This is a genomic window from Coralloluteibacterium thermophilum (assembly GCF_042654365.1).
Taxonomy (GTDB): Bacteria; Pseudomonadota; Gammaproteobacteria; order Xanthomonadales; family Xanthomonadaceae; genus Coralloluteibacterium; species Coralloluteibacterium thermophilum.
Window position 1 is genome coordinate 1 of the sequence record NZ_JBHSGG010000043.1, and the last position, 55,568, is coordinate 55,568.

At 71.5% G+C, this 55,568-nt stretch carries 50 protein-coding genes and 1 tRNA gene (1 of these 51 running past the window's edge); 27 read left to right on the forward strand and 24 right to left on the reverse strand.

All coding sequences use genetic code 11. The features are described 5' to 3' along the window. Positions 1-609, reverse strand: a 609-nt coding sequence (locus ACFO3Q_RS14570; protein WP_377005460.1) for a hypothetical protein, incomplete at its 3' end; no start/stop codon positions are given. Between the two features lie 79 nt (positions 610-688). Here ACFO3Q_RS14570 and ACFO3Q_RS14575 point away from each other — a divergent pair. Together ACFO3Q_RS14575 and ACFO3Q_RS14580 are read left to right on the forward strand one after the other, a co-directional pair. Next, on the forward strand, positions 689-937 hold the full coding sequence (locus tag ACFO3Q_RS14575) for a type B 50S ribosomal protein L31 (protein WP_377005461.1): 249 nt from the start codon (positions 689-691) through the stop codon (positions 935-937). 246 nt (positions 938-1,183) lie between these two features. Continuing rightward, on the forward strand, positions 1,184-2,446 hold the full coding sequence (locus ACFO3Q_RS14580) for a citrate synthase (RefSeq protein WP_377005526.1): 1,263 nt from the start codon (positions 1,184-1,186) through the stop codon (positions 2,444-2,446). Between the two features lie 78 nt (positions 2,447-2,524). On the opposite strand, the gene ACFO3Q_RS14585 is transcribed toward ACFO3Q_RS14580, so the two are convergent. Both ACFO3Q_RS14585 and ACFO3Q_RS14590 read right to left on the reverse strand, forming a co-directional pair. Beyond that, positions 2,525-3,181 carry a hypothetical protein gene (locus ACFO3Q_RS14585; protein WP_377005462.1) on the reverse strand — a complete coding sequence of 219 codons (657 nt, stop codon included), beginning with the start codon at positions 3,179-3,181 and terminating at the stop codon, positions 2,525-2,527. 127 nt (positions 3,182-3,308) lie between these two features. After that, positions 3,309-5,873 (reverse strand): penicillin-binding protein 1A, encoded by a 2,565-nt coding sequence (locus ACFO3Q_RS14590; protein ID WP_377005463.1) that lies wholly within the window; start codon positions 5,871-5,873, stop codon positions 3,309-3,311. A gap of 284 nt (positions 5,874-6,157) precedes the next feature. Between ACFO3Q_RS14590 and ACFO3Q_RS14595 the strand changes: the two genes are divergently transcribed. The 13 genes from ACFO3Q_RS14595 (at position 6,158) to tkt (ending at position 21,787) form a co-directional block, all read left to right on the forward strand. Continuing rightward, positions 6,158-7,216 carry a pilus assembly protein PilM gene (locus ACFO3Q_RS14595; RefSeq protein ID WP_377005464.1) on the forward strand — a complete coding sequence of 353 codons (1,059 nt, stop codon included), beginning with the start codon at positions 6,158-6,160 and terminating at the stop codon, positions 7,214-7,216. Then, the gene (locus ACFO3Q_RS14600; RefSeq protein ID WP_377005465.1) at positions 7,216-7,833 is read left to right on the forward strand and encodes a PilN domain-containing protein; all 618 of its coding nucleotides are present in this window, start codon (positions 7,216-7,218) and stop codon (positions 7,831-7,833) included. The genes ACFO3Q_RS14595 and ACFO3Q_RS14600 overlap by 1 nt, the downstream gene beginning before the upstream one ends. After that, the gene (locus ACFO3Q_RS14605; RefSeq protein WP_377005466.1) at positions 7,830-8,489 is read left to right on the forward strand and encodes a type IV pilus inner membrane component PilO; all 660 of its coding nucleotides are present in this window, start codon (positions 7,830-7,832) and stop codon (positions 8,487-8,489) included. The genes ACFO3Q_RS14600 and ACFO3Q_RS14605 overlap by 4 nt, the downstream gene beginning before the upstream one ends. Positions 8,490-8,502: 13 nt before the next feature. Further along, entirely contained in the window at positions 8,503-9,012 is a 510-nt protein-coding gene (locus tag ACFO3Q_RS14610; RefSeq protein WP_377005527.1) for a pilus assembly protein PilP, read from the forward strand. A gap of 17 nt (positions 9,013-9,029) precedes the next feature. Continuing rightward, on the forward strand, positions 9,030-11,264 hold the full coding sequence (pilQ, locus tag ACFO3Q_RS14615) for a type IV pilus secretin PilQ (protein ID WP_377005467.1): 2,235 nt from the start codon (positions 9,030-9,032) through the stop codon (positions 11,262-11,264). A 163-nt stretch (positions 11,265-11,427) separates the two neighbouring features. Then, positions 11,428-12,435, forward strand: coding sequence for an AAA family ATPase (locus ACFO3Q_RS14620; RefSeq protein ID WP_377005468.1), 1,008 nt, complete (start codon positions 11,428-11,430; stop codon positions 12,433-12,435). Continuing rightward, a complete protein-coding gene (locus ACFO3Q_RS14625; protein WP_377005469.1) occupies positions 12,432-13,343 on the forward strand; it encodes a DUF58 domain-containing protein in 912 nt (303 codons plus the stop codon). Before ACFO3Q_RS14620 ends, ACFO3Q_RS14625 begins: the two co-directional genes overlap by 4 nt. Continuing rightward, positions 13,340-13,822 carry a DUF4381 domain-containing protein gene (locus ACFO3Q_RS14630; RefSeq protein WP_377005470.1) on the forward strand — a complete coding sequence of 161 codons (483 nt, stop codon included), beginning with the start codon at positions 13,340-13,342 and terminating at the stop codon, positions 13,820-13,822. Before ACFO3Q_RS14625 ends, ACFO3Q_RS14630 begins: the two co-directional genes overlap by 4 nt. Beyond that, positions 13,819-14,820 (forward strand): vWA domain-containing protein, encoded by a 1,002-nt coding sequence (locus ACFO3Q_RS14635; RefSeq protein ID WP_377005471.1) that lies wholly within the window; start codon positions 13,819-13,821, stop codon positions 14,818-14,820. Before ACFO3Q_RS14630 ends, ACFO3Q_RS14635 begins: the two co-directional genes overlap by 4 nt. Continuing rightward, on the forward strand, positions 14,817-16,610 hold the full coding sequence (locus ACFO3Q_RS14640; RefSeq protein WP_377005472.1) for a VWA domain-containing protein: 1,794 nt from the start codon (positions 14,817-14,819) through the stop codon (positions 16,608-16,610). Before ACFO3Q_RS14635 ends, ACFO3Q_RS14640 begins: the two co-directional genes overlap by 4 nt. Next, positions 16,607-18,259 (forward strand): BatD family protein, encoded by a 1,653-nt coding sequence (locus ACFO3Q_RS14645; RefSeq protein ID WP_377005473.1) that lies wholly within the window; start codon positions 16,607-16,609, stop codon positions 18,257-18,259. Before ACFO3Q_RS14640 ends, ACFO3Q_RS14645 begins: the two co-directional genes overlap by 4 nt. A 127-nt stretch (positions 18,260-18,386) precedes the next feature. Continuing rightward, a complete protein-coding gene (locus ACFO3Q_RS14650; protein ID WP_377005474.1) occupies positions 18,387-19,679 on the forward strand; it encodes a dicarboxylate/amino acid:cation symporter in 1,293 nt (430 codons plus the stop codon). A gap of 104 nt (positions 19,680-19,783) precedes the next feature. After that, the gene (gene tkt / locus ACFO3Q_RS14655; protein ID WP_377005475.1) at positions 19,784-21,787 is read left to right on the forward strand and encodes a transketolase; all 2,004 of its coding nucleotides are present in this window, start codon (positions 19,784-19,786) and stop codon (positions 21,785-21,787) included. A 69-nt stretch (positions 21,788-21,856) separates the two neighbouring features. On the opposite strand, the gene ACFO3Q_RS14660 is transcribed toward tkt, so the two are convergent. The 7 genes from ACFO3Q_RS14660 to ACFO3Q_RS14690 all read right to left on the reverse strand — a co-directional run bounded on the left by ACFO3Q_RS14660 (position 21,857) and on the right by ACFO3Q_RS14690 (position 27,901). Further along, positions 21,857-23,800: an acetyl-CoA hydrolase/transferase C-terminal domain-containing protein gene (locus ACFO3Q_RS14660; RefSeq protein ID WP_377005476.1), complete on the reverse strand. Its 1,944-nt coding sequence runs from the start codon at positions 23,798-23,800 to the stop codon at positions 21,857-21,859. A 110-nt stretch (positions 23,801-23,910) separates the two neighbouring features. Beyond that, the gene (locus ACFO3Q_RS14665; RefSeq protein WP_377005528.1) at positions 23,911-24,537 is read right to left on the reverse strand and encodes an ATP-binding cassette domain-containing protein; all 627 of its coding nucleotides are present in this window, start codon (positions 24,535-24,537) and stop codon (positions 23,911-23,913) included. Positions 24,538-24,539: 2 nt separating this feature from the next. Then, positions 24,540-25,226: a molybdate ABC transporter permease subunit gene (modB, locus tag ACFO3Q_RS14670; RefSeq protein WP_377005477.1), complete on the reverse strand. Its 687-nt coding sequence runs from the start codon at positions 25,224-25,226 to the stop codon at positions 24,540-24,542. Positions 25,227-25,244: 18 nt separating this feature from the next. Then, positions 25,245-26,027: a molybdate ABC transporter substrate-binding protein gene (gene modA / locus ACFO3Q_RS14675; RefSeq protein WP_377005478.1), complete on the reverse strand. Its 783-nt coding sequence runs from the start codon at positions 26,025-26,027 to the stop codon at positions 25,245-25,247. A gap of 84 nt (positions 26,028-26,111) precedes the next feature. Further along, positions 26,112-26,276 carry a hypothetical protein gene (locus tag ACFO3Q_RS14680; protein ID WP_377005479.1) on the reverse strand — a complete coding sequence of 55 codons (165 nt, stop codon included), beginning with the start codon at positions 26,274-26,276 and terminating at the stop codon, positions 26,112-26,114. 67 nt (positions 26,277-26,343) lie between these two features. Then, a complete protein-coding gene (locus tag ACFO3Q_RS14685) occupies positions 26,344-26,961 on the reverse strand; it encodes an OmpW/AlkL family protein (RefSeq protein WP_377005481.1) in 618 nt (205 codons plus the stop codon). A gap of 85 nt (positions 26,962-27,046) precedes the next feature. Then, on the reverse strand, positions 27,047-27,901 hold the full coding sequence (locus tag ACFO3Q_RS14690; RefSeq protein ID WP_377005482.1) for a S1/P1 nuclease: 855 nt from the start codon (positions 27,899-27,901) through the stop codon (positions 27,047-27,049). A gap of 113 nt (positions 27,902-28,014) precedes the next feature. On the opposite strand from ACFO3Q_RS14690, the gene gap reads away from it, so the two are divergent. Further along, the gene (gene gap, locus ACFO3Q_RS14695) at positions 28,015-29,025 is read left to right on the forward strand and encodes a type I glyceraldehyde-3-phosphate dehydrogenase (protein WP_377005483.1); all 1,011 of its coding nucleotides are present in this window, start codon (positions 28,015-28,017) and stop codon (positions 29,023-29,025) included. A 112-nt stretch (positions 29,026-29,137) separates the two neighbouring features. Here the strand turns inward: gap and ACFO3Q_RS14700 are convergent, their stop codons facing one another. Beyond that, a complete protein-coding gene (locus ACFO3Q_RS14700; RefSeq protein WP_377005484.1) occupies positions 29,138-29,527 on the reverse strand; it encodes a hypothetical protein in 390 nt (129 codons plus the stop codon). Between the two features lie 340 nt (positions 29,528-29,867). Between ACFO3Q_RS14700 and ACFO3Q_RS14705 the strand changes: the two genes are divergently transcribed. The 4 genes from ACFO3Q_RS14705 to ACFO3Q_RS14720 all read left to right on the forward strand — a co-directional run bounded on the left by ACFO3Q_RS14705 (position 29,868) and on the right by ACFO3Q_RS14720 (position 34,446). Further along, positions 29,868-31,043 (forward strand): phosphoglycerate kinase, encoded by a 1,176-nt coding sequence (locus tag ACFO3Q_RS14705; protein ID WP_377005486.1) that lies wholly within the window; start codon positions 29,868-29,870, stop codon positions 31,041-31,043. Then, entirely contained in the window at positions 31,040-31,687 is a 648-nt protein-coding gene (locus ACFO3Q_RS14710) for an HAD hydrolase-like protein (RefSeq protein ID WP_377005488.1), read from the forward strand. The genes ACFO3Q_RS14705 and ACFO3Q_RS14710 overlap by 4 nt, the downstream gene beginning before the upstream one ends. Before the next feature lie 119 nt (positions 31,688-31,806). Further along, complete coding sequence (gene pyk / locus ACFO3Q_RS14715) at positions 31,807-33,273, forward strand: pyruvate kinase (RefSeq protein ID WP_377005490.1); 1,467 nt, start codon at positions 31,807-31,809, stop codon at positions 33,271-33,273. 162 nt (positions 33,274-33,435) lie between these two features. Then, positions 33,436-34,446: a class I fructose-bisphosphate aldolase gene (locus ACFO3Q_RS14720; protein ID WP_377005491.1), complete on the forward strand. Its 1,011-nt coding sequence runs from the start codon at positions 33,436-33,438 to the stop codon at positions 34,444-34,446. Positions 34,447-34,501: 55 nt separating this feature from the next. Here ACFO3Q_RS14720 and ACFO3Q_RS14725 read toward each other — a convergent pair whose 3' ends face one another. After that, positions 34,502-35,023, reverse strand: a complete 522-nt coding sequence (locus ACFO3Q_RS14725) for an O-acetyl-ADP-ribose deacetylase (RefSeq protein ID WP_377005492.1) — start codon at positions 35,021-35,023, stop codon at positions 34,502-34,504. Positions 35,024-35,242: 219 nt separating this feature from the next. Between ACFO3Q_RS14725 and ACFO3Q_RS14730 the strand changes: the two genes are divergently transcribed. The 3 genes from ACFO3Q_RS14730 to ACFO3Q_RS14740 all read left to right on the forward strand — a co-directional run bounded on the left by ACFO3Q_RS14730 (position 35,243) and on the right by ACFO3Q_RS14740 (position 40,829). Further along, positions 35,243-36,355 (forward strand): efflux RND transporter periplasmic adaptor subunit, encoded by a 1,113-nt coding sequence (locus ACFO3Q_RS14730; RefSeq protein ID WP_377005529.1) that lies wholly within the window; start codon positions 35,243-35,245, stop codon positions 36,353-36,355. Positions 36,356-36,365: 10 nt separating this feature from the next. Next, a complete protein-coding gene (locus tag ACFO3Q_RS14735) occupies positions 36,366-39,488 on the forward strand; it encodes an efflux RND transporter permease subunit (RefSeq protein ID WP_377005493.1) in 3,123 nt (1,040 codons plus the stop codon). Positions 39,489-39,599: 111 nt separating this feature from the next. Then, on the forward strand, positions 39,600-40,829 hold the full coding sequence (locus ACFO3Q_RS14740; protein ID WP_377005495.1) for a M61 metallopeptidase family protein: 1,230 nt from the start codon (positions 39,600-39,602) through the stop codon (positions 40,827-40,829). Positions 40,830-40,957: 128 nt separating this feature from the next. Here ACFO3Q_RS14740 and ACFO3Q_RS14745 read toward each other — a convergent pair whose 3' ends face one another. From ACFO3Q_RS14745 to ACFO3Q_RS14760, 4 genes are all read right to left on the reverse strand, one after another. Then, complete coding sequence (locus ACFO3Q_RS14745) at positions 40,958-42,385, reverse strand: M28 family peptidase (RefSeq protein WP_377005496.1); 1,428 nt, start codon at positions 42,383-42,385, stop codon at positions 40,958-40,960. Positions 42,386-42,500: 115 nt separating this feature from the next. After that, the gene (gene mscL / locus ACFO3Q_RS14750; RefSeq protein ID WP_377005497.1) at positions 42,501-42,941 is read right to left on the reverse strand and encodes a large-conductance mechanosensitive channel protein MscL; all 441 of its coding nucleotides are present in this window, start codon (positions 42,939-42,941) and stop codon (positions 42,501-42,503) included. A 64-nt stretch (positions 42,942-43,005) separates the two neighbouring features. Beyond that, the gene (locus tag ACFO3Q_RS14755; protein ID WP_377005498.1) at positions 43,006-43,707 is read right to left on the reverse strand and encodes a fumarylacetoacetate hydrolase family protein; all 702 of its coding nucleotides are present in this window, start codon (positions 43,705-43,707) and stop codon (positions 43,006-43,008) included. Between the two features lie 85 nt (positions 43,708-43,792). Further along, positions 43,793-44,056, reverse strand: a complete 264-nt coding sequence (locus ACFO3Q_RS14760; RefSeq protein WP_377005499.1) for a hypothetical protein — start codon at positions 44,054-44,056, stop codon at positions 43,793-43,795. A 60-nt stretch (positions 44,057-44,116) separates the two neighbouring features. Here ACFO3Q_RS14760 and ACFO3Q_RS14765 point away from each other — a divergent pair, with 60 nt between their 5' ends. Further along, the gene (locus ACFO3Q_RS14765; protein WP_377005500.1) at positions 44,117-44,446 is read left to right on the forward strand and encodes a Rieske (2Fe-2S) protein; all 330 of its coding nucleotides are present in this window, start codon (positions 44,117-44,119) and stop codon (positions 44,444-44,446) included. 14 nt (positions 44,447-44,460) lie between these two features. On the opposite strand, the gene ACFO3Q_RS14770 is transcribed toward ACFO3Q_RS14765, so the two are convergent. From ACFO3Q_RS14770 to thiS, 4 genes are all read right to left on the reverse strand, one after another. Beyond that, positions 44,461-46,299, reverse strand: coding sequence for an SLC13 family permease (locus tag ACFO3Q_RS14770; RefSeq protein WP_377005501.1), 1,839 nt, complete (start codon positions 46,297-46,299; stop codon positions 44,461-44,463). Between the two features lie 30 nt (positions 46,300-46,329). Continuing rightward, complete coding sequence (gene trmB / locus ACFO3Q_RS14775; protein ID WP_377005502.1) at positions 46,330-47,100, reverse strand: tRNA (guanosine(46)-N7)-methyltransferase TrmB; 771 nt, start codon at positions 47,098-47,100, stop codon at positions 46,330-46,332. Beyond that, positions 47,100-47,900 (reverse strand): thiazole synthase, encoded by an 801-nt coding sequence (locus ACFO3Q_RS14780; protein WP_377005504.1) that lies wholly within the window; start codon positions 47,898-47,900, stop codon positions 47,100-47,102. Before ACFO3Q_RS14780 ends, trmB begins: the two co-directional genes overlap by 1 nt. A gap of 71 nt (positions 47,901-47,971) precedes the next feature. After that, positions 47,972-48,172, reverse strand: coding sequence for a sulfur carrier protein ThiS (gene thiS / locus ACFO3Q_RS14785; RefSeq protein WP_377005506.1), 201 nt, complete (start codon positions 48,170-48,172; stop codon positions 47,972-47,974). Positions 48,173-48,344: 172 nt separating this feature from the next. Between thiS and ACFO3Q_RS14790 the strand changes: the two genes are divergently transcribed. Together ACFO3Q_RS14790 and ACFO3Q_RS14795 are read left to right on the forward strand one after the other, a co-directional pair. Then, positions 48,345-48,418, forward strand: a tRNA-Gly gene (locus tag ACFO3Q_RS14790). A 223-nt stretch (positions 48,419-48,641) separates the two neighbouring features. Beyond that, positions 48,642-50,546 carry a tyrosine-type recombinase/integrase gene (locus ACFO3Q_RS14795; RefSeq protein ID WP_377005508.1) on the forward strand — a complete coding sequence of 635 codons (1,905 nt, stop codon included), beginning with the start codon at positions 48,642-48,644 and terminating at the stop codon, positions 50,544-50,546. Here ACFO3Q_RS14795 and ACFO3Q_RS14800 read toward each other — a convergent pair. Further along, positions 50,521-51,048, reverse strand: coding sequence for a LysR substrate-binding domain-containing protein (locus tag ACFO3Q_RS14800; RefSeq protein WP_377005509.1), 528 nt, complete (start codon positions 51,046-51,048; stop codon positions 50,521-50,523). The two genes, ACFO3Q_RS14795 and ACFO3Q_RS14800, sit on opposite strands and share 26 nt — an antisense overlap. Before the next feature lie 183 nt (positions 51,049-51,231). On the opposite strand from ACFO3Q_RS14800, the gene ACFO3Q_RS14805 reads away from it, so the two are divergent. After that, positions 51,232-51,525, forward strand: a complete 294-nt coding sequence (locus ACFO3Q_RS14805) for a helix-turn-helix domain-containing protein (protein ID WP_081770063.1) — start codon at positions 51,232-51,234, stop codon at positions 51,523-51,525. A 19-nt stretch (positions 51,526-51,544) separates the two neighbouring features. Here ACFO3Q_RS14805 and ACFO3Q_RS14810 read toward each other — a convergent pair whose 3' ends face one another. The 3 genes from ACFO3Q_RS14810 to ACFO3Q_RS14820 form a co-directional block, all read right to left on the reverse strand. Beyond that, positions 51,545-52,435, reverse strand: coding sequence for a LysR family transcriptional regulator (locus ACFO3Q_RS14810; RefSeq protein WP_377005511.1), 891 nt, complete (start codon positions 52,433-52,435; stop codon positions 51,545-51,547). 204 nt (positions 52,436-52,639) lie between these two features. Next, complete coding sequence (locus tag ACFO3Q_RS14815; protein ID WP_377005512.1) at positions 52,640-55,117, reverse strand: heavy metal translocating P-type ATPase; 2,478 nt, start codon at positions 55,115-55,117, stop codon at positions 52,640-52,642. 114 nt (positions 55,118-55,231) lie between these two features. Further along, positions 55,232-55,568 carry the 3' portion of a cation efflux transmembrane domain-containing protein gene (locus ACFO3Q_RS14820; RefSeq protein ID WP_377005513.1) on the reverse strand. The gene runs 245 nt beyond the window's last position, so the window shows 337 of its 582 coding nt (coding positions 246-582); the start codon falls outside the window, past its right edge; its stop codon occupies positions 55,232-55,234.

A 55,568-nucleotide genomic window follows, 5' to 3' on the forward strand; every position in this document is an offset into this window, starting at 1 on the left:
GGCAGCGGCGCGGCGCCAGGCCGCGGCCGCGGCCAGTGCGGCGGCCTCGCGCTCGGCGCCGCCATCGCGCTCGTAGGCCGCCTGGGCGGCGGCCGCGGCATCGCGCTGGCGCGCCTCGGCGTCGGCCAGTGCCGGATCGACGCTGGAGCGACTGGCAAGCACCTCGCCGAGCGCCGCGCCGGTCTGGGCCAGGGCGGCGCGCGCGGAGTCGTATTCCGCCTGTACCTGTGCGCGGCGCCGCTCCAGCGGCGCGACGGCGTCGGTGGCGGGCTGGCGGCGGCGCCAGGCGGCGAACTCCGCCTCCGGATCGGTCCGGAGCTGGCCTTCCAGCGTGGCGACCTCGCGCTCCGCGCGGTCCGCCTCCTCGCGCAGCGCGTCTGCGTCGGCGCGCGCGGCGTCCGCGGCCTCGCCGTCCTGCCGGGCGCGGTCCAGCAGCGCCTGGACACGCTCCACCGCCGCGGCGTCCAGCCCGCTGCCGGGCAGCGCGTCCGCACTGCGTGCGACCGCGTCGGCGACGGCGGGAGGCAGCTCCGGCGCGTCGCCCTGCGCATGCGCACGGGCCGGCAGCAGGGCAAGGAGCAGCAGGACGGAGGCGAGGGCGGGGCGCATACCGAGGAGGCTGGCCGGGCTTGCACGGCGCGAGCCAGGCACAGTATCATGTTCGTCTTTCTTTGCAGGGCCAGCCGCCATGAAGGCCGATATCCATCCCGAGTACCGGAGCGTGGTCTTCCAGGACCTGTCCTCCGATTTCAGCTTCCTCACCCGCTCGACCCTCTCCAGCAAGGAGACGATCAAGTGGGAGGACGGCCAGGAATACCCCCTGATCAAGCTCGACATCTCGTCGCACTCGCACCCGTTCTACACGGGCAAGCAGAAGATCATGGATACCGGCGGCCGCGTCGATCGTTTCCGCAAGCGTTACGCCGCCAAGGGCTGATCGCCCACCGCGTCGCCCCGAACACCCCGCTCCGGCGGGGTGTTCGCGTTTGTGGTGCCTGCGGGACGGCCTGTAGCGCCGGCTCTCCTCGCGTCACGCATGCGGACCCGTATGCGATAATCCTGCGAATCAGCCGGCAGCAGCGGGCTGGCGTATCCATGATCCGTGTGCTGCCGGATGCGCGACGCGCTCCGGAGGCCGCGGCCTCAAGAACAGGAGACTTCCGTGGCAGATCAGCAGAGCGTCGTGCTCACCGACACCACCGGCAAGAATGTCGAACTTCCCGTCCTGCGCGGCACGCTCGGCGCCCCGTGCGTCGGCGTCGCCAAGCTGCCGAAGGAGACGGGCAACTTCACCTACGACCCCGGCTTCACCGCGACCGCGAGCTGCCGCAGCGCGATCACCTACATCGACGGCGACGAGGGCGTGCTGCTGTACCGCGGCTATCCCATCGAGCAGCTGGCGAAGCACTCGAGCTTCCTCGAGGTGGCTTACCTGCTGATGCACGGCGAGCTGCCGGACGCCAGGCAGTTCTCGGACTTCGAGCACGACGTCACCCACCACACGATGATCCACGAGGCCCTGAAGAGCTTCCTGCAGGGCTTCCGCCACGACGCGCATCCCATGGCGATGCTCGCGGGCGTCATCGCGTCGCTGTCGGGCTTCTACCACGACGGTCTCGACATCGAGGACCCGGCGCAGCGCCGTCTCGCGGCCATCCGCCTGATCGCCAAGATGCCGACCATCGCCGCGGCGGCCTACCGCTACTCGATCGGCTGGCCGATGCGCTATCCGCGCAACAACCTCGAGTACACCAACCGCTTCCTGCACATGATGTTCGAGGTGCCGTCCGAGCCCCTCGAGCTGCCGCCCGTCGCCGCCAAGGCGCTGGACCTGCTGTTCATCCTGCACGCCGACCACGAGCAGAACGCCTCGACCTCGACGGTGCGCCTGGTCGGCTCGACCGGCGCCAACCCCTACGCCTGCGTGGCCGCCGGCATCACCGCGCTGTGGGGCCCCGCCCATGGCGGCGCGAACGAGGCCGTGCTCAAGATGCTCGAGGAGATCGGGCGGCCGGAGGATGTCGCCAAGGCCGTGGCCCGCGCCAAGGACAAGGACGACAGCTTCCGCCTGATGGGCTTCGGCCATCGTGTCTACAAGAACTTCGACCCGCGCGCGACGATCATCCGCGAGACCTGCCACCAGGTCCTCAAGGAGCTGAACGTCGACGACCCGCTGCTCGAGGTCGCGATGCGCCTGGAAGAGGCGGCGCTGAAGGACGAGTACTTCGTCCAGCGCAAGCTCTACCCGAACGTCGACTTCTACTCGGGCATCATCTACAAGGCCCTCGGCATCCCGACCGAGATGTTCACGGTGATGTTCGCGATCGCGCGCACCGCCGGCTGGGTGTCGCACTGGCTGGAGCAGCAGGAGGACCCGGAGAACAAGATCGGTCGTCCGCGCCAGATCTACACCGGCGCCGCGAGCCGCGACTACCCGGCGAAGTAAGGCCGCCGCGGATGTCGAACAGGAACGCCCCGGGAGACCGGGGCGTTCTCGTTCGCGCGGAAGGAAAGAACGGCGCGATCAGTCCTCGTCGTTCGCGCTGGCGTACTGGGCGATCTCCTCCTCCGCCAGCAGGGTCTCCAGCGCCGCGAGCGAGGCGCGGCGCATGGGGCGGCCCGCGACCGGGTCCAGCGGCGCCTGGCGCAGGACCGCGCGCGGCAGGACGGTCAGGTCGAACGGCAGGTCCTCCGCGGTGAAGGTCCAGACCGGCGCGTCCGCCTCGCGCTTGCGGTCGAGACGGATCCGGCGTGCGCCTTCCTCGGCGGGCACGCCCTGCTCCAGGAGGTAGCGGGCCACGGCCTCCGGCTCGTCCGCGAACAGATGCAGGCAGACCGGGCTGTACGCGTCGGCCGTGCCCTCCAGCACCGCGCCGACCAGGCGCGGGTCGAAGCGGGCGAAGAAGTGCATGGCGCGTGCCGCGGCCTCCCGTCGCGTCCGCAGCAGCTCCGGCTGTTCGTGCCCCCGGAACAGGCGCTGGTGCGTGCGCAGCGCCTCCTCGATCTCGACGTTGCGCGGCAGCGAGGCGTCGTCGTGGATCCCCAGCCGCGCGGCGGCCTTCATCTTGGCCTGCCGGAAGTCGCGGATGCCGTCGCTGGACATGATGCGTGCCGCTTCGGCGGCCAGCCGCTGGCGGCGTTCGCGGATGCGTGTCTCTGCGTGCTTGCGTGCGTGGTGCATCGCGATCTCCCTCGTGTCCGGCGGCCGACTGCAGGCTTCCCCATCCGGCGCGATGCCGGCGTGCAGGTGCGGCCGTGCGTCCGGCCGCCCGTGCGGGTTCGACCCGCCGGCGGCCGGCGGGTTCCCGTCAGAAGATGTCGAAGGCTTCCTGCTCGCTGGTCGAGGGATAGCTGTCGTAGCCGCGCGTCGCGAGCCGCTCGAGGTCCTCGGTCTTGAAGAACTCGCGCAGCGCGCCCGGCGTGCCGGCGCCGACCGGGTAGCCGCTGCCGCGGTCGACGTAGGTCGGCACGAGGCCCTGCGGCACGCGCTCGTCCTCGACCGGACGGCCGTCCAGGGCCACGCGCATGTAGTCGATCCAGATCGGCAGCGCCGCGCGGCCGCCGTACTCGCGGAAGCCCAGCGTCGTGAAGTCGTCCATGCCGACCCACACGGTGGTCACGAGGTCGGCGCCGAAGCCGGAGAACCACGCGTCGCGGTGCTCGTTGGTCGAGCCGGTCTTGCCGCCGATGTCCGGGCGCTCGAGCACGCGCGCCGCCGTGCCGGTGCCGCGCTGCACGACATCGTGCATGAGCGAGGTCACCTGGAAGGCCGTGCGCTCGTCGATCGCGCGCGGTGCGAGCTGCACGTAGGGCGGGCCGACGAACTCGGCCGCGGCGCGGCGGTCCTCCTCGGTGATGGGCGGCAGCGCCGGCGCGGCCGGCATCGTCTCCTGCGCCTCCGCGACGTCGGCCGTGGCCGGGCGCGGCGCGGCGCCGAGGTCGAAGCCGTCCACCTCGCCGCCGAAGGACATCCCGCCGCCGGCAGGGCCGAGGTCGAAACCGTCGACGATGGTGGAGGTAGAGGTCTCCAGCACGCGCCGCTCGAAGCAGTCCCGGCAGGCGACGGCCGGATGCGTCCTGGCGATGAGCACCCCGTCGCGGTCGTAGATCCGCTCGATGAACCACGGATCCACGAGGAAGCCGCCGTTGGCGAAGACCGAGTAGCCGCGGGCGACGGTCAGCGGCGGCACGGAAGTCGTGCCCAGCGCCATCGTGAGGTTCGGCGGGAGGCCCTGCTCGGGGAAGCCGAAGCGCGCCACGTACTGGCGGGTGAAGTCCACGCCGAGGGCGTCCAGCACGCGTACGGAGACCAGGTTGCGCGACTGCACCAGGGCCTCGCGCAGGCGCATCGGCCCCCGGAACTGCCCGTCGTCGTTCTGCGGGCTCCACACCCTGCCGGTCCAGCGGTCGTTGAAGACCACCGGTGCGTCCAGGACGATCGAGGCCGGAGTGAAGCCGCGCTCGAAGGCCGCCGCGTACACGAAGGGCTTGAAGGCCGAGCCCGGCTGGCGCTGCGCCTGGGTCACGCGGTTGAACTTGTTGGCCGCGAAGCTGAAGCCGCCGACCAGCGCGTGCAGCGCGCCGTCCTCGGGGCGCAGCGAGACCAGCGCCGCCTGGGCCTTGGGGACCTGCGCCAGGACGTAGCTGTCGGCGTCGCCCCCCGGCTGCAGCCGGATGATGTCGCCGCGCGTGAACAGCTGGCGCGGCGCGCGCCGCGTCCAGCGCACGGCGTCGCTGCCGAGCTCGACCTCGCGTCCGTTGGCCAGCATCACCCGGGCGCTGGAGGCGCCCGACTCGAGCACCAGCGCGGGCAGCAGGCCGCCGACCGAGACCGCGCCGCGCAGGTGGGCGCGCAGCACGGCCGGGTCGTCCTCGCCCTCGGGCAGCTCGACCCGGTCCTCGGCCCCGCGCCAGCCGTGGCGGCGGTCGTAGTCCAGCAGCCCGCCGCGCACGGCGAGGTTGGCCGCGTTCTGCGCCTTCGCGTCGATGGTGGTGTAGACGTGCATGCCCTGGTTCAGCACGTCGCCGCCGTAGCGGTCCACCATGGCCTGCCGCACCATCTCGGCGACGTAGGGCGCTTCGACCTGGACCGGCGGCTCGTGCGGTTCGGCGTCCATCGGCTCGGCCTGGGCGGCCGTCATCGCCGCGCGGTCGATGAAGCCCAGCTCGTGCATGCGCACCAGCACGTAGTTGCGGCGGATGAGCGCGCGCTCGGGATTGGTGATCGGGTTGCCGCTGGAGGGGAACTTCGGGATCGAGGCCAGCACCGCGGCCTGGCCCAGGGTCAGCTCGTCCAGGCGTTTGCCGTAGTAGAACTCGGCGGCCGCGGCCACGCCGTAGGCGCGGTTCCCGAAGAAGCCCTTGTTGAGGTACAGCTCGAAGATCTCGTCCTTGGTCAGCTCGCGCTCCATCTTGAGCGCGGTGAGCATCTCCATCAGCTTGCGGCTGTAGCTGTACTCGGAGCTCAGGAAGAACTGCCGCGCGACCTGCTGCGTGATGGTGCTGCCGCCGGGGACGCGGGCGTCGTCGGTGGTCGCCAGCAGCCAGATCGCCCGGCCGATGCCGCGCCAGTCGAGGCCCTGGTGCTCGTAGAAGCGCGCGTCCTCGATGGCGATGAAGGCCTGCTTCACCTGTTCCGGCACGTCCCCGATGCGCACCGGGTAGCGGCGGAACTCGCCGAACACGGCGATCAGCTCGCCGTCGCGGGCGTACACGCTCATCGGCACCTGGAGCTCCACCTCGCGCAGGGCCTGCACGTCGGGGATCCGCGGCGAGATCAGCCAGTAGGCGACGGCGAGGGCGAGGATGCCGGCGAGCAGGAGCGCGAGACCGGCGTACAGGGCCAGCCGCAGCCAGCGGACGAGTCGGGACATCTAAGGAGACCAGTGGTTGCGGGGCGGAACGGCCCGAGAGTATAGATCGGCCGGGGGGAGGCTCCCACGAAGGGCGTCGCATCCGCGAAAATGCGAAGCGGCGCACGAAGCACGCAACTTGCATGCTGCCTAATGGCGCCCGGGGCTGTACGGTTTGCGCGCCGCGCCATCGTTAAGACGGTGGTTGCCAAGCGATAAAAAACCGTTATCTAATGTATGGACGCACCAAGCCCGCATAAGCGCTTGAGTGCGAGGGGAATGCGCAGCGCGCTAGGGGAAATGCCGTGGCTCTGTTCGGAAACAGTGCGCCACCCCTCGTCGGGGTGGACATCAGCTCGACTGCCGTAAAGGTCCTGCAGCTCAGCCAGGCCGGAGGCCGCTACCGCGTCGAGCACTATGCGGTGGAGCCTCTGCCGCCCAACGCCGTGGTCGAGAAGAACATCGTCGAGGTCGAGGCGGTGGGCGAGGCGATCAAGCGCGCGATCGCGCGCGCCGGCACCCGGGCCAAGCACGCCGCTGCCGCGGTCGCGGGCTCGGCGGTCATCACCAAGGTCATCCCGATGCCCGGGAGCCTGGACGAGGACGAGATGGAGGCCCAGATCCAGGTCGAGGCCGCCAACTACATCCCGTATCCGATCGAGGAAGTCAGCCTCGACTTCGAGGTGCTGGGCCCGGTGCCCAACAATCCGGAGATGGCGCAGGTGCTGCTCGCGGCCTCGCGCTCGGAGAACGTCGAGGTGCGGTCCTCCGCGCTGGAGCTCGGCGGCCTCACCGCGAAGGTGATGGACGTGGAGGCCTTCGCGATGGAGAACGCCTTCAGCCTCATCGCCAACCAGCTTTCCGTCCCGAAGGACGCGATCGTGGCGCTCGTCGACGTGGGCGCCACCATGACCACGCTCAACGTGCTGCGCAACCAGCGCAGCATCTACACGCGCGAGCAGGTGTTCGGCGGCAAGCAGCTCACCGACGAGGTGATGCGCCGCTACGGCCTTTCCTACGAGGAGGCCGGGCTGGCCAAGCGCCAGGGCGGGCTCCCGGAGAGCTACGGTATCGAGGTGCTCGAGCCGTTCAAGGAGGCCATGGTCCAGCAGGTCAGCCGTCTCCTGCAGTTCTTCTACGCCGGCAGCGAGTTCAACCGCGTCGACCAGGTGGTGCTCGCCGGCGGCTGCGCCTGCATCGGCGGCATCGCCGAGATGGTCGAGGCGCAGCTCGGCGTGCCGACCAAGGTGGCCAACCCGCTGGCCGACATGTCGCTGGGCTCGCGCGTGCAGGCCCATGCCCTCGCGCAGGACGCGCCTGCGCTGATGATCGCCGCCGGCCTCGCGCTCAGGAGCTTCGACTGATGGCACGGATCAACCTGCTGCCGTGGCGCGCCGAGCGCCGCAAGCAACGGCAGAACCAGTACCTGGCCATCCTCGGTGGCGTCTTCTTCGCCTCGCTGCTGGGCGGCTACCTGCTGGTCAGTGTCTACGACGGCCGCATCGACCGCCAGAACGCGCGCATCGCCTACCTCCAGAACGAGATCACCCAGCTCGACGCGCAGATCCGGGAGATCGAGGAGCTGGATCGGCAGAAGGCGCGCCTGCTCGACCGCAAGCGCGTGATCGAGGAGCTGCAGGCCAACCGCTCGCAGATGGTGCACCTGTTCGACCAGCTGGTCCGGACGATCCCGGACGGCGTCCAGCTGCTGTCGATCAAGCAGAACGGCGAGAACCTCACGCTCGAAGGCCTCTCCCAGTCGAACGCGCGGGTCAGCGCCTACATGCGCAGCCTGGACGCCTCCGGCTGGATGACCTCGCCGGACCTCGCCGTCATCGAGGCCAAGGGCGACAACCCCGGCCTGCCGTACACCTTCTCGCTGCGCGTCAGGCTGACCAGCCCGCAGAAGGAAGCGGAAGCGGCCGGGCTGGAGGAGGGTGATGTCGTGGATGCCGCCGACGGAACGGGAGCCGCGTCGTGAGCCAGCAGAAGTTCAGCCTCAACAACCTCGACTTCAACAACGCCGGTGCGTGGCCCGCCTCGGTCAAGACCTTCTTCTGCGTGCTGATCGCAGTCGTCGTCCTGGCTGGCACCTGGTGGTTCTTCATCCGCGACAGGATCTCGACGCTCGAGACCCTGGAGCGCAACGAACAGGCCAAGCGCACCGAGTTCGAGACCAAGCAGGGACGCGCGGCCAACCTCGAGCCGCTGAAGCTCCAGCTCGCGCAGATGGAACAGATGCTGCAGCAGATGCTGCGCCAGCTGCCCAGCCGCACCGAGATGCCCGACCTGATCGTCGACATCTCGCAGACCGCGCTGGCGGCGGGCATCACCAACGAGCTGTTCCAGCCGCAGCCGGAGATCCCGCGCGAGTTCTACGCGGAGAAGCCGATCTCGCTGCGCATGGTCGGCAGCTACCACCAGTTCGGCGCCTTCGTCAGCGGCGTCGCGTCGCTGCCGCGGGTGGTGATCATGACGATGCACGACATCTCGCTGAAGCCGCGGGACGCCGGCCGGGGCGGCATCAGCAGCGGCAATCTCATGCTCGAGGGAACGGTGAAGACCTACCGCTATCTCGACGAGGACGAGGCGGCCGCGCAGGTCGCCACCGATACCACTGCAGGGGGAGCGCGCTGACATGCGTTTCAGGATGATGCACGCGTGTCGTGCGGGCTGCGTGGCGCTTCTCTGCGTGCTCGCGAGCGCATGCTCGGGGCCCGAGGGCGACCTGCGGGGCTGGGTGGCGGAGGTGAAGGCGCGGCCGGCGCCGCCGCTCGAACCGCTGCCGGTGATGCAGCAGTTCGAGACCTTCGAGTACGCGGCCCAGGGGCTGCGGGATCCGTTCACTGCGCCGCTCAACGAGCGCGACGGCGGGGGCAGCGGCCCGCGCCCCGACCCGGACCGGCGCAAGGAACCGCTTGAGGCGTTCCCGCTGGACTCGTTGAAGATGGCGGGGACCATCGGTGGGGGGAGCGGGTTGATCGGGCTGGTGACGGCACCCGACCGTGTCGTGTACCGCGTGCGCCAGGGGAACTACCTCGGGCAGAGCGACGGTCGCGTCACCGAGGTGCGCGAGGACCGCATCGACATCGTGGAACTGGTACCGGATGGCGCGGGCGGCTGGCTGGAACGTCCAGCATCCATCGCCCTTGAAGATTAATGATTGGGGAAAACACGATGAGCGCATGGAACATCGATCGCCGCACGCGCCAGGGTAGCGGGCTTGGCCGCGCCGTGCGATCGGCCTTTCTGGCCGCGGTACTGGCCGCTGCCGCCACGCCGGCCTTCGCCGACGGGACGCTGCAGGACGTCAGCTTCGACGCAGGCGCCAGCGGCAGCGTCGACATCCGCCTGAGCTTCGACCAGGCGCCGACGGAGGTGCAGGCCTTCACCACGGACAATCCGCCGCGCATCGCGATCGACCTGCCGAACGTCAGCAACGGCTTCGACGCGCGCCGCCTCGCCGTGGGCGCCGGTGCGACCAGCGCCGTGTCGACCGCCGAGGCGAACGGCCGTACCCGCGTGGTGGTGGATCTGTTCCGGCCCGCGACCTACGAGACCCGCGTCGAGGGCAACAACCTCATCGTGTCCGTGCACGGCGGCCGCGCCAACAGCACCGCACCGGCGCTCGCGAATCCTGCCGACCCGGCCAAGCGCCTGCCGGCCGCCGTGGCGGTCTCGAACATCGACTTCCGCCGCAGCGAGAACGGTGCGGGTCGCCTGATCCTGCGCTTCGACGGCGACGGTGCCGCCGCCGACCTGCGCAACGACCGGGACAGGGTCGTCCTCGACCTGGCCAACGCCAGCCTGCCGGCGACGCTGCAGCGTCGCCTGGACGTGACCGACTTCGCCACGCCCGTGCGCACCATCGAGCCGCGTCCGCACAACGGCGGAACGCAGCTCGTGCTGAACACCGCGGGCGCCTACGAGTCGCTCGCCTACCAGACCGGCAACGAGTACATCGTCGAGGTGACGCCGCGCGCCCGCGAGGAGGCGCCGGTCGCCGCACGCGCCGGGCGCCAGGAGCCCACCTACTCGGGCAACCCGGTCACCTTCAACTTCCAGGACATCCCGGTCCGCACCGTCCTGCAGCTGATCGCGGAGGAGTCGAACCTCAACATCGTCGCCTCCGACTCGGTGCAGGGCAACGTGACCCTGCGCCTGGTCAACGTGCCGTGGGACCAGGCCCTGGACATCGTGCTGCGCGCCAAGTCGCTGGACAAGCGCCGCGATGGCTCCGTGGTCTGGGTGGCGCCGCAGGCCGAGCTCGCTTCTTATGAGCAGGCGCGCGAGGACGCCCGCATCGCCCTCGAGCAGCGCGCCGAGCTGGTGACCGAATACATCCAGGTCAACTACGGCAACGCCGAGGACATCGCCAAGCTGCTCACCGACGAGAGCAAGACGGGCCAGAGCGGCGGTGGTCAGGGTGCAGGCGGTACGGGCAACGACCGCGGCTTCCTGTCGGCCCGCGGCAGCGTCAGCTTCGACCGCCGCACCAACACCCTGCTCGTGGTCGACATCCCGAAGAAGATCGAAGAGATCCGCAGCATGGTCGAGCTGCTCGACCGCGCCGTCGACCAGGTGCTGATCGAAGCCCGCATCGTGGTCGCGAGCGAATCGTTCTCGCGCGAGCTGGGCGTACGCTTCGGCGTTGCCGGGCGCGAGGCCAACGACAACAACGTGATCGGCATTGGCGGTTCCGGCTCGCAGAACAGAGGGAACCTCGAGGTCACGCCCAACGCGCCGATTCCCGGCACGGGCGTGGTCCCGCGGAACCCGCGGAACTTCGAGAACCCCATGGGTGGCGGCTACAACGTCAATCTCCCGGTGTCCTCCGCCGCGGGCGCGATGGCGTTGAGCATCCTCGGCGACAACTACCTGCTGGACCTGGAGCTCAGCGCACTGCAGCAGGAGGGGCGCGGCGAGGTCATCTCCAACCCGCGCGTGATCACCAGCAACCAGCAGGAAGCCCTGATCAAGCAGGGCGACGAAGTCGGCTACGTCACCCTGCAGCAGAGCGGCGGCGGCACCGGCAACTTCACCGTCGAGTTCAAGGAAGTGGTGCTCGAGCTGCGCGTGACGCCGACGATCACGCAGGACGGCCGCGTCTTCCTCAACATGTCGGTCAAGAAGGACGAGCTGCTCGGCTTCACCGAGACGCCGCTCTACCGCGTGCCGAACATCTCCAAGCGCGAGGTCAACACCGCGGTGCTGGTCAACAATGGCCAGACGGTCTCGATCGGTGGCGTGTACGAGTTCTCCACCCGCGAGGATGTCAGCAAGGTGCCGTGGCTGGGCGACCTGCCGTTCTTCGGCAACTTCTTCCGCAACCGCAACCGGAGCAACGACAAGGCCGAGCTGCTGATCTTCGTGACGCCGAAGATCCTCGACATCGGGGAAGGGGTCCGCTGAGGCCCGTGCCGCAATGGGAACCGGGGCCGCGCAAGCGGCCCCGGTTCGTTTCGGGACGCGTCGGGGCCTCGTGCGCGGTCGCGGCCACCCTGGCGTCCGCGCGGCGGATCGTGAACCATCGCAGGCTCCGCAGGTCCAAGCGCAGTCTCCAGGAGTCGTACCCATGTCCGTGAGCTTTCCCGATTCGCCGACGCTCGATGCAGCCGGCCTGCACGCGGCCTTCGAGGCCCTGCGGCGCGATCTCGGCACGGCCATCGTGGGCCAGCAGCCCCTCGTCGAACGCCTGCTGATCGCGCTGCTGGCCGACGGGCACCTGCTGGTGGAGGGCGCGCCCGGCCTGGCCAAGACCACCGCGATCAAGGAACTCGCGGCGCGGATCGAGGCGGACTTCCACCGCGTGCAGTTCACGCCGGACCTGCTGCCGGCCGACCTGACCGGTACCGAGATCTGGCGACCGCAGGACGCGCGCTTCGAATTCCAGCCGGGCCCGCTGTTCCACAATCTGCTGCTGGCCGACGAGGTCAACCGCGCACCGGCCAAGGTGCAGTCGGCGCTGCTCGAGGCGATGGGCGAGCACCAGATCACCGTGGGGCGCACCACCTACGCGCTGCCGCCGCTGTTCCTGGTGATGGCGACCCAGAATCCCATCGAGCAGGAGGGGACCTACCCGCTGCCCGAGGCCCAGCTCGACCGCTTCCTGATGCACGTGCGCGTCGGGTATCCGGAGGCCGAGGCGGAAACCGAGATCCTGCGCCTGGCGCGGGCGCGCGCCCGCAGCGCGCTGGCCGCTCCGGCGGCGCCGGCGCGACGGATCAGCCAGGCCGAAGTCTTCGCCGCGCGGGCGGCCGTGCTCGACCTGCACGTCGCGCCCCAGCTCGAACGCTACATCGTCGAACTGGTCCTGGCCTCGCGCGACGCCTCGGCCTACGACGCCGCGCTCGCGCGCAGGATCGCCTGGGGCGCCAGCCCGCGCGGCTCCATCGCGCTCGAGCGCTGCGCGCGGGCGAGGGCCTGGCTGGGCGGGCGCGACTACGTGACGCCGGAGGACGTGCAGGCGGTCGCGCCGGACGTCCTCCGCCACCGTGTGCTGCCGAGCTACGAAGCGACCGCGGCGGGCTGGGACGGGGAACGCCTGGTGGCGGAACTGATCGGGCGCGTACCGCTGCCGTGAGCCGGCAGGAGACGGTCCCGCCCGGCGACGGCGTCCGCCCGGATCTCGCCGATCTCATCGCGCTGCGCGAACGCGTGCGCGCCTGGCCGCCCGCGGGCCGCGGCGTGCACGGCGCGACGGGGAGCAGCTCCCGGCTGCGCGGCCGCGGCATGGACTACGCGGAGTCGCGGCCCTACGCCCAGGGCGACGACGCCCGCCACATCGACTGGCGCCTGACCGCGCGCAGCGGGCGGACCCACACCAAGGTCTTCCACGCCGAGCGCGAGCGCGTCTCCCTGTTGATCTGCGACACCGCGCCGGCGCTCTACTTCGGCACGCGCGTGTGCTTCAAGTCGGTGCAGGCCGCGCGCGCCGGCGCCTTGGCGGCCTGGGCCTCGCAGCGCAGCGGCGACCGCATCGGGGCGATCCGGGCGGGCGACGAGGCGCCGCAGCCGCCGGCGGGCGGCGTGCGCGGCGCGCAGCGCGCGCTCGACACGCTCGCGCGCTGGTACGCAGGTCCGCCCGCCGACGACCGCGGCCTCGACGAGGCGCTGGCCGCCGGCGGGCGCCTGCTGCGCCCGGGCGGCCGGATCGTGGTGCTCGCCGATCCGGCCAGCCTGGAGGCGGTGGACGACGCCCGCCTGGCCCTGCTCGCCGAGCACCACGAGCTGTGCGTGGTGCTGCTGGTGGATCCCCTGGAGCGGGCCCCGCCCCGCGCGCGCGTGGCCCTGCAGGCGGGCGACACCCGGCACGTGCTCGATCTCGCCGGAGCGCAGGCCCGGGAGGCGTGGCGCGCGCGCTTCGAGGCGCCGGTCGAGCGCGCATGCACGCGCCTGCAGCGCGTCGCCGCGGCGACGCTGGTGCTGTCGACCGATGCCGCGCCCGAGGCGATCCTGCCTCTCCTGATGCCGGGACGGGTGGCGGCATGAGCATCCTGCTGCTGGCGGCGCAGGCCGGACCCGAGCTGCGCGACATCCACCTGCCGCCGCCCCCGGGCATCTGGCCGCTGGCCTGGGGCTGGTGGGTGCTGATCGCCCTGGGCGCCGTCGCGCTGGGCATCCTCGTGTGGTCGTTGCGGCGCCGGGCCGTGCGCCGCCGGCGCCGTGCCGCGCTGGCCGGGGCCTTCGACACGGCGCTGGCCGGGGCCGGCGATCCCGCGGCGCGTCTGCGCACGATGTCCGAACACCTGCGCCGCGCCGCGCGGCTGCGCGATCCCGGCGCCGTCGCGCTGCGGGGCGACGCCTGGCTGCGCTTCCTCGACGGCGACGATCCCTCGCGCCCCTTCAGTGCGGGCCCGGGGCGCGTGCTGGAAAGCGGGCCCTACCAGGCGCGGGCGGATGCCGCCGCAGTGGCGAAGGCCGAGCCCCTGGTGCGCCGTCGCTACCTCGACATGACGGGGGGCCGATGAACGCGCTCGCGGGCATCGTCCTCGCCTGGCCCTGGCTGCTGCTGGCGTTGCCCCTGCCGCTGCTGGTGGCGCGCCTGCTGCCGGCCGCGCCCGACGCCGGCGCCGCGCTGCGGGTGCCCTACGCCCAGCGGCTCGCGGGGCTCGGCGAGCCGGCGCGCGCGCGCCACCTGCGCCTGGCCTGGCTGCCGCTGCTGGCCTGGGCGCTGCTGTGCGTGGCCGCCGCGCGGCCGCAGCGGCTCGGCGAGGTGGTCCAGCCGCCGCAGAGCGCCCGCGACCTGATGCTGGCGGTCGACCTCTCCGGCAGCATGTCCGAGCCCGACATGCAGCTCGGTGGGCGGCCGGTCGAGCGGCTGGCGGCGGCCAAGGCCGTGCTCGGCGACTTCCTCGACCGCCGCCAGGGCGACCGCGTCGGCCTGATCCTGTTCGGCGAACGCGCCTATGCCGTGACCCCGCTCACCCTCGACCTGGAGACGGTGCGCCAGCAACTGGCGGACAGCGTCGTCGCGCTCGCCGGGCGCGAGACCGCCATCGGCGACGCGATCGGCCTCGCGGTCAAGCGGCTGCGCGAGCAGCCGGAGGGGCAGCGCGTCCTGATCCTGCTGACCGACGGCGTCAACAACGCCGGTGCCCTGGAGCCCGCGAAGGCGGCGGAACTGGCGGCGGTCGCGGGCGTGCGCGTGCATACCATCGGGTTCGGCGGCGAGGGCGGCGGGCTGGGCGCGCTGTTCGGCATGCGGATGCCGGGCGGTGCCGACGCCATCGACGAGGAGGCGCTACGCGAGGTGGCCGAGCTCACCGGCGGGCGCTACTTCCGCGCCCGCGATACCCAGGAGCTGGCTGGCATCTACGCCGAACTCGACCGCATCGAACCCGTCGAGCGCGAGGGCGAGATACAGCGGCCGCGCGACGAGCTCTATGCCTGGCCGCTCGGGCTGGCGCTGGCGCTCGCGGCGTCCGGGCTGCTGCTGCGCCGGCCGCGCGCGGGCGGAGGTGCATGAGCATGGTCGACGGACTCGTCTTCCTGCGTCCCGCCTGGCTCCTGTTGCTGCTCGGGCTTCCGCTGCTGGCCTGGCTGTGGCGGCGGCGTCGGCAGGCGGACGCCGCCTGGCGCGACAGCGTCGATCCGCACCTGTTGCCGCATCTTCTCGACGCCCGCGGGGGCGGCCGGCGCGACCTGCCGCTGCTGCTGGCCGCGTGCGTCCTCGTGCTGGCGACGTTCGCGCTGGCCGGGCCCAGCTGGCGCCACGACAGCCAGCCGCTGTGGCGGCCGCAGGCGGCCCTGGTGGTGGCGCTGGACCTGTCCTCGTCCATGCTGGCCGAGGACATCGCCCCGTCCCGGATCGCGCGCGTACGCTACAAGCTCGCCGAGCTGCTCGAGACGCGCCGCGGCGGCCAGGTGGGGCTGGTGGTCTACGCGGACGACGCCTTCGTCGTGTCGCCTCTCACCGAGGACGCCGCCACGGTGCGTGCCTTCCTGGACGCGCTGTCGCCCGACATCATGCCCGTCGATGGCCAACGGCCGGAGCGCGCCATCGCCCGCGCGGTCGCGCTGATGGAGAACGCCGGCTTCGCGACCGGAACCGTGCTGGTGATCACCGACAGCGCGGGGAACGCGGCCGGCCGCGCGGCAGCGGCCGCGCGCGGCAAAGGGTTCACCGTCTCCGTGCTCGGCGTGGGCACCGAGCAGGGCGCGCCGGTCACCACCGGCAGCGGCTTCCTGGCGGACCGCGGCGGCGGGCTGCGCATGCCCCGGCTGGATCCCGCCGCGCTGCGCGAACTGGCCGCGGCGGGAGGCGGGCGCTATGCCGCATTGAGCGGCGACCGCGAGGATCTCGAGACCCTCGGCGTGCTCGACCCGCAGGCGGTGGCCGCCGGCGGCGAGGAGAGCGTCGTCGGCCGCCGCGCCGACGGCGGCATCTGGCTGGTCCTGGCGCTGCTGCCGCTGGCCCTACTCGCGTTCCGGCGCGGCTGGCTGATGGTCCTCGCGGTCGTGATGGTGCTGCCGGTCGCCACGCCTGCGCAGGCGGGCGGCCTGGAGGGGGCCTTCCGCCGCGCCGACCAGCGCGCGCGGGACGCGCTGGAGGCGGGCGATGTCGAGCGCGCCCGCAGCCTGGCGCGCGATCCCGCACTCGCCGCGGCGGCGGCCTACCGCGCCGGCGACCATGCCGCCGCGGCGGCGATCTGGGAGCGCCTGGACGGCGTGGACGCCGACTACAACCGGGGCAACGCACTGGCGCGCGCCGGGGATTACGAGGCCGCGCTCGCCGCCTACGACGCCGCGCTCGCGCGCGATCCCGGGCACGAGGACGCCGAGGCCAACCGCCGCGCCGTGCAGGAGTGGCTCGAGCGCCAGCCGCCGCAGCCGCAGGAGGGCGGCGAGGGCGGGCAGGACCCGCCGCCGGAGCCCGGGCCGGGCGAGGACGCGCAGCAGGGCCAGGGCGACAGTCCGGCGCAGCCCGGGCAGGACCCGCAACAGGACGCCGACGCCGAGCCCGGGGACGCCGACGGCGCACGCGACCCGGAGGCGTCGCCGGAGCCCGAGCCGGGCGACGAGGACGCGCAGCGCGAGGCCGAGGCCGCGGCGCGTGCGGAGATGGAGCGCGCGCTCGCCGAACGCGCGCAGCAGGAAGGCACCGCGCAGGTCGATCCCGAAGCGCGCCGCGAGGACGAGCAGCGCCAGGCCGTCGAGCAGTGGCTGCGTCGCGTGCCGGACGATCCCGGCGGCCTGCTGCGCCGCAAGTTCGAGCTCGAGCACCGCCGCCGGCAACTGCAAGGAGATTCCCGATGAGACGCCTGCCTGGCTGCGTCCTGTTCGTCGTGCTGGCCCTGCTCGCGCTGCCGGCGCTGGCCGCGCCGCGCGCCTGGCTCGACCGCGACCGCGTGGTCCTCGGCGAGACGGTGACGCTCAACATCGAGGTCGCGCGCGCGACCGGCGAACCCGACCTGTCCCCGCTGGACGAGGACTTCGTCGTGCGCGGCCGTTCGAGCAGCAGCCAGACGCGCATCGTCAACGGCAACGCGAGCACGTCCACCCTGTACGGGGTGACGCTCGAACCGCGCCGCGAGGGCGTCATCGGCATCCCGCGCCTGCGCATCGGGGACGTGGAGACCGAGCCGCTGGCGCTGACCGTCGCGCCCGCGTCCACCCGGGTGGCGCGCGCGGGCGACCCGGTGTTCGTGGAGAGCGAGCTCGAGACCGACGCCCCCTACGTGCAGCAGTCGGTGGCCTACACCGTGCGGCTGTACTACGCGGTGACGCTGCTGGACGGGCAACTGGAGGCGCCGACGCCCGACGGCGTGGCGGTGCAGCGCATCGGCGACGACGTGACCTATCAGCGCAGCCTCGCGGGGCGGCGCTACAACGTGGTGGAGCGCCGTTTCCTGGTGACGCCGGAGCGCAGCGGCACCATCGAGATCCCGCCCGCACGGTTCCGCGGCCGCGCGCTGGGCAGCGGTTTCGACGCCTTCATGCAGGACAGCCAGGTCTCGGCGACCTCCGGCACGCCGCAGACGCTCGAGGTGCGTCCGCAGCCGGCGGATGCCCCCAGCCCCTGGCTGGCGGTGCGCGCGCTCGACCTGGAAATGGAGCCCCCGCCGGAGAGCGGCCGCGCCGGCGAGCCGCTCCTAGTCACCGTGCGCCTGCGCGCCGACGGCGCGACCGCGGCCCAGTTGCCCGACCTGGGCTTCCCGGAGGTCGCCGGCGCGCAGGTCTTCCCGGAGCCGGCGGACACGCGCGAACAGTGGCGCGACGGCCGTGTGCAGACGACCCTGAGCCGCCGCTTCGCCATCGTGCCGCGCACCGGGGGGACCCTCGAGGTGCCGGCGCTGGAGGTGGGCTGGTGGAACGTCGAGGACGATCGCCGCGAGGCCGCGCGGCTGCCGGGCTTCGAGGTCGACGTGGCGGGTGCCGGCGTCGCGCCGCGCGCTCCCGCGGACGCCGCCGCGGCACCGGTGGATGCGCCCGTGGGGGCCTCCCCCGGGGTGGGCGGAGCGGTCTGGCCCTGGCAACTGGCGACGCTGGTGCTCGGCCTGGCCTGTGCCGTCCTGCTGGTGCGCGATCGCCGGCGCGTCGCACCGGCCGCGTCCGCGCCTGCAGCGACCCCCGCGGCCGGCGCCGGGCGCGGGGCGGAGGCCGCGCGCGCGCTGCGCAGGGCGCTGGACGAAGGCGACCTCGGCGCGGTCGCGGAGGCCCTGGTCGATCTCTGCGGCACGCGCGGACGCGGCGGGCTGGAGGCCGTGGCGGGCCGCCTGGCCGACCCGGCGCAGCAGGCCGCGGTGGACGCCCTCGCGCGGGCGCGCTGGGGCGGCGGCGATCCGCGGCCGACGCGGGAGCAACTGCGCAGCGCCTTCGCCGACGGGCCGAGGCTGCGCAGCGTGGCGCCCGACCCGCACCGGGAGGCGCCGCTGCCTCCGCTGTACCCGCCCCGCGCGCGCTGACCCGCCCGGGGCGCCACGACGTCCGGCATTTCTGCCGCCAAGGCTCCTTGCGTTAGGCTGCGCCGCGCGCGGCGTTCCGCCGCCCCGTCCGCAGCGCCGTTCCGGCCGCGTTTCCTTCGGAGTTTCCATGACCCAATCCGGCGGCCTTCCGCTGCATACCAAGATGTTGCTCGGCTTCGTGCTGGGCGTGACCGCGGGCATCCTCGCCAACCTGTTCGCCGCGGATGCCGGCTGGCTGGACGTCGTCACCACCTACGTGACCGACCCGATCGGACAGCTGTTCCTGCGCCTGCTGTTCATGCTGGTCATTCCGCTGGTGTTCTCCGCGCTGGTCCTGGGCGTGGTCGAGATCGGCGAGCCCGGCTCCCTGGGCCGCATCGGGCTGAAGACCCTGCTGTGGGTCGCGCTGGTGACCACCATCGCGGTGACCATCGGCCTGATCGCGGTCAACGTGCTGCAGCCCGGGTCGGGCCTGGACGAGGCGGCGCGCGACGCGCTGCTGGCGCAGGCCGGCGACCGCGGCAGCGAGATCGCCGCCTCGCGCGAAGCGGTCACCGGCATGCAGCTCCTGCTCAACCTGGTGCCGCGCAACCCGGTGGCGGCCGCGAGCAACGGCGACCTGATCGCGGTGATGGTGTTCGCGCTGTTCGTCGGCGTCGCCGCGACCGTGGTGCGCAGCGAGGGCACGCGCACCTTCGTCGGCACCTGCCAGGGCATCTACGACATCTGCCTCAAGCTGATCGGCTGGATCATCCAGCTCGCGCCCTACGCCGTCGCGGCGCTGCTGTTCACCATCACCGCGCGGCTCGGCGTGGACGTGCTGTGGCAGCTGGCGCGGTTCGTGGGCACGGTGCTGCTGGCGCTGGGCATCCACTTCTTCGTGGTCTTCCCGATCCTGCTGTGGGTGGCCGGGCGCGCCTCGCCGCTGCGCTTCTTCCGTGCCGCGCAGCCGGCCATCCTGACCGCCTTCTCGACCTCCTCCTCCAGCGCGAGCCTCACGACCACGCTCAAGGTGTCGGAGGAGAGCCTGGGCGTGCCGCGTCACATCGGCCGCTTCGTGTGCACGCTGGGCGCGACCGCCAACATGAACGGCACGGCCCTCTTCGAGGGCGTCACGGTGCTGTTCCTGGCGCAGTTCTACGGGGTCGAGCTGGCGCTGAGCCAGCAGGTGATGATCCTCGGCCTGTGCGTGATGGGAGGCATCGGCGCCGCGGGCGTGCCCGGCGGCTCGCTGCCGGTGATCGCCATGATCCTCGCCATGTTCGGCATCCCGCCCGAGGGGATCGGCCTCATCCTCGGCGTGGACCGCCTGCTCGACATGTGCCGTACCACGGTCAACGTCACCGGCGACATGGTCGGCGCGGTGGTGATCGCGCGCTCCGAGGTCGGGAAGACGGTGGCCGCCCCCGCCGACGGCTGAGCCCGTGCCGGCGCGCGGCGGAGGTTTGGCCGTCCGCCCGCGCGTCGGCGACAATGACGCGCCGTCGCGACGACGGCCCACGCTATCGCCCTTCCGGAACCCCGATGACGACGCCTTCCCGCCGCGACCTCGCCAACGCCATCCGTTTTCTCGCCGCCGATGCGGTCGAGGCCGCCAAGTCCGGCCACCCCGGCATGCCCATGGGCATGGCCGACATTGCCGAAGTGCTCTGGAACGACTACCTGAGCCACAGCCCGAAGAACCCGAAGTGGTTCAACCGGGACCGCTTCGTGCTGTCCAACGGGCACGGCTCGATGCTGCAGTACGCCCTGCTGCACCTGTCCGGCTACGACCTGCCGATCGAGGAACTGAAGAACTTCCGCCAGATGCACTCGCTGACGGCGGGGCATCCCGAGGCGAACCACACGCCGGGCGTGGAGACCACCACGGGCCCGCTCGGGCAGGGCTTCGCGAACGCGGTCGGCTTCGCGCTCGCCGAGAAGCTGCTGGCGCAGCGCTTCAATCGCCCCGAGTTCGAGATCGTGGACCACCGCACCTGGGTGTTCATGGGCGACGGCTGCCTGATGGAGGGCATCTCGCACGAGGCCGCCTCGCTGGCCGGCACCTGGAAGCTCGGCAAGCTCGTCGCGTTCTGGGACGACAACGGCATCTCCATCGACGGCAAGGTCGAGGGCTGGTTCACCGACGACACCGCCGCGCGCTTCGAGGCCTACGGCTGGCAGGTCGTGCGCGGCGTGGACGGCCACGACCCCGACAGCATCAAGGCGGCCATCGACGCCGCGCTGGCCTCGGCCGACAGGCCGACCCTGATCTGCTGCCGCACCACGATCGGCTTCGGTTCGCCGAACAAGGCCGGCAAGGAGTCCAGCCACGGCGCGCCGCTGGGCAAGGACGAGATCGTCGCCATGCGCGCCGAGCTGGGCTGGCCGCATCCCGCCTTCGAGATCCCCGAGGCGATCCGGGACGGCTGGCGCGCCGTCAATGCCGGCACCGTGCGCGAGGACGCCTGGAACCGCCTGTTCGACGCCTACGCGCGCCAGTTCCCGGAGCAGGCCGCCGAGCTCACCCGCCGCTCGCACGGCGAACTGCCCGAGGGCTTCGCCGCCGCGGCCGACGCCTACATCGCCAAGGTGGCCGCCGACGGCCAGACCATCGCCTCGCGCAAGGCCTCGCAGCTGGCCATCGAGGCCTTCGCGCCGCTGCTGCCGGAGCTCGTCGGCGGCTCGGCCGACCTCGCGCACTCCAACCTCACCCTGTGGAAGGCCAGCACCTCGGTCGCCAGCAGCGACCCGGACGCCAACTACGTGTTCTACGGCGTGCGCGAGTTCGCGATGACCGCGATCTCCAACGGCCTGGCGCTGCACGGCGGCTTCCTCCCGTTCGACGCCACCTTCCTGGTGTTCTCGGACTACGCGCGCAACGCGGTGCGCATGAGCGCGCTGATCCCGGCGCACACCATCCACGTCTACACCCACGACTCCATCGGCCTGGGCGAGGACGGCCCGACGCACCAGCCGGTCGAGCATCTGGCCAGCCTGCGCTACATCCCCAACAACGACGTCTGGCGTCCCTGCGACGCGGTCGAGTCGGCGGTGGCCTGGCGTGCGGCCATCGAGCGCCGCGAGGGTCCGAGCTGCCTGGTGTTCTCGCGCCAGAACCTGCAGCACCAGGCGCGCACAGCGCAGCAGCTCGCCGACATCGCGCGCGGCGGCTACGTGCTGAGCGATCCGCCGGAGGCCACCTTCGACCTGATCCTGATCGCCACCGGCTCCGAGGTGGAGCTGGCCATGCAGGCGGCGCGCACGCTGGAGCAGCAGGGCACCAAGGTGCGCGTGGTGTCGATGCCCTCGACCGACGTGTTCGACCGCCAGCCGCCGGAGTGGCGCGAGGGCGTGCTGCCCTCGTGGTGCCGCCGCCGCATCGCCATCGAGGCCGGCACCGCGGACTTCTGGCGCAAGTACGTGGGCCTCGACGGTGCCGTGATCGGCATGGACAGCTTCGGCGCCTCGGCGCCGGCCGACACGCTGTTCGCGCACTTCGGCTTCACCGTCGAACGCGTGGTGGAAGCGGCGCGCGCGCTCGGCTGAGGCCCTGGGCGAGGCGCGAGTGGCAGGCGTGAGGAACGAGGGTGTTCCTCGCCCTGCCGTTGCTCCTCTTCACTCGTTTCCCGAGACGGCCTCCAGCGCCAGGGCCACGAGGCTGGCGTCGAGGCGCTCGCGCAGGCCGGCGGGCCGCTCCAGCCCCATCCGGGCCATCGCCTCGGCATCGTCGCTGGCCGGACCGCGGCGCCAGGCGCGCCAGGCCGTGCGCAGTCGGTCGCTGCGGCCGGCGGTGCGCGCGCGCAGCCAGGCGAGGGCCCTGAGCAGGCGCTGCTCGACGGGCGTGAAGTCGCTGCCGACGGGGTAGTCCGGCAACAGCCCGGCATCGCGGAACGGCCGCAGCCGCGCCGCCAGCCGCTCGGGCGTGTTGCCGCGGATGTCCGGCAGGCGCGCCCGCGCACGCAGCTTGCGCGCCTTTCGGGCCTCCGCGACCAGGGCCTCGCCGAAGCGCGCGTCGGCGATGGCCAGCATGGCCTCGACGCAGTCCGCGTCCCGCGCGCCGCGCAGGTCGGCGATGCCGTACTCGGTCACCGCGATGTCGCGCAGGTGGCGCGGGATGGTGGTGTGGCCGTAGTTCCAGCGCACGCTGGACTCGGTGCGCCCGCCCGAGGTGCGGGTGGCACGGAACATCAGCACGGAACGGGCATCCTCGAGCGCGTGCGCCATGGCCACGAAGTTGTACTGGCCGCCCACGCCCGACACCACGCGGCCGTCCTCCAGCGCGTCGGAGGTCGCCGCGCCGAGGGCGGTCATCAGCATGCAGGTGTTGAAGAAGCGCGCGTGCACCCGCTGCTCGCGTTCCAGCGCCTCGTCGCCGTAGAGCTGGTTGATCTCGGTGACCCGCGTCATCCGCAGGCCGCTGCATTCGCGCTCGCCGCACCGGCGCAGCCAGTCGTAGAGGTCGCGGGAACCGAGGTAGAACGCGCCGTCGAGCCAGCGGCCCTCGCGCTCCAGCAGCAGGCGGTCCTCGTGGTTGGCTTCGCCGCGGTTGATGCGGCGCATGACGCGGATGTCGTCGACCACGCGGCGGCGGAGCACGCCGGCCTCCGCGAGCACACGGAAGCCGTCGTTGACCATCTCGCTGGCGCCGAACAGCCCCTGCTCGAAGGGATCGACGCCGCCGATGCCGCGCACCAGGGCCGAGTCCGCCAGGCCCGGCGCCAGCGCTTCGAGCACGGCGCGGTAGTCGGCGTTGCGGGTGTGCCGGAGCACCAGGGCGTGTGCCAGCGCGTCGGCCAGCGCGCCGATGCCGATCTGCAGCGTGCCGCCGTCGCGGACCAGGGTGCTGGCGTAGAGCCCGATGGCGTAGTCGGTGTCGGAGACCGGCTGGCGCGGCAGGGCGAACAGCGGCGGCGCGGGGTCCGGCAGGGCGAGCACCAGGTCGAAGAAGTCCGCGTCGACGGCGCACGGGCCGTCGATCCACGGCAGCCCGGGATCGATCTCCGCGACCATCAGCGGCCGCGCACCTCCGCGTGCGGCGATGGCGTCGAGGAGATCGAAGGTGAGGTCGGGATTGCAGCTCAGCGACAGCCGCGTGCCGCCGGGTTCGCGCGCGACCTTCTGCACGACCACGTTCGGCGCGCGTGCGGCCACGTCGCGGGCAACGTGGGTGTAGTTGAGGCTGGCGTACTCGCTCTGCGCCTGGGTCGAGCCGAGCAGCCCGCCGGACTGCATGTAGAACTCCTCGACCTCCACGTTCGCGGGCAGGGCGTCGCGGGCGCGGTCGCGGACGTAGTCGAGCGCCGGGAAGTCCTCGCCGAAGTGGCGCGCGAGGAAGGGCCGCAGGAAGCGCCCCTCCAGCCCCGGCCCGGGCGCCGGCGGGCCCAGCGACAGCGCGGTCATGATGTGCAGTCCCAGCGTGGCGTCGTCGCGGGCGCGCGCGTAGAGCGCGTTCAGCAGGCGGTGCGGCTTGCCGAGGCCGAGCGGGGTGGCCAGCACCACCCGCTGCCCCGCGTGGGCGTAGATGCGGGCGACGGCATCGTCCAGCGTGTCCGGCTGCATCGGTTCCTCCCTGGCGAAGTGCGGCCAGTATCGCAGGAGGCCGTCAAGGCGCCGCCAGCTCCCCGCGCCGGCACCCCCGGCCGCTTCGCGATCGAAGGCGCGCGTCCCCGCTAGTCGAGGATGAAGACCGCGTCGGTGAGCTGCCGGATCTCGTCCGCCGCGTGGCTCACGTAGACCAGTGGGATGCGTGTCTCGTCGCGCACCCGCCGCAGGTAGGGCAGGAGTTCGGCGCGGCGCGCGGCATCGAGCGCCGAGAGCGGTTCGTCGAAGAGCAGCACCTGCGGCTGCGAGAGCAGGGCGCGCCCGATGGCGACGCGCTGCGCCTCGCCGCCCGACAGGCCCGCCGGCCGTCGTCGCAGGAGCGCTTCGATGCCCAGCAGCGCCACCACCTCGTCCAGTCGCGCCGCCGGCGCCGTGCCGGCCTCGCCGCGCCGCCGGCGCGCGCCGTAGAGCAGGTTGGCGCGCACGTCGCGGTGCGGGAACAGGCGCGCGTCCTGGAACACGTAGCCGATGCGCCGGCGGTGCACGGGCAGGTCGATCCCGGCCGCGGCATCGAACAGGCGCGCCCCGCCGATGCGGATGTGCCCGTCGCGCGGGCGCAGCAGGCCGGCGATGGCGTACAGCAGCGAGGTCTTGCCGGCGCCGGAATGTCCGGACAGCGCGATCACCCGCGCCTCGCTGCGGATGCGCACGCGGCGGCGCCAGTCGCCGCGCGCGAGGTCGACGTCGATGTCGATGCTCACGTCGCCCTCCGCTGCCGGCGCAGCAGCCATTCCGACGCCAGCACCGCGGCGAAGGCGAGCACGGTCGCCACCAGCGCCAGCCGCCACAGCCGCGCCTCGCCGCCGGGCACCTGCATCAGCCCGTAGATCGCGAGCGAGAGCGTCTCGGTCTCGCCCGGGATGGCCGACACGAAGGTGATGGTGGCGCCGAACTCGCCCAGCGCCTTGGCGAAGGCGATCACCAGACCGGCGACGATGCCCGGCCAGGCCAGCGGCAGGGTGGTGTCGAGGAACACCCGCCACGGCGGCGCGCCGAGGGTGGCCGCGGCCTGTTCGATGCGCGGATCGACGTTCTCGATGGCGAGGCGGATCGAGCGCACCATCAGCGGGAAGGCCATCACCGCGCAGGCGAGCGCGGCGCCGGTCCAGCGGAACGCGAAGACCAGGCCGAAGTGCGCGTCGAGAAAGGCGCCGATCGGGCCCTGGGTGCCGAACAGCACCAGCAGCACGTAGCCGGTCACCACCGGCGGCAGCACCAGCGGCAGGTGGACCAGGGCGTCGAGCAGGATCTTGCCGCGGAAGCGCACGCGCGCGAGCAGCCAGGCGACCGCGATCGCGAAGGGCAGGCTGCACAGCGCAGCCACGGCCGCCACGCGCAGGCTGAGCGCGATGGCGGCGAGTTCGGCGTCGGTGAGGCCCAGCATGCGGACGGCGCGGTCGGGTCAGCGCAGGACGAAGCCGTGGCGCGCGAACACGGCGGCGGCACCGGGTGCGGCGAACCAGTCGAGCAGGGCCCGGGCCTGCGGATGGGCGCCGCGGCGCGCGACGGCGGCGGCCGGATAGACGATGGGCGCGTGGCTGCCCGCAGGGAAGCCGGCGACCACCCGCACCCGCGGCTCGGCCTGGGCGTCGCTGGCGTAGACCACGCCCAGCGGCGCTTCGCCGCGTGCGACCAGCATCAGCGCCTGGCGCACGTCCTCGGCCTCGACCACCCGCGGCGCGGCGCTCTCCCACAGCCCGAGGTGGGCGAGCGCGTCGCGGCCGTACTTGCCCGCGGGCACCGTGGCGACCCGCGCCATCGCGAGCCGGCCGTCGTCGAGCGCCGCAGCGAAGGCCTGGGCGGAGGCGAGGGGATCGCCGCCGGTGGCGGCGGTGCGCGGCGCGATCAGCACCAGCGTGTTGCCGAGCAGGTCGCGGCGGCTGCCCGCGACCAGGTGGCCGCCGCGTTCGAGGCTGTCCATCCACTCGACGTCGGCGGACAGGAACAGGTCCGCCGGGGCGCCGCGTTCGACCTGGCGGGCGAGGGTAGAGGAGCCGGCATAGGAAATGCGGACGGGAGCGCCGCCTGCGGCACGCCAGCCGGCGACCACCTCGTCGAGCGCACCGCGCAGGCTGGCCGCGGCGAAGACCGTCACCGGACCGTCCGCGGCGCGGCCCACGGCCGGCAGGGCGAGCGCGAGGGCGAGCAGGGCGATGCCGGAGAGCAGGCGGCGGAACGTGCACATGGCGGGAGCTGCGCGGCGAGCGGAAGGGCAAGGATAGCCGCAGCGCACGCGCCCGCCGCCGGGACGGCGTGGCCCTCCGGTCCCTCAGCCGAAGGCCTGGAGCAGCCGGGCGGCGCCCGCCACCACCGCGCAGAACAGGCCGATGCCGGCGAGGACCGTGCCGGTATCGCGCCCGCGCAGGCCCACGCCGATCACGATCAGGACCAGCCCGATGGCGATGGCGCCGTGGAGCAGGCTTGCGAGGCTCATGGGATGTCTCCCGCGTGGACGGCCGGAGCGGCGGGAACGAGGCCGCCGCCCCGGCCGGGGTGGTGGATCAGAAGCGCCAGCCGAGCATCACGCTGTAGACCATCGGGTCGACGTCGACGGTTCCGACCTTGGTCCCGTCCACGCGCACGTCGGCGCCGATGTCGATCCAGCGCGCATCGGCCACCAGGTCGAGCGTGTCCGAGAGCCGGAACACCAGCCCGGCCTGCGCCGAGGCGCCCCAGGAATTGCCCAGCCGTACGTCGGCACCGGCGAGCGGACCGATGGCCTCCTCGTCGTAGGTCCAGGTGTAGTTGATGCCGGCCCCGAGGAAGGGGCTGACCCGCGCCGACGGCGCGAAGTGGTACTGCGCGGTCAGCGTCGGCGGCAGGTGCCTGAAGTTCACCGCGTCGGCGCCGTTGACGCGTGCGGTCTGGTGGAAGGGCGTCGCTGCGAGCAGTTCGATGGCCCAGTGCGGAGTGAGGCGGGCGGTGATCGCCAGGCCGAGCTGGGTCTCGTCGTCCACGCTGGCCGCGAGCGTGCCGCCGGCGAGGCGGCCGTTGTCGGACTTGGGCGAGACGTGGGTGGCGCCGGTGCGGACCGACCACTCGACGGCATGCGCGGGCGCGATGCAGCCGGCGGCGGCGAGGGCGACGACGATCAGGGCGGAAAGCGGAGTGCGGGACATGGGGTCCTCGGGTCTTGTTCTTTGCGTCGTGTCATTCGACGCGGAACAGACTGCGGGCCGGACCCCGCCGCCGCCTTGATCGCCGTCAATGCGGCGTGACGTCGCCTCTGCCCTCGGCGCTGCCGGCGAGCGCGGGTTCGAGCACGGCGGCGAGCCGGACCGCGGCGGCGCGCACCTGGGCTTCGGCGAGCGGGCGCAGGCGTTCCAGGTCGGCGTCGTTCATCCGGTGGCCGTCGGGGTAGAGCCCTTCGTCGCGGATCAGCGCGCAGGACTGCTCCGCCCAGGCCGCCGGCGTCGCCCGGGGCACGTCGGCCACGCCCTCGGCCGCCAGGGCGTCGGCGTACTCCGCCCAGCCCAGGCCGCGCGACAGCAGGACGTAGCGGTCCCAGACGGCGTGCAGGTTGGTGCCCTGGGTGCGCGTCTCGGCGTCGTAGAAGTAGCGCCCGTAGGCGTCCGGCCGCAGTTCGGTCCGCAGGCTGATCTGGTAGTCGTTGCCGCCGCGGTCGTCGCGGCGGCCGGCGTGCATCGGCTGGTGCACGTCGCCGACGAAGTGCACCACGAACTTCAGCGCCCTGGCGCGCTCCGCGTCCGGCTGCGTCCGGTCGGCCAGCAGTTCGGCCTGGCGCTCGATGGCCTCGACGATGCAGTCGCCGCCGGGGCAGTCGCGTGCGGCATCGTAGCTGCAGTCGCCTTCGGGGAAGTTGATGTAGTGCCACGCGGCGGTGCGGCGACCTTCCTCGGGGTCGGTCGCGCGCAGCTGGTCGGCCCAGGCGGACACTCCGGCGAGCGTCGGCTCGCGCTCGCCCTCCAGCAGGCGGGCGACCTCGGCGTTGGCCTCGGGCGAGAGCTGGCGCTGGGCGAGCTCGGCGACCATGCGGTGGCCCTGTTCGCTCCATCCGTACGCGGGCGAGGTGAGGGCGGCGAGAAGAAACGCGGACACAAGGGGAGTACGGCGCACGGCAGATCATCGGCAGGTGTGGTGAACCGGATAAGATACGCGGTCTGCGCGGCCTCCGGGGCGGCGCGCCCCCAACCCAAGAGGAGTTCGAAGTCATGGCGATCAAGGTGGCGATCAACGGGTACGGCCGCATCGGCCGCAACGTGCTGCGCGCGCTGTACGAGTCGGGCCGCACCGGCGAGATCCAGGTGGTGGCGGTGAACGACCTCGGCGACGCGGAGACCAACGCGCACCTGACCCGCTACGACACCGCGCACGGCAAGTTCCCGGGCGAGGTCGCCGTCGAGGGCGGCGACCTGATCGTCAACGGCGACCGCATCAAGGTCCTCGCCGAGCGCGATCCCTCCAAGCTGCCGTGGGGCGAACTGGGCGTGGACGTGGTGCTGGAGTGCACCGGCTTCTTCACCAGCAAGGAGAAGGCCAAGGCCCATCTTGCCGGCGGCGCGAAGAAGGTCGTCATCTCCGCGCCGGGCGGCAAGGACGTGGACGCCACCGTGGTCTACGGCGTCAACCACGACACCCTCAAGGCCGAGCACACGGTCATCTCCAACGCCTCCTGCACGACCAACTGCCTGGCGCCGGTCGCCAAGGTGCTGCACGAGAAGATCGGCATCGTGCAGGGCCTGATGACGACGATCCACGCCTACACCAACGACCAGGTGCTGACCGACGTCTACCACTCCGACCTGCGCCGCGCGCGCTCGGCCACGCACTCGCAGATCCCCACCAAGACCGGCGCCGCCGCCGCGGTCGGCCTGGTCCTGCCGGAGCTCAACGGCAGGCTCGACGGCTTCGCGATGCGCGTGCCGACGATCAACGTCTCGGTGGTCGACCTCACCTTCACCGCGGCGCGCGAGACCAGCAAGGACGAGATCGACGCGGCCATCCGCGAGGCCGCCGAGGGGTCGCTCAAGGGCATCCTCGGCATCAACACCCAGCCGCTGGTCTCGGTCGACTTCAACCACGACCCGCGCAGCTCGATCTACGACGCGACCCAGACGCGGGTGCTCGGCAACCTGGTGAAGATCCTCGCCTGGTACGACAACGAGTGGGGCTTCTCCAACCGCATGCTCGACACCACCAAGGCGCTGATGGCGGCCAGGTAAGGCGCGCAGGCGCAGTCTGCGAAGAAGGCCCGGCGCGCCGGGCCTTCTTCCGTCGCGCAAAGAAGAACGCCCCGGGAGACCGGGGCGTTCGCGTTTCGGGAGGATGCGCCGCTTACTCGGCTTCCTCGGTGTCCAGCGCGGCCTCCTGGACCGTGCCGGCCTGGGCGTCGATGCGCAGCGCGACGCGCGCGCCCTGCGGGTTGACGGCCTCGCCGTTCCAGATCGTGCCGTTCTGCTCCAGGCCGCTGACGTTGGTGTAGCCGGCAGCGTTGAGCGCCGTTTCCAGCTCGGCCTCGCCGGCGACCACAGGGCCGGACGCGGCGGCCGCAGCGGGATCGGCGACCGGGTCCGCCGGGTTGGCGCTGGTGGCGTCGATCGGGTCGGTCGGCGGGGTCGTGTCGACCGGCGGCGGCACCTGGTCCACGGCGCTCTGGGCGTGGGCGAAGCCGGCGAATGCGATCGCGGCGGAGAGGGCGGCAGCCTTGAGGATGGTGTGCGTCATGCGTCTGTCTCCGTTGGGAACGAATGCATCCACCGAAGTGCGGATACGGGGCCGAGTCTGTCCGTCCGCGGGTTAAGTCCCCTTGAAATCGATGCTAATCGCGCGTGATGGGGCGCACTGCATTCACGCATGTGGCGAATCCGGCACGAGGGCTGCAAGGCGTGCGAGGCGGAGGGAGGAGCGACGGCGGACCTCGCTCCACGCGCCCTCGGTCCTTTCCGTTCGACGTCCCGTTCCTCGCCACCGGTCTTCATGTCCCGCTCCCGCGTGCGCGGCCGTTTGCCCGCTCCGCGGCGCGACGGGACAATGCCCGCCCCGACCAACCCACCAAGGACGCCGCATGACCATCCTCCGCATGACCGATCTCGATCTCGCCGGCAAGCGCGTGCTGATCCGCGAGGACCTGAACGTGCCGGTCAAGGACGGCAAGGTGGGCTCCGACCAGCGCATCGTCGCGGCGCTGCCCACGCTGCGGTTGGCGCTGGAGAAGGGGGCGGCGGTCCTGGTGACCTCGCACCTCGGGCGTCCGACCGAGGGGCAGTGGAGCGAGGCCGACTCCCTGGCGCCGGTGGCGCGGCGGCTCTCCGAGCTGCTGGGCCGCGAGGTGCCGCTGGTGCGCGACTGGGTCGACGGGGTCGAGATCGCGCCGGGCGAGATCAAGCTGCTCGAGAACTGCCGCATGAACCCCGGCGAGGGCAAGGACGACGAGACGCTGGCGAAGAAGTACGCCGCGCTGTGCGACATCTTCGTCATGGACGCCTTCGGTACGGCGCACCGCGCCCAGGCGTCCACCCACGGCGCGATCCGCCACGCGCGGGTGGCCGCGGGCGGGCCGCTGCTGATGGCCGAGCTCGACGCGCTGGCCCGCGCGCTGGAGAACCCGAAGCGCCCGCTGCTCGCCATCGTCGCCGGCTCCAAGGTCTCGACCAAGCTCGAACTGCTGTCCAGCCTCGTCGCCAAGGTCGACCAGCTGATCGTCGGCGGCGGCATCGCCAACACCTTCCTGCTCGCGGCCGGCCATCCGGTGGGCAAGTCGCTGGTCGAGGCCGACCTGGTCGAGACCGCGAAGAAGATCGTCGCCGACGCGAAGGCGCGCGGCGCCGAGATCCCGCTGCCGGTCGACGTGGTGGTCGCGCCGGCGTTCAGCGCCGACGCGCCCGCGACCGTGAAGCGGGTCGAGGAGGTCGGGGCCGACGACATGATCCTCGACATCGGCCCGGAGACCGCGAAGCAGTACGCCGGGCGCGTCGCCGCGGCGGGCAGCGTGGTCTGGAACGGGCCGGTCGGCGTGTTCGAGTTCGATGCCTTCGGCAAGGGCACCGAGACCCTGGCGCGCGCCATCGCCGCCTCCGACGCCTTCTCCATCGCCGGCGGCGGCGACACGCTCGCCGCGGTGGACAAGTACGGCATCGAGAAGGACGTGTCCTACATCTCGACCGGCGGCGGCGCCTTCCTCGAGTTCCTCGAAGGCAAGACCCTGCCGGCGGTGGCGGCGCTGGAGGCCCGCGGCGGTTGAGCGCGCCGCCGCGCACGCTGTTCTTCGACCTCGACGGCACGCTGATCGATTCCGAGGCGGGCATCCTCGCCGCGGCCCGCGCCGCCCTGGCCGAGCTGGAGGTGGCCGCGCCCGAGCCCGGAGCCATGCGCAGCTGGATCGGCCCGCCGATCCGCGACAGCTTCGCGCCGCTGCTGCTGCACGACCCCGCGCGGGTGGAGCTCGCCGTGGCGCTGTACCGCGCCCGCTATGCCGAGAGCGGCTGGCGCATGCACACGGTCTACCCGGGGATCGAGGCGGCGGTGCGCGGCCTCCACGCGCGTGGGCACCGGCTGGCGGTGGTCACGGCCAAGCTGGACGCGCACGCGCAGCGCGTGGTCGGTGCGCTGCCCTTCGGCGACCGCTTCGAGACCGTCGTGGGCGCGAGCGAGGACGGCTCGCGGGTCGCCAAGGCCGATCTGGTCGCCGAGGCCCTGCGCCGGCTCTCCGTCCGCGGCGCAGAGGCATGCATGATCGGCGACCGCCGCTACGACATGGAGGGCGCACGCGCGCACGGCCTGCGCGCCGTCGGCGTGCTCTGGGGGTTCGGAGACGGGACCGAGCTGCGGGCGGCCGGCGCGCACGCCCTGGCGGACGCGCCGGAGGCGCTCCCCGGCCTCGTCTGAGGCCTGGAGCGGGGCGGTGCGGCGCTGCCGGCGCGACATGCGACGACGTATGTATGACACCGGTCGCAATCGCGCCGCGCCGCTGTGCTAGCTTCCCGCTTCCAGAACAGGGAGCCACGATGACCGCACCCCTCCGCCGCACCAAGATCCTCGCCACGCTCGGCCCGGCCACGGACGCCCCCGGCGTCCTCGAAGGCATCATCCGCGCCGGTGTCGACGTCGTCCGCCTGAACTTCTCGCACGGGACGCCGGCCGACCACGCCGCGCGCGTGCAGGCGATCCGCGAGATCGCCCAGCGCCTGGACCGCGAGGTGGCGGTGCTGGCCGACCTGCAGGGCCCGAAGATCCGCATCGAGAAGTTCGCCGAGGGCAAGGTCGCGCTCGAGGCCGGCCAGCGCTTCGACCTGGTGGCCCGCGCAGACGTGCCCCCGGGCGACGCGACCCAGGTGGGCGTGAGCTATCTCGGCCTGGTGGACGACGTGCGCGCCGGCGACATCCTGGCCCTGGACGACGGGCTGGTGACGCTCGAGGTCGAGGCGGTCGAAGGCGAGCGCGTGCGCACCCGCGTGGTGACCAGCGGCGTGCTCTCCAACCGCAAGGGCGTCAACAAGATCGGCGGCGGGCTCGCGCTGGGCGCGCTGACCGACGACGACCGCGCGCACATCCGCATCGCCGCCGAGCTGGGCGTGGACTTCCTCGCCGTCTCGTTCTGCCGCAACGCCGCCGACATCGAGGAGGCGCGCGCGCTGGCGCGCGCGGCCGGAAGCCACGCCTGGATCGTCGCCAAGATCGAGCGCGCCGAGGCCATCGACAACCTGGTGGAGATCATCGAGGCGTCGGACGTGATCATGGTCGCGCGCGGCGACCTGGGGGTGGAGGTCGGCGACGCCGAGCTGCCGGGCCTGCAGAAGGACATCATCCGCAAGACGGTCGAGCGCAACCGCATCGTCATCACCGCCACCCAGATGCTGCAGTCCATGGTGGACAGCCCGATCCCGACCCGAGCCGAGGTCATGGACGTGGCCAACGCCATCATCGACGGCACCGATGCGGTGATGCTCTCGGCCGAGACCGCGGCCGGGCAGTACCCGGTGCGCGCGGTGGAGGCCATGGCCCGCATCTGCGTGGGGGCCGAGCGCCAGTTCAAGCACGACACCGACTTCGAGGCCGCCCCGCGCAACCTGGAGCGCGCGGACCAGGCCATCGCCATGGCGGCGATGTTCCTGACCGGGCACATCAGCGTCCGCGCCATCGTGGCGCTGACCGAGTCCGGGGGCACGGCACGCTTCCTGTCGCGCTTCCGCTCCCACGCGACCATCTACGCGCTCACCCACGACCCCGCCGCGCGCCGGCGGATGGCGATGATGCGCGACGTCTTCCCCATCGACTTCGACGCGCGCGGCATGCGCATCCGCGAGGCGGCGCGCGCGGCGGTCGGCCAGCTGCACGCCGCCGGCCTGCTGCACGTCGGCGACCGGCTCATGCTCACCAACGGCGACCACATGGGCCAGCTCGGCGCGACCAACACCCTGCGCCTGCTGGAGGTGGACGAGAACGGACTGGCGACGACGCTGGGCGATCTCTGAGGGCAGCGCCGCGGGCACCGCCGCGGCGCGCCGACGACGCAGCGTGCGGCGCCCGGCGCCGCGCGCGGTTGCCGCGTGGGCTGGATTCGACGGCGTCTCCACTGGAGCGGGGGCTATACTCCTGCGGTTTTTTTCACCCACCGCCGTCAGGACCCACCACACATGAGCATCGAACAGCTTGCCGAAACCGCACAGGCCATGGTCGCCCGCGGCAAGGGCATCATCGCGATCGACGAATCCACCGGCACCATCCAGAAGCGCTTCGACTCCGTCGGCATCGAGAACACCGAGGAGAACCGCCGCGCCTACCGCGAGATGCTGCTGACGACGCCGAAGCTGGGCGACTACGTCTCCGGCGCGATCCTGTTCGACGAGACCCTGCGGCAGAAGACCGTCGACGGCACGCCCTTCGTCGAGGTCATGAAGAAGGCGGGCATCATCCCGGGCATCAAGGTCGACGCCGGCGCCAAGCCGCTGGCCGGCTGCCCCGGCGAGCTGGTCACCGAGGGTCTCGACGGCCTGCGCGAGCGCCTCGAGGAGTACTACCGGCTCGGCGCCCGCTTCGCCAAGTGGCGCGCGGTCATCAACATCGGCGAGGACATCCCCTCCGGCACCTGCATCGAGGCCAACGCGCACGCGCTCGCGCGCTACGCGGCGCTCTGCCAGGAGCAGGGCCTGGTGCCGATGGTGGAGCCGGAGGTGATCATGGACGGCGACCACGACATCCAGACCTGCTACGAGGTGACCGAGGCCACCCTGCGCTCGCTGTTCGGCGCGCTCTACGAGCAGAACGTCATGCTCGAGGGCACCATCCTCAAGGCGTCCATGGTCGTCTCCGGCAAGGACTGCCCGGAGCAGGCGGACGTCGAGGAAGTGGCCGAGGCCACCCTGATGTGCCTGAAGTCCACCGTGCCGGCGATCCTCCCGGGCATCGTGTTCCTCTCCGGCGGGCAGAGCGACGAGAAGGCCACGGCCCACCTCAACGCCATGAACCAGCCGGGCCTCAACAACCCGTGGCCGCTGTCGTTCTCCTACGGCCGCGCCATGCAGTCGGCGGCGCTCAAGATCTGGGCGCAGGACCTCAAGGCCAACGTCGGCAAGGCGCAGGAGACGGTCTACGCCCGCGCCCGGGACAACGGCCTGGCGGCCCTCGGCGAGTGGCCGGGCGCCTGATCGCGCAGGGCTGGACCCGCTTGGCGACAGGGCGCTCCGGCGCCCTGTCGCGTTTTCACGAGGCCGCGGCGTCCAGGGCGGCGCGGAAGATCCCGAGCAGCCGGTCGTCGAAGAGGCAGAGGGTGACGTCCGCACCGCCAGCGTGGTCGCGGAGGGCCGCGATGGCGACCTGCGCCGCCAGCGCGGCGGGATAGCCGTAGACGCCGCAGCTGATCGCCGGGAAGGCGATGGTGCCGACGCCGTGGGCGGCGGCCAGCGCGAGGCTGTTGCGGTAGCACGCGCGGAGGAGGGCGGGCTCGTCGTGCCCGCCGCCGCGCCAGACCGGGCCCACGGTGTGGATCACGTAGCGCGCCGGCAGCCGGTGCGCGCCGGTCAGGCGCGCCTCCCCCGTGGGGCAGCGGACGCCCGGCGCGACTTCCGGCAGCGCCCGGCATTCCGCCAGGAGCCCGGGCCCGGCCGCCGCATGGATGGCGCCGTCCACGCCGCCGCCGCCGAGCAGGGCGGGGTTCGCCGCGTTCACGATGGCATCCCGGGCGAGGCGGGTGATGTCGCCCTGCACGAGGCGAACGTGCGCCATGCGCGTCTCCTTCCTGTTCCGCGACCGGCCCGGGGGCGTACCCCCACCTTTCGTCACGCTCGCCCGTCACGTCCGCCACCTAGAATCGCGGTCCTCCGCCGCCGCGGTCCTGCGCGACGGAAACCGTGCCGGCGGCGCGTTCCAAGCGCGATCGTCGTCGCGATGGAACCGCCACCTCCTTCCGCGGTCAAGCCTCCAGACCCAAGAACCTCGATGTCCATGATCTCCAAGCGACGCTCCGCCGCCGCCTTCGCTGCGCTCGCCGTCCTCCTTCTCACCGCCGGCTGCCGCGACTCGGGAGCGCCGTCGGGCGGTCCTGGCGGAATGCCGCCGGCCGTCGTGACCGTGCAGGAGATGCAGCCCACGGCCTGGCGCGACAGCATCCAGGCGCTCGGCACCACCCGCGCGAACGAATCGGTCACCATCACGGCCAAGGTCAACGAGACCGTGCGCAGGGTGAACTTCGAGAGCGGCGACGCCGTCCGCGCCGGGCAGCTGCTGGTGGACCTCTCCGGCAACACCCAGCTGGCCGAGCTCGAGGAGGCGCGTGCCGCCTACGAGGAAGCCGAGCGGCTGTTCCGGCGCAACCAGGAGCTCGCCGCGCGCCAGCTGGTGGCCGAAAGCGCGCTCGACGCGCAGCGGGCCGTCCGCGATGCGGCCCGCGCCCGCATGGAGCAGGTGCGCGCCCAGCTGGGCGACCGTGCGATCACCGCCCCGTTCGACGGCGTCCTCGGCCTGCGCCAGGTCAGCCCGGGCGCGCTGGTCACGCCCGGCACGCCCATCGCCAACCTCGACGACATCTCGATCATGAAGGTCGACTTCTCGGTGCCCGAGGTCTTCCTCGGCCAGATCGGCCGCGGCCAGGCGGTGACCGCCCGCAGCGCGGCCTTCCGGGACCTGGAGTTCCAGGGCGAGGTGATGTCGCTGGACTCGCGCGTCGATCCGGTCAGCCGCGCGGTGACGGTCCGCGCCGAGTTCCCCAATCCCGACGGCGTCCTCCGCCCGGGCATGCTGATGACGGTCGACCTGCTGCAGCCGGAGCGCCAGGTGCTGGCGCTGCCGGAGATCGCGCTGGTGCAGATCGGCCGCGAGGCCTCGGTGTTCCGCGTGGACGAGAACCAGATCGTCACCCAGGTGCCGGTGACGGTCGGCGCGCGTCGCCGGGGCGAGGTCGAGATCGTCGAGGGCCTGGCCGCTGGGGACCGCGTGGTGATCGACGGCACGGTGAAGCTGCGCAGCGGCATGACCATCGACCCGCGCCCGCGCGGCACCGCGTCCGGCTCCGAGCACGCGCCCGTCCAGGGCGGCGCCGCGCCGGCCGTCTCGCCCTGAGTCCCGCCCCATGCGTCTGTCCGATATCTCGATCCAGCGGCCGGTCTTCGCGACCGTCCTGAGCCTCCTGCTGGTGGTGCTCGGGGTGATGGCCTTCACCCGGCTCACCCTGCGCGAACTGCCCGCCATCGACCCGCCCATCGTGTCGGTGGACGTGAACTACCCCGGCGCCTCCGCGGCGGTGGTGGAGACCCGCATCACCCAGTTGCTGGAGGACGCGCTCGCCGGCATCGAGGGCATCGACATGATCGAGTCGCGCAGCCGCAACGGCCGCGCGAGCGTGACCATCGAGTTCACCCTCAACCGCGACATCGAGGCGGCCGCCAACGACGTGCGCGACGCCATCAGCCGGATCATGGACCGCCTGCCGGACGAGGCCGACGCGCCCGAGGTGGCCAAGGTCGAGAGCGACTCCGAGGTCGTGCTCTGGCTCAACATGAACGCCGAGGGGCGCGACACCCTCGAACTCACCGACTACGCCGAGCGCTACGTGGTGGACCGCCTGTCCGCGCTCGAGGGCGTGGCGCGCGTGCAGATCGGCGGACGCCAGCGCTACGCCATGCGCGTCTGGCTCGACCGCGAGGCGCTGGCGGCGCGCGGGCTGACGGTGGCCGATGTCGAGGGCGCCCTGCGCCAGGAGAACATCGAGCTGCCGGCGGGCCGCCTGGAGTCGCTCGACCGCGACTTCACCCTGCGCGTGGAGCGCCGCTACCTGGCGCCCGAGGACTTCCGCAACATCCCGCTGGCGCGCGGCGACGACGGCTACGTGGTGCGCGTCGGCGACGTGGCGCGCGTGGAGCGCGCGGCCGAGGAGCCGCGCGCCTACTTCCGCAGCAACGGCCAGTCCAACGTCGGCCTGGGCATCGTCAAGACGTCCACGGCGAACAGCCTCGACGTGGCGCGCGCCGCCCGCGAGGAGGCCGCGCGCATCCAGGAGACGCTGCCGGAAGGCATGTCGATCTTCGTCGCCTTCGACAGCACCCAGTTCATCGAGGCGGCGGTCGAGCGGGTGTACTGGACCCTGGCCGAGGCCGGCATCCTCGTGGTGCTGGTGATCTTCCTGTTCCTGGGCAGCGTGCGTTCGGCGCTGATCCCCGCGGTGACCCTCCCGGTCTGCCTGGTCGCTGCCTTCATCGCGCTGTACGCCTTCGGCTTCACCATCAACCTGCTCACGCTGCTGGCGCTGGTGCTGTGCATCGGCCTGGTGGTGGACGACGCCATCGTCGTGCTCGAGAACGTGCAGCGCCGCGTCGACCTGGGCGAGCCGCCGCTGGTGGCGGCCAAGCGCGGCACGCGGCAGGTGGCTTTCGCGGTCATCGCCACGACCGCGGTGCTGGTGGCGGTGTTCCTGCCGGTGGGCTTCATGGAGGGCAACATCGGGCGCCTGTTCCGCGAGCTGTCCGTGGCGCTCGCCGCGGCGGTGGCGCTGTCGGCCTTCGTGGCGCTCACGCTGACGCCGATGATGTGCTCCAAGCTGGTCCGCCGGCAGGAGAAGCCGCTGGGCTTCAACGCCTGGATCGAGCGCCAGCTGACCCGCCTCACCGACGGCTACCGCCGCGTGATCGGCCGCACCGTCGGCCGCCCGCTGCTGTTCGGCGGCGTGCTGCTGGCGACCCTCGCCGCCAGCCTGCTCATGCTGCGCCTGGTGCCCAGCGAGCTGGCGCCGGCCGAGGACCGCGGCTCGTTCTTCGTCTCGGTGGTGGGGCCGGAAGGCGCGGGCTACGACTACACCGTGCAGCAGATGCAGCAGGTGGAGCAGGTGCTGTTCGGCTTCCTCGGCGACGACCAGCCGCTGCAGCGCGTGAACACGCGCGCGCCCGCGGGCTGGGGCGGCAGCGAGGAGATGCACACCGGCCAGGCCATCGTGTTCATGAAGGACTGGCGCCAGCGCGACGTGAGCACCGCCCAGGCGGTGCAGCAGGTCAGCGGCCAGCTCGCCGAGATCCCCGGCGTGCGCGCCATCGCGATGTCGGGCGGTGGCCTGGTGCGCACCCGCGGCCAGCCGGTGCAGCTCGTGCTGGGCGGCCCCGACTACGAGGAGCTCGCGCTCTGGCGCGACCGCATGCTCGCCCGGATGGAGGCCAATCCCGGCCTGCAGGGCGCCGATTCCGACTACAAGGAGACGCGCCCGCAGCTGCGCGTGCAGATCGACCAGGTGCGCGCTGCGGACATGGGTGTCTCCACGCAGGAGATCGGCCGCACCCTCGAGACCATGATGGGTTCGCGCCGCGTCACCACCTTCGTGGAGGACGGCGAGGAGTACGAGGTCATGCTGCAGGCGCAGCCGGACAACCGCGCGTCGCCGTCCGACCTCGACAACCTCTACGTGCGCTCGCAGCGCACCGGCGAGCTGGTGCCGCTGGCCAACCTGGTGACCCTCTCCGAGATCGCCGAGCCGGGCCAGTTCAACCGCTTCAACCGCCTGCGTGCGATCACCCTCTCGGCGCGGCTCAACCCCGGCTACACCCTCGGCGAGGCCCTGACCTGGCTGCAGCAGGTCGCGGCCGAGGAACTGCCCGAGTACGCCCAGCTCGACTACAAGGGCGAGTCGCGCGAGTACCAGAAGGCGGGCGGCGCGGTGGTGTTCACCTTCATCGCCGCGATGCTCATCGTCTACCTGGTGCTGGCGGCGCAGTTCGAGAGCTTCATCCATCCGCTGGTCATCATGCTCACCGTGCCGCTGGCCCTGCTCGGCGCGCTGTTGGGCCTGGCGGTCACCGGCGGCACGCTCAACCTGTTCAGCCAGATCGGCATCGTCATGCTGGTCGGACTGGCGGCGAAGAACGGCATCCTCATCGTGGAGTTCGCCAACCAGCTGCGCGACGAGGGCAAGGCGGTGGTCGAGGCGATCAGCGAGGCCGCGGCGACCCGCCTCCGGCCGATCCTGATGACGTCCATCGCCACCATCGCCGGCGCGGTGCCGCTGGTGCTCGCGGGCGGCCCCGGCTCGGCCAGCCGCGCCACCATCGGCGTGGTGCTGATCTTCGGCGTGGCCTTCTCGACCCTGCTCTCGCTGTTCGTGGTGCCGGCCTTCTATGCGCTGCTGGCGCCGTTCACCCGCTCGCCCGAAGCGCTGGCGCAGGAGATCGAGCGGCTGGAGAAGGAGACCCCGGCCGTCGGCGGCCACGCCTGACGACGACACCTGCCGGCCCGGCCGCTGCGCTGCGGCGGCGGGCCGGCTTCGTGCCGCGTTCATCGCGAGCGGGCACAATCGGCGGCTGTTTCTTCGTCAACGCGAACGCCGATGCGCCATCGCCTGTACGCCGTCCTCGCCCTCGTCTGCCTGCTCGTCGCGCCGGCCGCGGCGCAGGCCGCACGCACACCGACCTACGACGTGGACTACCTCGTGCGCTTCCTCCCCGGGGAGAAGGCCGCCGACGTGACCATCCGCGTGCGCCAGGGCAGCGGCAGCCTGCGCACCCTCGACCTCGACATGCCGGCCGCACGCTATACCCGCATCGAGGGCGACGGCGGGGTCGAGCGCGACGGCGACCGCGTCGTCTGGGACGTGCCGGACGACGGCGGCGCGCTGCGCTACCGCTACGAGATCGACCGCCGCCGCCGCGACGGCGGCTACGACGCGCGCATCACCGACGACTGGGTCATCGTGCGCGGCGACAGCCTGGTGCCGTCCGCCCGCACCCGCACGACCCGCGGTGCGCGCTCCGAGGCGACGCTGCGTTTCGAGCTGCCGGCCGACTGGGGCGTCGACACCCAGTGGGAGGACATCGACCGGACCAGCTTCAGGGTGAGCAATCCCGACCGCAGCCTCGCCCGGCCGACCGGCTGGGTGATCGCCGGCGAGCTCGGCATCCGCCGCGAGCGTCTCGACGGAACCCTGGTGAGCGTCGCGGCGCCGCGCGGCGACGCCATGCGCCGCAACGAGATCCTGGCGATGCTCAACCTGGTCCTGCCGGAGATGAAGGAGAGCTTCGGCAGCCTGCCGCCGAAGCTGCTGATCGTCGGCGCCGGCGATCCGATGTGGCGCGGCGGGCTGTCCGCGCCGATGTCGCTGTACATGCATTCGGCCCGGCCGCTGATCAGCGAGAACGGCTCCAGCACCCTCGTCCACGAGGTGGTCCACGTGGTGACGCGCGTGCGCGGCGCCGGCCGCGACCGCTGGATCGGCGAGGGCATCGCCGACTACTACGGCATGCGCCTGCTCAACCAGGTCGGCATGCTGAGCGACAGCCGCTACGCCCGCGCCATCGAATGGATGGAGGATCGCGGCAAGGACATCGATTCGCTGGAAGGCACGCTCGCACAGGGCGCGCTGCGCGCGCGCGCGGTGATCCTGTTCCGCGACCTCGACGCCGAGATCCGCGAGGCCACCGACGGCGAGCGCGATCTCGACGGCGTGGTGCGCGAGCTCATGAAGAAGGGCAGCGTACGCACCGCCGACGTCCGCGCCGCGGCGGAGGCCGTGCTAGGACGGCCCGCCAGGACCCTCGACACGCCGCTGCTGGACTACTAGAACGCATACGCGCGGAAGACGGATCGCGCCGCAGGAGCGGGCGTCCGTGGGGCCGCTGGGGCCGGACCTGCCGGTCGCGGTCCGGCCGATGGCGCTCGACGGGCCCGAGGGGCCCGTCGCGAGGGCGGTCAGTCGCCGCCGGTCCTCGGCGCGCTGCCGAAGTCGCCCTCGGCCTCGGCGGCCAGGTAGGCGAAGACCGCGTAGGCCGCGACCTGCTGGTCGAGCGCGGCCGGCTCGATCTTGTCGAGCGTGTCGTTCGCGGTGTGGTGGTAGTCGAAGTAGTCGGTGCCGTCCTGCGCGAGCTGGGCCCAGGCCATGCCGCGCTGGACCATCGGCCCGACGTCCGGGCCCGGGCTGCCGCCCTCGGCCTCGTAGGCGATGCCGATCGGGGCGAGCACCTCGCCGATCCGCGCGATGGCCTCGCGGGCCTCGGGCTTCACGCCCGCGCGCAGCGCGTAGATGCGGCCCGCGCCGAAGTCGCTCTCGGCGCCGATGATCTGCCGGGCGATGTCGCCCCCGTGCTCGCGCGCATAGGCATAGGCGCCGATCAGGCCCTGTTCCTCGTTGGCGAAGGCGATCACGCGGACGGTGCGCTTCGGGCGCTCGGGCAGCGCGGCGATCAGGCGGCCCGCTTCCATGGTGATGGCGATGCCCGCGCCGTCGTCGATGGCGCCGGTGCCCAGGTCCCAGGAGTCGAGGTGGCCGCCGATGAAGACGATCTCGTCGGGCCGTTCGCTGCCGACGATCTCGCCGATCACGTTGTGCGAGGTGTACTCGCCGCGGGTCTCGGCGTCGATGTCCAGGCGCACCCGGACCGGCTGGCCGCGTTCCAGGATGCGGGCGAGCTGGTCGGCGTCCGGGATGGAGAGCGCGGCCGCCGGGATGGGTGTCACGTCGTCGGCGTAGCGCATCATGCCGGTGTGCGGCATGCGGGCGGAGTCGGTGCCGATGGAGCGGATGAGCACGGCGCGGGCGCCGTGGCGCGAGGCCTCGTTGGCGCCCTGGCTGCGGGCACCGACCACCCGGCCGTAGCCGCGGCCGTCGCGGAAGCGCTCCATCTTCTGGTCGATGAAGGCGATGCGGCCGCGCACGCTCGCCGGGTCGGCGGCCTTCAGTTCGTCGAGGCTGCCGAAGCGCACCACCTCGGCCTCGATGGCCTCGCCGCCGGTGCCGACGCTGCCGCCGAGGGCGGTGATCAGCAGCGGCTGCGGGAACGGCGCCACCACCTCCGCACGCTCGTGCCCGCGGTGCCAGACGGGGAAGGTCACCGGCTCCAGCCGCACACGGTCGTAGCCCAGGGCGCGGAAGCGTTCCTCGGCCCAGGCCACGGCGCGGGCATCGGCCTCGGTGCCGGCCATGCGCGGCCCGATCTCGGTCGTCAGGGACTCGACGATCCCGAACGCACCGGTGCCCGCCATCGCGCTGTCGCGCAGCGCGACGGCGGTGCCGATGGCTTCGTCCGGGATGCGGGTGCCGCCTTCCTGCGCGGACAGGGGCAGGGCGAACGACAGGGCGACGACGAGTGCGCCGAGGCGCCGGGGCAGGGGAACGCGCATGCAGGGCTCCGGTAGTGGCGGGGCGCCCGGCGCCCGAGGGGGCGCCGGCCGAAACCGCCGAGTCTACCGATCGCGGGTCCTGCGTCCCGTGCCGAAAGGCCGATGGCGCGCGGCCTCAGGGGCTGGCGCCGCTGCCGCTCCTGGCCTTCAGCGCGTCGCGGATCTCCCGCAGCAGGACCACGTCCTCCGGCGGCTCGGCCGGCTGGGGCTCCGGCGGCGCCGGTTCGTTGCGCTTGAGCCGGTTGATGACCTTGACCACGAGGAAGATGGCGAAGGCCACGATCACGAACTGGATCAGCACGTTGATGAAGGCGCCGATGCCGATGGCGACGGCGGGGACGTCCTCGCCGGCGGCATTGACGGTCGCCTCGCGCAGGGGGATCACCCAGTCGGCGAAGTCCACGCCGCCGATCAGCAGGCCGATGGGCGGCATGATGATGAGGTCGACCAGGCCGGTGACGATCCTGCCGAACGCGGCACCGATCACGACGCCGACCGCGAGGTCGACGACGTTGCCGCGCATGGCGAATTCCTTGAACTCCTTGACGATGGACATCGCGCTCTCCGGGGGCTGGGGGCGGAAGGGATGATGCGGGAAAAGAACGTCGTCCGGAATCGTCTCAGCGAGGGCAGGGCGCGATGCTGCCCTCGAAGGCGATCAGCCCGTCGACGCCTGCACGGAAGCGGTCGCCCGGCTGCAGCGCGGCCACCCCGGCCGGCGTCCCCATGAAGATCAGGTCGCCCGCGCGCAGGTCGTACAGCGTGGACAGGGCATGCACGATCTCGGGCACGCCGAAGATCATCGCGTCCAGTCCGCTCTGCTGGCGGACTTCGCCGTTGACCTCCAGCCAGAGCCGCGCCGTCGGGCCGGGGACGGCCACGGACGCCGGCACCAGCGCGCTGGCGGGCGCCGAGGCGTCGAAGCCCTTGGCGGTGTCCCAGGGAAGGCCCTTCTGCTTGGCCGCGGCCTGCAGGTCGCGGCGGGTGAGGTCGAGGCCGACGCCGTAGCCGTAGACCAGGTCCAGCGCCTCGTCCTGGGGCACCACGCCGGCGGCGTCGCGTCCCAGCGCCACCACCAGCTCCACCTCGTGGTGCAGCTCGCGGGTGCCCGGCGGGTAGGGCACGGTGCCGCCCCCGGGAACCAGCGCGTCGGCAGGCTTGTGGAAGAACACCGGGTTCCCGCGGTCCACGCTGGCGCCCATCTCGCGCGCGTGGTCGGCGAAGTTGCGGCCCACGCAGTAGATGCGGCGGACGGGGAAGCGGGCGTCGCTGCCCTGGACCGGCAGGGTCGCCTGCGCGGGGGCGGGAATCACGGTGTTCATGGGCACCTCGGATGACGGACACGAAAACGCCCGGCCGGGGCCGGGCGTCGTGATTGTCGCCGCGCGCGGCGCGCGACGCGAGGGTTCAGCGGGAGAGCATGGGGTCGCGCTTGCGGACCACGCGGTACTCGCCCTCGATCACGCCGTCGCGGTTGGGCGCCTCGACCGGCGCCCGCAGCTGCGCCGCGATCCGCCAGATCATGCCGGCGGCCAGCATCGCCAGGCCCACGAACAGGCCGAAGACCAGCAGCAGCGACAGCACCGCGACGCCGGCCACGCCGAGCGCGAACTTGGCGAGCGGATGGCGCGGCTTGCGCAGGTCGAACTGGACGAAACGGAAGCGGGACATGGCACGGGCGTGGCAAGATTCCAGGTCGCAATTATGGGCGAATCCGTCCCGGAGAAAGTAATGACCCCGTTAATCGAAGCCGCCGCCGTGGGCGAGGACGCCTACAGCCACGCCGAGGCGACGGTCGCGGGGGAGCCGGCCTCCCTGGTCCTGATCCGGGTCGAGGGGCAGGTGCGCGCCTGGCACAACGTCTGCCCCCATGCCGGGCGGCGCCTCGACTGGGCGCCGGGCCGGTTCCTGGTCGACAAGGCCGGCCACCTGGTCTGCGCGGCGCACGGTGCGAGCTTCCGCCGGGCCGACGGCCTCTGCGTGGCGGGGCCCTGCAAGGGCCAGTCGCTGGTGGCGGTGGCGGTCGAGGAGCGCGACGGGCAGGTCTGGCTGGCCGACTAGCCGACGCCGCGGCGTCACCAGATCAGGTTGACCATCAGCACCACGACCACGAAGTAGATCAGCATCAGCGGCGCGCCGATGCGCAGGTAGTCGCGGCTGGAGTAGCCGCCCGGGGCGGAGACCATCGCCAGCACCGGGTTGGAGGCCGAGAGGAAGTTGTTCGCGGCGGAGAGCGCGACCACCATCGCGAACACGCTGGGATTGCCGCCCACCGCAAGCGCCAGGTTGATCGCCAGCGGCACCATCACCACGGTCGCGCCCACGTTGGTGATGACCATCGCGAAGAGCGTGGTGAGGAGCGCCAGCGCCAGTTCGAAGGTCCACACCGGCATGTCGTCGGGCAGGCGTTCGAGCACGCCCTGGGTCAGCCAGGCGGCGGCGCCGGTCGAGTCCATGGCCCAGCCCAGCGGGATGAGGCAGGCCATGATGAACACCGTCTTCCAGTTCACCGAGGCGTAGGCCTCGTCCATGTTGAGGACGCCGCCGACCAGCATGGCGGCGGCCCCCGCCATCAGCGCCACCGGCACCGGGATCTGCGCCGAGAGCGCCAGCGCCATGGCCGCGGCGAAGATGCCCAGCGCCATCCACAGCTTGTGCGGGCGCTGCTCCTCCTTGGGGTAGTCGGTGACCACCACGAAGTCGCGCTTGGAGGCGGCCTGGGCGAGGTCGGTCCAGATGCTGTGGAAGACCAGCAGGTCGCCCGCGCGGATGGCCAGCCGGCGCAGGTCCTCGCGGAACACCTCGTTGTCGCGGTTGACCGCCAGCACGCTGATGCCCCAGCGCTTGCGCATGCGCAGGTCGGCGACGGTCTGGCCGATGAAGGAGGAGTTCGGCGGCACCACCGCCTCGGAGATGCCCGCGCGGCTGGGATTGAAGAGGTCGCCGAAGTTGCGCAGGCGGGCGCTGACCCGGAGCAGGTTGTTCTGCGCGTAGTCGTGGATCGCCTGCCGGCTGCCCATCACGCCGAGCACGCTGCCGACCCACAGCATCTCGTCGGCCGGCGGCGCCAGGCGCGCGGTCTGCCCGCTCTTGAGCGCCAGGAACAGAGGCGCGCCGTGCTGCGCCTCGGCCTCGCCGATCGACATGCCCACCAGCGGGCTCTCGGCGGTCACGGTGAGTTCGAACAGCTCGCCCTCGATGCCGTAGGTCTGCGAGAAGTAGCTCTCGGTGCGCGCCGGGGTCGCGCTCTTGTCGGCCGCCACCTCCAGCCAGCGGCCCCCGAAGAAGCGGAAGTAGGCGAGCGACGCGGCGAGCAGCGCCAGGCCGACCGGCATCGGCGCGAACATCGCGAACGGGACCAGGGTGGTCGCGCCCGAGGGCAGGTTGTCGTTGGCGTGCAGCAGCAGGTCGTTGAGCAGGATCAGCGGCGAGTTACCGACCATGGTCAGGCTGCCGCCCATCACGACGGCGGCGCCGATCGGCAGCAGCAGGCGCGACAGCGACAGGCCCGTGCGGTTCGACAGGCGCGAGGTGACCGGCAGGAACAGCGACATCACCGCGGGGTTCTGCATCGACGAGGAGATCGCGCCGGCGATCGCCGAGGTCATGAGGATGAGCCGCTCCTCCATGCCCCTGGACTTGCGCAGCAGCCACACCGCGAGGCGGTTCAGCGCACCGGTGCGGTCGAGCCCCGCGCCGAGGATCATGGTGGCCATCACGCTGATGACCGCGTTGCCGGCGAAGCCCGCGAACAGGCGCTCCGCCGGCACCAGCCCGAGCAGCCCGAGGGCGATGAGCACGACCAGCGCGGTGAGGTCGGCGCGGACACGCTCGGTCATGAACATCGCCATGGTGAACCCCACCAGGCCGAACACCAGCAGCATGTCGTTGGTGAGCGTCAGGCTCTCGTCCATGTCCGCGCGCGTGTCCTCGTTCTCTCGCCGTCAGGGCACCCGGTCGCAGACGATGTCCCAGACCCCGTGGCCGAGGGCCAGGCCGCGCCGCTCGAAGTGGGTCTCGGGACGCCAGGGCGGCCTCGGCACGGTTCCGCCGGGGCCGGCCCGGTTGCGCAGCCGCGGTTCCGCGGCCAGCGCCTCGTGCATGTGTTCGGCGTAGGGCGCCCAGTCGGTCGCCAGGTGCAGCCGCCCGTTGGGCGCCAGCTTGTCGGCGACCAGGGCGAGGAAGCCCGGCTGGACGAGGCGGCGCTTGTGGTGGCGCTTCTTGTGCCAGGGATCGGGAAACCAGATGCGCACCTCGTCGAGCGTGCCGTCGGCGATCTCGTCGCGCAGCACCTCCACCGCGTCGTGGCAGTACACCCGGACGTTTCCGGTGCCGTCCTCGCCCAGGCCCAGCAGCAGGCGGCCGACGCCCGGCGCATGCACCTCGATGCCGATGAAGTCGCGCTCCGGGTCCTGCGGTGCCCACCAGCGCAGCGCCTCGCCGTTGCCGAAGCCGATCTCCAGCACCCGCGGCGCGCTGCGGCCGAACACCGCGTCGAAGTCGCGCGGGGTGCCGGCGTACTCCAGGCCCAGCCGTGGCCAGTGGGCCTGCATGGCACGCTCCTGGCCCGGGGTCAGGCGCCCTTGGCGCAGGACGAAACTGCGCACCTCGCGGCGCCCCGGCGTCGGCGTGAACGGCTTGCGCGCCGGGCCGGGCAGGCCCTCGGCCGCCTCGTCCGGGTCCTCTGCGCTCGGGTCGTCCGGCCGCACCGTCATCAGAGGGAGAGCCCGTCCAGCGGCGACGAGGCGCTCGCGTGGCGTCGGCGCGGGATGCGGCCGGCCAGGAAGGCCTCGCGCCCGGCGACGACCGCATGGCGCATCGCCGTGGCCATGCGGACCGGGTCGCGCGCGCCGGCGATCGCGGTGTTCATCAGCACGCCGTCGCAGCCCAGCTCCATGGCGATGGCCGCGTCTGACGCGGTGCCGACGCCGGCGTCCACGATGATCGGCACCTTCGCGTTCTCGACGATCTCGAGCAGGCTCCAGCGGTTCTGGATGCCCAGGCCGGAGCCGATCGGCGCCGCCAGCGGCATGACCGCCACGCAGCCGATCTCCTCAAGGCGCTTGGCGAGGATGGGATCGTCCGAGGTGTAGACCATCACCTCGAAGCCGTCCGCCACCAGCGTCTCGGCGGCGGACAGGGTCTGCACGACGTCGGGGTACAGCGTCCTCTGGTCGCCCAGGACCTCGAGCTTGACGAGGTTGTGGCCGTCCAGCAGCTCGCGCGCGAGGCGGCAGGTGCGGACCGCCTCCTCGGCGGTGTAGCAGCCGGCGGTGTTCGGGAGGATGGTGAAGCGGTCCGGCGGCAGCGCGTCCAGCAGGTTCGGCGCGTCGGCGTCCTGGCCGATGTTGCTGCGGCGGATGGCGACGGTGACGATCTCCGCGCCCGCCGCCTCGGTGGCGCGACGGGTCTCGTCGAAGTCCTTGAACTTGCCGGTTCCGGTCAGCAGGCGCGAGCGGAAGCGTCGGGTGCCGACCTGGAGGAGGTCGGCGGCATCGGGGGCGATTTCTGGCATCGGGGGATTATGGCCGATGCGGCCGGGGGATGAACCCCATCGCGCACGCCGCGGCGGATGGCCGCCGTCGTTCAGCCGCCGCCGATGGCGCTGACGATCTCCACGCGGTCGCCTTCGGCAAGCCGGTGCTCGCCGTGGCGGCTGCGCGGGACGATCTCGCGGTTCACCTCGACCGCCACCCGGCGCCCGGCGAGGCCGGCCTGCTCGAGCAGCTGCGCCACGGTGGCGTCGGGCGGGGTGTCCAGGGGGGTGCCGTTGAGAGTGATCTGCATGGGCGGAAGTCTACGGCGTGCCGTGCACTTCGGGGCGAGCGCAGGGCAGCCTTTGAGGCGCGTCGGGAGAGCAGGGCGCAGCGCAGGCCGGGCGTCCGGGCCGGGTGGGCGCCGCACCGTGCGCGGCAACGATTGAGCCGCGCCGCGGCTGGCAGTAGACTCGCCGCCCGACGCGGGTGTAGCTCAATGGTAGAGCTGTAGCTTCCCAAGCTACTGACGAGGGTTCGATTCCCTTCACCCGCTCCAGTTTAGGTTCCATGGAAATCCAAGGAGTTCCATAAACCACTGTCAGCAAAGAATTTTTTGCTAGGCAGGCGTCCAGTGAGAGCCACCGAAAGCCACCCGAAGCTACGACTTTTAAGTCCAAGCATAAGTCCAAGTAAGCGGGTGGGTCCGGGTCCGGTTTGTTGCTGGGGCGGAGCGGGCCATGCGAAGAGGATCTGACTCCTGACTCTGTTCAGGAGCAGACATGGCACTCACCGATGCAGTCGTCCGGCACGCCAAGGCCACCGGAAAGGACTACACCCTCCCTGACTTCGACGGCCTCACGCTGTCCGTCTCCGCGGCCGGCACCAAGGCTTGGTTCTTTCGCTACTACTGGCTGGGCCGGCAGAAGCGGATGTCCTTCGGGCACTACCCCGAGATCGGTCTGCGCGAGGCGCGCCTCGAACGGGACAAGGCGCGCGCCTTGGTCGCCAAGGGCATCAACCCGCAGCGTCAGCGCACCCAGGATCGGCGCCTGGCGACCGATGCCGAGCAGTACACGTTCCAAGCGGTCTACGACAAGTGGTTCGCGTTCCGCCAGCAGAGCCGTCTGAAGAAGACCGGGCGCAACGTCACCCTCGGGACGCTCCCACGCATCTTCAGCAACGACGTCCTCCCGTCGCTGCGCAAGCGCTCGGTCTATGAGATCAACCGCGCTGACCTGCTCGGAATCGTTGGGCGGATCGAGAAGCGCGGTGCGCCGTCGATCGCCGAGAAGGTCCGGACCTGGCTCAACCAGCTCTTTCGGTACGCGCTGGTGATCGTACCGGGCCTGGAGCGCAACCCGGCCTCCGACCTGGATGTGGTCGCCATGCCGGCGCCGCCCGTGCGCCACAACCCGTTCCTGCGCATGCCCGAGCTGCCCGAGTTCCTGCAACTGCTGCGCAAGTACCCCGGCCGGCTGCAGACTCAGGTTGGCGTTCGCATGCTGTTTCTGACCGGCGTGCGCACGGGCGAGCTGCGGCTGGCGACCCCCGATCAGTTCCACCTCGATGACGGCCTGTGGATCATCCCGCCTGACGTCGTGAAGCAGCTCGAACTGAAGATGCAGAAGGAGAACCTGCGCACGGAGGACATCCCGCCCTACATCGTGCCGCTGTCCGTACAGGCGGTCGAGATCGTCCGGCACATGCTCGACCGGCTCAAGCCTGCGCAGAAGTACCTCTTCCCGGGCGCCAAGTGCCTGAAGCAGCGCATCAGCGAGAACACGCTCAACGGCGCGATCAAGCGCCTGGGATATGCCGGTCGGCTCACCGGCCACGGCATCCGCGCCACGATCTCGACGGCCCTCAACGAACTGGGCTATCCGGACAAGTGGATCGACGCGCAGCTTTCCCACGTCGATCCGAACCCGGTCCGTAGGACCTACAACCATGCCGAGTACGTCGACCAGCGCCGGCACATGATGCAGGACTGGGCCGATCGGCTGGACCTGCTCGAACAGGGCGAGATCGAGGCGGCCTGCAATCCCCTGAACATCCAACTGGAAGGCTTGCCCGTCCTGGAGGCGGGCATGAACCTGCAGGCTCCGCTGGCGAGTGCGGAGACGCAGAAGCTGGTGCTGTCCAAGCCCGCTGCCGTTGCCGCTGCGCCGCAGCCCGTCCAGGTGCAGGCCGTCCCGGTGCGACGGCTGTCCGCGGTACGGGCGCCCAAGACCGAACCGGCCATCTCCAACGTCCAGCGCGAGCGCATGATCCTGCTCGATATCCTGGAATCACCCCACAACCTCTCGGTGGCCGACTACGCCAAGCTCGCCGGCAAGTCGCGTCGCTGGATCACCTATGAGGTCACGGCCGGCAACCTGTTGTCGATCAGCTTGGGCAACCGCGGGCAGCGCGTGCCCGACTGGCAGCTCGATCCGCTCAAGCGCCGCTTGGTACAGGCCGTCTTCAAGCAGACCGCGCGGGGCGTAGACCCGTGGGAGATCTATCACGCGCTCATGCAACCGTGCGCCGAGTTCGGCGGCGAGTCGGCCGTCGAGGCGGTCACCGCCGAGAATCTGGGGGTAGCGGTCAAGGCGGTCTGTCGCACGCTCGCCATGCAGGTGTTCGATGGCCCCGTTCCACACCGCGAGGGCTATCGGTCTACGCGACCGTCTGCCCTCGTCTGAGGAAGCGCTCGATCGCGGGGGAGTTGCCGCGCTCGGGTCGGATCAGATGGGTTCCGACCCAGTGGGTGCTGTCCGTCAGCGGACGCATGATGACACCCCAGTTCCGCGACTGTTCGAGAAGCGGTCGCGGAGCGAGGCCGACCCCATAGCCGGCCGCCACCTGTACGGCCATCAGCTCAAACGAGGTCGACCGGCAGGGGTTCGCTGGCCGGGGGCCGAACAACGCTTCGGCGGCGTACGGACAGCACTCGAACAAGGTGTACGTCCCGAGCTTCTCCACGGGAACCGCCGGATAGCTCAGCAAGGGTGATCGCTCTGGTAGGGCGACGGCCAGCTCATCCTGCCAAAGCAGGTCGATCTGCAGGTGTCGCACCGGGGCGGCACCCATCGCTATGCCGATGTCGTAGCGGCCGTCCTCCAATCCCTCGAAAAGGTCGGTCGCGGACGCCTCGTGCACAACGACAGGCGTTTCAGGTTCCTCAGCCCGCTGCAGGGCAAGCAATGATGCCAAGCGTGGCGACGACGGCACGCAGGATGTGACGCAGAGCTTAAGCGCAGAAGCTCGACAAAAGGCTTGCATGAAGGCCCGTTAGGTCATGGCTTGAGGCGATGGTCGCAACCGCCATCATAAAATGAGTTAAATTTACCGTGGTTTAACTTGGAGCGCTGAACGACGCTTTTGCCGATGCAGAAGCGCTCCGTCCAGCGAGGCCGCCCGGTCGGCACGACCACCTACGAGCCTGAGCCCGCGTTGGCGTTCGGACAGGCTGTTCGCGCTGCACGCCTGGAGCGAGGGATCGCCCAGGAAGAACTTGCAGCGGTGGCGGAAATCGATCGTTCGCACATCGGCAAGATCGAGAGGGGCGAACATATGCCAACCTTGGCGTTGATCCTCAAAATCTCAAACGCGCTGCGCATGAGTGCGGCTGATTTGATGTCGACGACAGTAGCTAACCTGCAATCGGGCAGAAAAACCTAAGCCCAAGTGTCAACCCGGTTTAACTGTCCGGATGGGCGTGCAGGTACGTGAGGAACTGCTGTAATGCAACGCACGGCTCGTTACCCGCCAGGCGCAGCAGATAGGTTGTGAGCACGGCTGATTCGCTGGCTAGCGGCCGGACCACGATGTCTGGATGTTTGCAGAGCGCCATGCGGGTGGTGCTTGTAAACCCGACGCCGTAACCTGCAGATACCAGCGTGAGCATCATGTCCGACGAGCGTACATGCTCGACGACTTTCAGATCCTGCTCCAGCGTGCGAAGCAGCAGCGTCAGTTCGCGAGAACATCCCTCGTAGGTCTGCGGATCACACATGACCAGCGGATATCGGGCCAGTTCCTCGAGGGGTATCTCCTTGTACGCCAGTAGTGGGTGGTGCGTCGGGATCGCCGCGAGCAGCGTGTCGCGCCAGACGGGCTCGGCGCAGATGCCGTCCCCGACGTTGGCGGTATGCGCAAAGCCTGCCCTGAAGTCCCCCGCGCGAAGCCCCCGCAACTGTTCCTGCAGAGGCACTTCGCAGATACGTATCTCGATCTCCGGCGCATCTTCCCGAAAGCGCGCCAGGATCTCGGACAGGCGGGGGTCGATGGCGCCATCGGAGATGGCGATGCGCAAGCTCCCGCGATATCCGGTCGCGATCGCCCTGACGTTCTCGCCAGCCTGTTCCAGGAGCGCCAACACCCGACGAACTTCGTCGAGGTAGACGGTACCTGCTGCGGTCAGACGGGTGCCCCTTCGATTGCGATCAAAGAGCACCACGCCTAGATCTTCTTCCAGCTCCTTGATTGTCCTCGACAAAGGAGATTGCTCGATGTGCAAACGCTCGGCTGCGTGCGTGAAGTTCAGCTCCTCACCTAGAACGACAAAACAGCGAAGGTGTCGCAGTTCCATAGGCCATACTCCGAGTCAACCTCGAAACCTTCCTATGCATGGTTGAGCTTTCATTGCCTGAACCGCTGCATCAGTCATAGGTAGTGCCCCGGTTGTGGATCAGCCGCGACGAGTTGGCCAGGATGCCGATATCCGGGATGGATTGAAGCGCCGCCGCGTAGAAGGCCACCGCAGCAGTACGATCAAAGTGCAGTCGATGTTTGGCTATGTCGTGCGTGGGTCGCGATATGCGAGCAACCTGAGCGCATTGAACACCACCAGTAGCGTGGACCCCTCATGGATGGCGACGGCCGGGCCGATGCCCAGGCCGAAGATCGTGGCAGGCACCAGGAATGCGACGATGCCGAGGCTGACGTAGACGTTCTGCCGGATCACGCCGCGGGTGTGCCGGCTCAGGCCCACCGCGAACGGCAGGTGGCGCAGGTCGTCGGCCATCAACGCGACGTCGGCGGTTTCCAGTGCAACGTCCGAGCCAGCGGCCCCCATCGAGATGCCAACCGTGGCGTTGGCCATCGCTGGCGCGTCGTTGACGCCGTCGCCGACCATCGCGACCTTGTCCTGCTCGCGCAGTTTGCGGATGGCCTCGACCTTGTCCTCGGGCATCAGGTCGCCCCAGGCTTCGTCGAGGCCCACTTCCGAGGCGATCGCCTCGGCGACGCGCTGATGGTCGCCGGAGATCATGATCATGCGCGTGATGCCGAGCGCGCGCAGTTCCTTGAGCGCCTCCGGCGCACCTTCGCGCGCGGTGTCGAGCAGACCAATAGCGCCCAGGTCGCGCGTGCCTTGTCTGACCACCATCGAGGTGCGGCCGGCCTCGCGCAGCTGCGCGATGGCGGCCGCAGCGGATTCGCCTAGCGGCGCGACGCCGTCGGTGCCGAACATCTCGGCCTTGCCGATCCATACCGTCTCGCCGCCGAGCGTGGCCGTGACACCGCGACCGATGAGATTTTCCAGGCCGCCGGCGGCCGGGATCTCGCGCCCGCCGAGCCGTTCCCGACCATCTCGGGCGATGGCGGCGGCCAGCGGATGATCGCTGAGCGACTCGACCGCGACCGCGACGGTGAGCAGTTCCTCCTCCGTGACACCCTCCACCGTGACAACGTCGGTGATGCGAGGCCGGCCTTCGGTCAAGGTGCCGGTCTTGTCGAAGGCCATCGCGTTGAGCGAGCCCAGTTCCTCCAGCGGTGCGCCTCCTTTGATCAGCACGCCACCGCGTGCCGCGCGGGCGATGCCCGAGAGCACGGCGCTGGGTGTGGCGATGGCCAGCGCGCACGGACTGGCCGCCACGAGCACGGCCATCGCGCGGTAGAAGCTGTCGCGGAAGGGCTCGTCGACGACGACCCAGGCGAACAGCAGCAGGAAGGCCAGGACCAGGACCGCGGGCACGAAGATCCGCTCGAACCGGTCGGTGAATCGCTGGGTCGGTGACTTGCGTGTCTCGGCCTCGCTGACCATTTTCACCACGCGCGCCAGCGCCGAATCGCTGGACTTGCGCGTGACCTCTATCTCGATCGCACCGCTGCCATTGATGGTGCCGGCGAACACGCGCGAAGCGGTATCGACGCCGTCGGGCCGCGCCCGCGCCGTCGCGGGGTCGTCCACGGGGCGCTTGTCGACCGGAATGCTTTCGCCGGTCACCGGCGCCTGGTTCACGCTGGAAGTGCCGAGCACGAGGAAGCCGTCGGCCGGCATGCGCTCGTTGGGCTTGACCAGCACGATGTCGCCGACGGCGAGTTCCTCGACCGCGATCTCCTGCACCTGCCCATCGCGACGCACGACCGCCGTGTCGGGCGCCAGTTCGGCCAGCGCCTCGATCGCGCGCTTGGCGCGACCCATCGCGTAGTGCTCGAGCGCGTGTCCGAGGCTGAACAGGAACAGCAGCAGCGCGCCCTCAGCCCATGAACCGAGCGCCGCGGCGCCGGCGGCAGCGACCAGCATCAGCGTATCGATCTCGAACCGCTTCATGCGCAGGTTGTCGATCGCCTCGCGCAGCGTGTAGACGCCGCCGAAGAAGTACGCCGCGACGTAGCAGGCGAGCGGGAGCCAGCCGGGCGCACCGGCCACCAGCTTCTCGATGGCGTACCCGGTGATCAGTAGACCGCCGCAGACCAGGGCGAAGATCAGCTCGGTGTTCGGGCCGAGCAGGCCGCCGTGCGCGTGCCCTTTGTGATCGCCGGCCTCATGATCATGGTCGTGATCCCCTTCGGCATGGGCATGTTGTTCCTTGGCCGGTTGCCCACGCGGCACCACCTTGAGTTCCGCCAGTGCCTTCCGCAGGTCCTGCTCAGAGGTTCGCTCACGGTCGAACTCGATGGCGACCCGACCCGCGGCACTGGCCTCGGCTTCCAGGACGCCCGGAAGCGCCCGCAGGCGCTCGCCGACCGTCCGCGCCCGGCGCTGGTGGACGATGCCGTCCACCTCCCAGGAGGCGTGGCCGTAGCGGCCGCTGATCGCAGCGCCAGCCCCCTCGACGATCTCGCGGATGCGCGCCAGCGGAAGCATCTCGGCGTCGTAATGGATGCACACCTGCGCCGGCGTTCCATCCTCGCCGTCGCGGACGTGGACCTGCTCGATGCCGTCCCGGCCCTCAAGATCACGGATCAAGCGTCCGACGCAGGCGTCGGCCTGGTCGGGAACATGTGGAAGCAGGATCTGCAGATCCAAGCGTAGCTTTTCAGTCATGGCGTTCTCCTTGGGTCTGCTGGAGAGGGAAATTGACGGTCGGCCCGTTTGCGAGGAAGGTCGGCGTCTCTTCGGAGTCGCGTCCCGAAACTGGGCATCGCAGACATTGTCGTTTCATCCTGTCCTGGCCTCCTCCCGGACGCTACGCAGGATTTCGATGCCGCCGAGGGAAGCAACCGCCGCGATCAGCGCACCCGCGACCAGGTCCGGCCAGGACGAACCCAACCACAACACCAGCGCGCCGGCGACGATCACGCCGCCATTGGAGACGAAGTCGTTGAAGCTGAAAGTCTCCGCGGCCTTCATGTTGACGTCGTCGGACCGCATGCGGCGCAGCAGCACCAGGCACCACAGGTTGATCGCGGCCGCGACCAGCGCCAGCCCCATCATCACCGGGCCCAACGGCTCGGCGCCGTACAGCCAGCGCCTGACCACGTCCGCCATCACCGCG

What these genes read in the sequence shown, in the direction of transcription:
- ACFO3Q_RS14575 (WP_377005461.1), top strand. Translation starts at nt 689, where the DNA reads ATGAAGGCCGATATCCATCCCGAGTACCGGAGCGTGGTCTTCCAGGAC.
- ACFO3Q_RS14585 (WP_377005462.1), bottom strand. Translation starts at nt 3,181, where the DNA reads ATGCACCACGCACGCAAGCACGCAGAGACACGCATCCGCGAACGCCGC.
- ACFO3Q_RS14590 (WP_377005463.1), bottom strand. Translation starts at nt 5,873, where the DNA reads ATGTCCCGACTCGTCCGCTGGCTGCGGCTGGCCCTGTACGCCGGTCTC.
- ACFO3Q_RS14600 (WP_377005465.1), top strand. Translation starts at nt 7,216, where the DNA reads ATGGCACGGATCAACCTGCTGCCGTGGCGCGCCGAGCGCCGCAAGCAA.
- ACFO3Q_RS14610 (WP_377005527.1), top strand. Translation starts at nt 8,503, where the DNA reads ATGATGCACGCGTGTCGTGCGGGCTGCGTGGCGCTTCTCTGCGTGCTC.
- pilQ (WP_377005467.1), top strand. Translation starts at nt 9,030, where the DNA reads ATGAGCGCATGGAACATCGATCGCCGCACGCGCCAGGGTAGCGGGCTT.
- ACFO3Q_RS14620 (WP_377005468.1), top strand. Translation starts at nt 11,428, where the DNA reads ATGTCCGTGAGCTTTCCCGATTCGCCGACGCTCGATGCAGCCGGCCTG.
- ACFO3Q_RS14630 (WP_377005470.1), top strand. Translation starts at nt 13,340, where the DNA reads ATGAGCATCCTGCTGCTGGCGGCGCAGGCCGGACCCGAGCTGCGCGAC.
- ACFO3Q_RS14635 (WP_377005471.1), top strand. Translation starts at nt 13,819, where the DNA reads ATGAACGCGCTCGCGGGCATCGTCCTCGCCTGGCCCTGGCTGCTGCTG.
- ACFO3Q_RS14640 (WP_377005472.1), top strand. Translation starts at nt 14,817, where the DNA reads ATGAGCATGGTCGACGGACTCGTCTTCCTGCGTCCCGCCTGGCTCCTG.
- ACFO3Q_RS14645 (WP_377005473.1), top strand. Translation starts at nt 16,607, where the DNA reads ATGAGACGCCTGCCTGGCTGCGTCCTGTTCGTCGTGCTGGCCCTGCTC.
- ACFO3Q_RS14650 (WP_377005474.1), top strand. Translation starts at nt 18,387, where the DNA reads ATGACCCAATCCGGCGGCCTTCCGCTGCATACCAAGATGTTGCTCGGC.
- tkt (WP_377005475.1), top strand. Translation starts at nt 19,784, where the DNA reads ATGACGACGCCTTCCCGCCGCGACCTCGCCAACGCCATCCGTTTTCTC.
- ACFO3Q_RS14660 (WP_377005476.1), bottom strand. Translation starts at nt 23,800, where the DNA reads ATGCAGCCGGACACGCTGGACGATGCCGTCGCCCGCATCTACGCCCAC.
- modB (WP_377005477.1), bottom strand. Translation starts at nt 25,226, where the DNA reads ATGCTGGGCCTCACCGACGCCGAACTCGCCGCCATCGCGCTCAGCCTG.
- modA (WP_377005478.1), bottom strand. Translation starts at nt 26,027, where the DNA reads ATGTGCACGTTCCGCCGCCTGCTCTCCGGCATCGCCCTGCTCGCCCTC.
- ACFO3Q_RS14680 (WP_377005479.1), bottom strand. Translation starts at nt 26,276, where the DNA reads ATGAGCCTCGCAAGCCTGCTCCACGGCGCCATCGCCATCGGGCTGGTC.
- ACFO3Q_RS14685 (WP_377005481.1), bottom strand. Translation starts at nt 26,961, where the DNA reads ATGTCCCGCACTCCGCTTTCCGCCCTGATCGTCGTCGCCCTCGCCGCC.
- gap (WP_377005483.1), top strand. Translation starts at nt 28,015, where the DNA reads ATGGCGATCAAGGTGGCGATCAACGGGTACGGCCGCATCGGCCGCAAC.
- ACFO3Q_RS14700 (WP_377005484.1), bottom strand. Translation starts at nt 29,527, where the DNA reads ATGACGCACACCATCCTCAAGGCTGCCGCCCTCTCCGCCGCGATCGCA.
- ACFO3Q_RS14705 (WP_377005486.1), top strand. Translation starts at nt 29,868, where the DNA reads ATGACCATCCTCCGCATGACCGATCTCGATCTCGCCGGCAAGCGCGTG.
- pyk (WP_377005490.1), top strand. Translation starts at nt 31,807, where the DNA reads ATGACCGCACCCCTCCGCCGCACCAAGATCCTCGCCACGCTCGGCCCG.
- ACFO3Q_RS14720 (WP_377005491.1), top strand. Translation starts at nt 33,436, where the DNA reads ATGAGCATCGAACAGCTTGCCGAAACCGCACAGGCCATGGTCGCCCGC.
- ACFO3Q_RS14725 (WP_377005492.1), bottom strand. Translation starts at nt 35,023, where the DNA reads ATGGCGCACGTTCGCCTCGTGCAGGGCGACATCACCCGCCTCGCCCGG.
- ACFO3Q_RS14730 (WP_377005529.1), top strand. Translation starts at nt 35,243, where the DNA reads ATGATCTCCAAGCGACGCTCCGCCGCCGCCTTCGCTGCGCTCGCCGTC.
- ACFO3Q_RS14735 (WP_377005493.1), top strand. Translation starts at nt 36,366, where the DNA reads ATGCGTCTGTCCGATATCTCGATCCAGCGGCCGGTCTTCGCGACCGTC.
- ACFO3Q_RS14740 (WP_377005495.1), top strand. Translation starts at nt 39,600, where the DNA reads ATGCGCCATCGCCTGTACGCCGTCCTCGCCCTCGTCTGCCTGCTCGTC.
- ACFO3Q_RS14745 (WP_377005496.1), bottom strand. Translation starts at nt 42,385, where the DNA reads ATGCGCGTTCCCCTGCCCCGGCGCCTCGGCGCACTCGTCGTCGCCCTG.
- mscL (WP_377005497.1), bottom strand. Translation starts at nt 42,941, where the DNA reads ATGTCCATCGTCAAGGAGTTCAAGGAATTCGCCATGCGCGGCAACGTC.
- ACFO3Q_RS14755 (WP_377005498.1), bottom strand. Translation starts at nt 43,707, where the DNA reads ATGAACACCGTGATTCCCGCCCCCGCGCAGGCGACCCTGCCGGTCCAG.
- ACFO3Q_RS14760 (WP_377005499.1), bottom strand. Translation starts at nt 44,056, where the DNA reads ATGTCCCGCTTCCGTTTCGTCCAGTTCGACCTGCGCAAGCCGCGCCAT.
- ACFO3Q_RS14765 (WP_377005500.1), top strand. Translation starts at nt 44,117, where the DNA reads ATGACCCCGTTAATCGAAGCCGCCGCCGTGGGCGAGGACGCCTACAGC.
- ACFO3Q_RS14770 (WP_377005501.1), bottom strand. Translation starts at nt 46,299, where the DNA reads ATGGACGAGAGCCTGACGCTCACCAACGACATGCTGCTGGTGTTCGGC.
- trmB (WP_377005502.1), bottom strand. Translation starts at nt 47,100, where the DNA reads ATGACGGTGCGGCCGGACGACCCGAGCGCAGAGGACCCGGACGAGGCG.
- ACFO3Q_RS14780 (WP_377005504.1), bottom strand. Translation starts at nt 47,900, where the DNA reads ATGCCAGAAATCGCCCCCGATGCCGCCGACCTCCTCCAGGTCGGCACC.
- thiS (WP_377005506.1), bottom strand. Translation starts at nt 48,172, where the DNA reads ATGCAGATCACTCTCAACGGCACCCCCCTGGACACCCCGCCCGACGCC.
- ACFO3Q_RS14795 (WP_377005508.1), top strand. Translation starts at nt 48,642, where the DNA reads ATGGCACTCACCGATGCAGTCGTCCGGCACGCCAAGGCCACCGGAAAG.
- ACFO3Q_RS14805 (WP_081770063.1), top strand. Translation starts at nt 51,232, where the DNA reads ATGCAGAAGCGCTCCGTCCAGCGAGGCCGCCCGGTCGGCACGACCACC.
- ACFO3Q_RS14810 (WP_377005511.1), bottom strand. Translation starts at nt 52,435, where the DNA reads ATGGAACTGCGACACCTTCGCTGTTTTGTCGTTCTAGGTGAGGAGCTG.
- ACFO3Q_RS14815 (WP_377005512.1), bottom strand. Translation starts at nt 55,117, where the DNA reads ATGACTGAAAAGCTACGCTTGGATCTGCAGATCCTGCTTCCACATGTT.